The organism is Bradyrhizobium sp. UFLA05-109 (assembly GCF_054185165.1).
The window spans coordinates 57,672-113,003 of the sequence record NZ_JBBIAR010000028.1; the positions used below are offsets into that span (position 1 = coordinate 57,672).

At 62.4% G+C, this 55,332-nt stretch carries 54 protein-coding genes and 3 pseudogenes (1 of these 57 cut by a window edge); 18 read left to right on the forward strand and 39 right to left on the reverse strand.

Features of this window, described 5'->3' with window-relative positions:
• From copD to Q3C01_RS21375, 5 genes are all read right to left on the reverse strand, one after another.
• Nucleotides 1–543, reverse strand: the 5' portion of a protein-coding gene (copD, locus tag Q3C01_RS21355; protein ID WP_458147278.1) for a copper homeostasis membrane protein CopD. 363 nt of this gene lie to the left of the window's left edge; only the first 543 of its 906 coding nucleotides appear in the window; its start codon is at nt 541–543; its stop codon lies off the left edge, out of view.
• Nucleotides 544–584: 41 nt separating this feature from the next.
• Nucleotides 585–941, reverse strand: a complete 357-nt coding sequence (locus tag Q3C01_RS21360; protein ID WP_458147279.1) for a copper resistance CopC family protein — start codon at nt 939–941, stop codon at nt 585–587.
• A gap of 3 nt (nt 942–944) precedes the next feature.
• Entirely contained in the window at nt 945–1,946 is a 1,002-nt protein-coding gene (locus tag Q3C01_RS21365) for a hypothetical protein (RefSeq protein WP_458147280.1), read from the reverse strand.
• A gap of 55 nt (nt 1,947–2,001) precedes the next feature.
• Nucleotides 2,002–2,367: a DUF2946 family protein gene (locus tag Q3C01_RS21370; protein WP_458147281.1), complete on the reverse strand. Its 366-nt coding sequence runs from the start codon at nt 2,365–2,367 to the stop codon at nt 2,002–2,004.
• Nucleotides 2,368–2,917: 550 nt separating this feature from the next.
• Nucleotides 2,918–3,040 carry a hypothetical protein gene (locus tag Q3C01_RS21375; RefSeq protein ID WP_458147282.1) on the reverse strand — a complete coding sequence of 41 codons (123 nt, stop codon included), beginning with the start codon at nt 3,038–3,040 and terminating at the stop codon, nt 2,918–2,920.
• A gap of 31 nt (nt 3,041–3,071) precedes the next feature.
• On the opposite strand from Q3C01_RS21375, the gene Q3C01_RS21380 reads away from it, so the two are divergent.
• From Q3C01_RS21380 to Q3C01_RS21400, 5 genes are all read left to right on the forward strand, one after another.
• Complete coding sequence (locus Q3C01_RS21380; protein ID WP_458147283.1) at nt 3,072–3,233, forward strand: hypothetical protein; 162 nt, start codon at nt 3,072–3,074, stop codon at nt 3,231–3,233.
• Nucleotides 3,234–3,373: 140 nt separating this feature from the next.
• Nucleotides 3,374–4,396, forward strand: coding sequence for a sugar ABC transporter substrate-binding protein (locus Q3C01_RS21385; RefSeq protein ID WP_458147284.1), 1,023 nt, complete (start codon nt 3,374–3,376; stop codon nt 4,394–4,396).
• A 7-nt stretch (nt 4,397–4,403) separates the two neighbouring features.
• Nucleotides 4,404–5,906: a sugar ABC transporter ATP-binding protein gene (locus Q3C01_RS21390; RefSeq protein WP_458147285.1), complete on the forward strand. Its 1,503-nt coding sequence runs from the start codon at nt 4,404–4,406 to the stop codon at nt 5,904–5,906.
• A 12-nt stretch (nt 5,907–5,918) separates the two neighbouring features.
• On the forward strand, nt 5,919–6,947 hold the full coding sequence (locus Q3C01_RS21395; protein WP_458147286.1) for an ABC transporter permease: 1,029 nt from the start codon (nt 5,919–5,921) through the stop codon (nt 6,945–6,947).
• A gap of 241 nt (nt 6,948–7,188) precedes the next feature.
• Nucleotides 7,189–7,749 carry a GNAT family N-acetyltransferase gene (locus Q3C01_RS21400; protein WP_458147287.1) on the forward strand — a complete coding sequence of 187 codons (561 nt, stop codon included), beginning with the start codon at nt 7,189–7,191 and terminating at the stop codon, nt 7,747–7,749.
• Here Q3C01_RS21400 and Q3C01_RS21405 read toward each other — a convergent pair.
• A pseudogene (locus Q3C01_RS21405) lies at nt 7,750–8,250 on the reverse strand (S-methyl-5-thioribose kinase); the annotation flags it as partial.
• A gap of 436 nt (nt 8,251–8,686) precedes the next feature.
• Between Q3C01_RS21405 and Q3C01_RS21410 the strand changes: the two are divergent.
• Entirely contained in the window at nt 8,687–10,009 is a 1,323-nt protein-coding gene (locus Q3C01_RS21410) for a DUF2254 domain-containing protein (RefSeq protein ID WP_458147326.1), read from the forward strand.
• On the opposite strand, the gene mtnK is transcribed toward Q3C01_RS21410, so the two are convergent.
• The 27 genes from mtnK to Q3C01_RS21545 form a co-directional block, all read right to left on the reverse strand.
• Nucleotides 9,985–11,346 carry an S-methyl-5-thioribose kinase gene (gene mtnK, locus Q3C01_RS21415; RefSeq protein ID WP_458147288.1) on the reverse strand — a complete coding sequence of 454 codons (1,362 nt, stop codon included), beginning with the start codon at nt 11,344–11,346 and terminating at the stop codon, nt 9,985–9,987. The two genes, Q3C01_RS21410 and mtnK, sit on opposite strands and share 25 nt — an antisense overlap.
• A gap of 210 nt (nt 11,347–11,556) precedes the next feature.
• Entirely contained in the window at nt 11,557–14,931 is a 3,375-nt protein-coding gene (locus Q3C01_RS21420; protein ID WP_458147289.1) for an adenylate/guanylate cyclase domain-containing protein, read from the reverse strand.
• Between the two features lie 331 nt (nt 14,932–15,262).
• Nucleotides 15,263–15,703: a hypothetical protein gene (locus Q3C01_RS21425; protein WP_458147290.1), complete on the reverse strand. Its 441-nt coding sequence runs from the start codon at nt 15,701–15,703 to the stop codon at nt 15,263–15,265.
• 188 nt (nt 15,704–15,891) lie between these two features.
• Entirely contained in the window at nt 15,892–16,167 is a 276-nt protein-coding gene (locus Q3C01_RS21430) for a DUF1467 family protein (protein WP_458147291.1), read from the reverse strand.
• Nucleotides 16,168–16,176: 9 nt separating this feature from the next.
• Complete coding sequence (mce, locus tag Q3C01_RS21435) at nt 16,177–16,581, reverse strand: methylmalonyl-CoA epimerase (RefSeq protein ID WP_458147292.1); 405 nt, start codon at nt 16,579–16,581, stop codon at nt 16,177–16,179.
• Between the two features lie 91 nt (nt 16,582–16,672).
• Entirely contained in the window at nt 16,673–18,343 is a 1,671-nt protein-coding gene (locus Q3C01_RS21440) for a ribonuclease J (protein ID WP_458147293.1), read from the reverse strand.
• The gene (locus tag Q3C01_RS21445) at nt 18,343–19,149 is read right to left on the reverse strand and encodes a biotin--[acetyl-CoA-carboxylase] ligase (protein ID WP_458147294.1); all 807 of its coding nucleotides are present in this window, start codon (nt 19,147–19,149) and stop codon (nt 18,343–18,345) included. Before Q3C01_RS21445 ends, Q3C01_RS21440 begins: the two co-directional genes overlap by 1 nt.
• Nucleotides 19,150–19,151: 2 nt before the next feature.
• Nucleotides 19,152–20,588 carry an NADH-quinone oxidoreductase subunit NuoN gene (gene nuoN / locus Q3C01_RS21450; protein WP_458147295.1) on the reverse strand — a complete coding sequence of 479 codons (1,437 nt, stop codon included), beginning with the start codon at nt 20,586–20,588 and terminating at the stop codon, nt 19,152–19,154.
• Between the two features lie 22 nt (nt 20,589–20,610).
• Entirely contained in the window at nt 20,611–22,119 is a 1,509-nt protein-coding gene (locus Q3C01_RS21455) for an NADH-quinone oxidoreductase subunit M (RefSeq protein WP_458147296.1), read from the reverse strand.
• Nucleotides 22,120–24,183, reverse strand: a complete 2,064-nt coding sequence (nuoL, locus tag Q3C01_RS21460; RefSeq protein WP_458147297.1) for an NADH-quinone oxidoreductase subunit L — start codon at nt 24,181–24,183, stop codon at nt 22,120–22,122.
• Between the two features lie 7 nt (nt 24,184–24,190).
• The gene (gene nuoK, locus Q3C01_RS21465) at nt 24,191–24,499 is read right to left on the reverse strand and encodes an NADH-quinone oxidoreductase subunit NuoK (protein WP_008547737.1); all 309 of its coding nucleotides are present in this window, start codon (nt 24,497–24,499) and stop codon (nt 24,191–24,193) included.
• Complete coding sequence (locus tag Q3C01_RS21470; RefSeq protein WP_458147298.1) at nt 24,496–25,134, reverse strand: NADH-quinone oxidoreductase subunit J; 639 nt, start codon at nt 25,132–25,134, stop codon at nt 24,496–24,498. The genes nuoK and Q3C01_RS21470 overlap by 4 nt, the downstream gene beginning before the upstream one ends.
• A gap of 9 nt (nt 25,135–25,143) precedes the next feature.
• Nucleotides 25,144–25,632 (reverse strand): NADH-quinone oxidoreductase subunit NuoI, encoded by a 489-nt coding sequence (nuoI, locus tag Q3C01_RS21475; protein ID WP_026232873.1) that lies wholly within the window; start codon nt 25,630–25,632, stop codon nt 25,144–25,146.
• 14 nt (nt 25,633–25,646) lie between these two features.
• Nucleotides 25,647–26,714, reverse strand: coding sequence for an NADH-quinone oxidoreductase subunit NuoH (gene nuoH / locus Q3C01_RS21480; RefSeq protein ID WP_458147299.1), 1,068 nt, complete (start codon nt 26,712–26,714; stop codon nt 25,647–25,649).
• A gap of 10 nt (nt 26,715–26,724) precedes the next feature.
• Entirely contained in the window at nt 26,725–28,800 is a 2,076-nt protein-coding gene (gene nuoG, locus Q3C01_RS21485) for an NADH-quinone oxidoreductase subunit NuoG (protein WP_458147300.1), read from the reverse strand.
• Between the two features lie 5 nt (nt 28,801–28,805).
• Nucleotides 28,806–30,131 carry an NADH-quinone oxidoreductase subunit NuoF gene (gene nuoF / locus Q3C01_RS21490; RefSeq protein WP_458147301.1) on the reverse strand — a complete coding sequence of 442 codons (1,326 nt, stop codon included), beginning with the start codon at nt 30,129–30,131 and terminating at the stop codon, nt 28,806–28,808.
• A gap of 15 nt (nt 30,132–30,146) precedes the next feature.
• Nucleotides 30,147–30,353, reverse strand: a complete 207-nt coding sequence (locus Q3C01_RS21495) for a hypothetical protein (RefSeq protein ID WP_458147302.1) — start codon at nt 30,351–30,353, stop codon at nt 30,147–30,149.
• On the reverse strand, nt 30,353–30,964 hold the full coding sequence (gene nuoE, locus Q3C01_RS21500) for an NADH-quinone oxidoreductase subunit NuoE (RefSeq protein WP_458147303.1): 612 nt from the start codon (nt 30,962–30,964) through the stop codon (nt 30,353–30,355). Before nuoE ends, Q3C01_RS21495 begins: the two co-directional genes overlap by 1 nt.
• A 12-nt stretch (nt 30,965–30,976) precedes the next feature.
• Complete coding sequence (locus Q3C01_RS21505) at nt 30,977–31,939, reverse strand: FkbM family methyltransferase (RefSeq protein ID WP_458147304.1); 963 nt, start codon at nt 31,937–31,939, stop codon at nt 30,977–30,979.
• Nucleotides 31,939–33,135, reverse strand: a complete 1,197-nt coding sequence (locus Q3C01_RS21510) for an NADH-quinone oxidoreductase subunit D (RefSeq protein ID WP_458147305.1) — start codon at nt 33,133–33,135, stop codon at nt 31,939–31,941. The genes Q3C01_RS21505 and Q3C01_RS21510 overlap by 1 nt, the downstream gene beginning before the upstream one ends.
• Nucleotides 33,136–33,137: 2 nt before the next feature.
• Nucleotides 33,138–33,749, reverse strand: a complete 612-nt coding sequence (locus tag Q3C01_RS21515) for an NADH-quinone oxidoreductase subunit C (RefSeq protein ID WP_458147306.1) — start codon at nt 33,747–33,749, stop codon at nt 33,138–33,140.
• Nucleotides 33,750–33,760: 11 nt separating this feature from the next.
• Nucleotides 33,761–34,351: a NuoB/complex I 20 kDa subunit family protein gene (locus Q3C01_RS21520; protein ID WP_371929919.1), complete on the reverse strand. Its 591-nt coding sequence runs from the start codon at nt 34,349–34,351 to the stop codon at nt 33,761–33,763.
• Nucleotides 34,342–34,707: an NADH-quinone oxidoreductase subunit A gene (locus Q3C01_RS21525; protein WP_008136158.1), complete on the reverse strand. Its 366-nt coding sequence runs from the start codon at nt 34,705–34,707 to the stop codon at nt 34,342–34,344. Before Q3C01_RS21525 ends, Q3C01_RS21520 begins: the two co-directional genes overlap by 10 nt.
• Nucleotides 34,708–34,972: 265 nt before the next feature.
• Nucleotides 34,973–35,182 carry a hypothetical protein gene (locus Q3C01_RS21530; protein WP_458147307.1) on the reverse strand — a complete coding sequence of 70 codons (210 nt, stop codon included), beginning with the start codon at nt 35,180–35,182 and terminating at the stop codon, nt 34,973–34,975.
• Nucleotides 35,179–36,315 (reverse strand): PepSY-associated TM helix domain-containing protein, encoded by a 1,137-nt coding sequence (locus Q3C01_RS21535; protein ID WP_458147308.1) that lies wholly within the window; start codon nt 36,313–36,315, stop codon nt 35,179–35,181. Before Q3C01_RS21535 ends, Q3C01_RS21530 begins: the two co-directional genes overlap by 4 nt.
• Before the next feature lie 22 nt (nt 36,316–36,337).
• On the reverse strand, nt 36,338–38,596 hold the full coding sequence (locus Q3C01_RS21540; protein ID WP_458147327.1) for a TonB-dependent siderophore receptor: 2,259 nt from the start codon (nt 38,594–38,596) through the stop codon (nt 36,338–36,340).
• A 194-nt stretch (nt 38,597–38,790) separates the two neighbouring features.
• Entirely contained in the window at nt 38,791–39,306 is a 516-nt protein-coding gene (locus tag Q3C01_RS21545; RefSeq protein WP_458147309.1) for a MarR family winged helix-turn-helix transcriptional regulator, read from the reverse strand.
• A gap of 173 nt (nt 39,307–39,479) precedes the next feature.
• Between Q3C01_RS21545 and Q3C01_RS21550 the strand changes: the two genes are divergently transcribed.
• From Q3C01_RS21550 to Q3C01_RS21565, 4 genes are all read left to right on the forward strand, one after another.
• Nucleotides 39,480–40,670 carry a Rieske 2Fe-2S domain-containing protein gene (locus Q3C01_RS21550; RefSeq protein ID WP_458147310.1) on the forward strand — a complete coding sequence of 397 codons (1,191 nt, stop codon included), beginning with the start codon at nt 39,480–39,482 and terminating at the stop codon, nt 40,668–40,670.
• Between the two features lie 44 nt (nt 40,671–40,714).
• Nucleotides 40,715–42,010, forward strand: coding sequence for a spinster family MFS transporter (locus tag Q3C01_RS21555; protein ID WP_458147311.1), 1,296 nt, complete (start codon nt 40,715–40,717; stop codon nt 42,008–42,010).
• A 123-nt stretch (nt 42,011–42,133) separates the two neighbouring features.
• Entirely contained in the window at nt 42,134–42,337 is a 204-nt protein-coding gene (locus Q3C01_RS21560) for a hypothetical protein (RefSeq protein ID WP_458147312.1), read from the forward strand.
• 409 nt (nt 42,338–42,746) lie between these two features.
• Nucleotides 42,747–42,941 (forward strand): hypothetical protein, encoded by a 195-nt coding sequence (locus Q3C01_RS21565; protein WP_458147313.1) that lies wholly within the window; start codon nt 42,747–42,749, stop codon nt 42,939–42,941.
• A 352-nt stretch (nt 42,942–43,293) separates the two neighbouring features.
• On the opposite strand, the gene Q3C01_RS21570 is transcribed toward Q3C01_RS21565, so the two are convergent.
• Nucleotides 43,294–43,467 (reverse strand): hypothetical protein, encoded by a 174-nt coding sequence (locus Q3C01_RS21570; protein ID WP_458147314.1) that lies wholly within the window; start codon nt 43,465–43,467, stop codon nt 43,294–43,296.
• A gap of 456 nt (nt 43,468–43,923) precedes the next feature.
• Between Q3C01_RS21570 and Q3C01_RS21575 the strand changes: the two genes are divergently transcribed.
• Nucleotides 43,924–45,111 carry an acyltransferase family protein gene (locus Q3C01_RS21575; RefSeq protein ID WP_458147315.1) on the forward strand — a complete coding sequence of 396 codons (1,188 nt, stop codon included), beginning with the start codon at nt 43,924–43,926 and terminating at the stop codon, nt 45,109–45,111.
• Between the two features lie 349 nt (nt 45,112–45,460).
• On the opposite strand, the gene Q3C01_RS21580 is transcribed toward Q3C01_RS21575, so the two are convergent.
• From Q3C01_RS21580 to puuE, 3 genes and pseudogenes are all read right to left on the reverse strand, one after another.
• Entirely contained in the window at nt 45,461–46,300 is an 840-nt protein-coding gene (locus Q3C01_RS21580; protein WP_458147316.1) for a bifunctional allantoicase/(S)-ureidoglycine aminohydrolase, read from the reverse strand.
• A 45-nt stretch (nt 46,301–46,345) separates the two neighbouring features.
• A complete protein-coding gene (locus Q3C01_RS21585; RefSeq protein ID WP_458147317.1) occupies nt 46,346–46,882 on the reverse strand; it encodes an ureidoglycolate lyase in 537 nt (178 codons plus the stop codon).
• 24 nt (nt 46,883–46,906) lie between these two features.
• Nucleotides 46,907–47,935 (reverse strand): annotated as a pseudogene (gene puuE, locus Q3C01_RS21590) (allantoinase PuuE); the annotation flags it as partial.
• A 167-nt stretch (nt 47,936–48,102) separates the two neighbouring features.
• Here puuE and Q3C01_RS21595 point away from each other — a divergent pair.
• The 7 genes from Q3C01_RS21595 (at nt 48,103) to Q3C01_RS21625 (ending at nt 54,387) form a co-directional block, all read left to right on the forward strand.
• Entirely contained in the window at nt 48,103–49,302 is a 1,200-nt protein-coding gene (locus tag Q3C01_RS21595) for an ABC transporter substrate-binding protein (protein WP_458147318.1), read from the forward strand.
• A 123-nt stretch (nt 49,303–49,425) separates the two neighbouring features.
• On the forward strand, nt 49,426–50,292 hold the full coding sequence (locus Q3C01_RS21600) for a branched-chain amino acid ABC transporter permease (RefSeq protein WP_458147319.1): 867 nt from the start codon (nt 49,426–49,428) through the stop codon (nt 50,290–50,292).
• A 2-nt stretch (nt 50,293–50,294) separates the two neighbouring features.
• On the forward strand, nt 50,295–51,272 hold the full coding sequence (locus Q3C01_RS21605; protein ID WP_458147320.1) for a branched-chain amino acid ABC transporter permease: 978 nt from the start codon (nt 50,295–50,297) through the stop codon (nt 51,270–51,272).
• A gap of 3 nt (nt 51,273–51,275) precedes the next feature.
• Complete coding sequence (locus Q3C01_RS21610) at nt 51,276–52,055, forward strand: ABC transporter ATP-binding protein (RefSeq protein ID WP_458147321.1); 780 nt, start codon at nt 51,276–51,278, stop codon at nt 52,053–52,055.
• Between the two features lie 3 nt (nt 52,056–52,058).
• Nucleotides 52,059–52,781: an ABC transporter ATP-binding protein gene (locus Q3C01_RS21615; RefSeq protein ID WP_458147322.1), complete on the forward strand. Its 723-nt coding sequence runs from the start codon at nt 52,059–52,061 to the stop codon at nt 52,779–52,781.
• A 16-nt stretch (nt 52,782–52,797) separates the two neighbouring features.
• Nucleotides 52,798–53,601: an aspartate/glutamate racemase family protein gene (locus tag Q3C01_RS21620; RefSeq protein ID WP_458147323.1), complete on the forward strand. Its 804-nt coding sequence runs from the start codon at nt 52,798–52,800 to the stop codon at nt 53,599–53,601.
• Between the two features lie 72 nt (nt 53,602–53,673).
• Complete coding sequence (locus Q3C01_RS21625) at nt 53,674–54,387, forward strand: GntR family transcriptional regulator (RefSeq protein ID WP_458147324.1); 714 nt, start codon at nt 53,674–53,676, stop codon at nt 54,385–54,387.
• Nucleotides 54,388–54,423: 36 nt separating this feature from the next.
• Here the strand turns inward: Q3C01_RS21625 and Q3C01_RS21630 are convergent, their stop codons facing one another.
• Together Q3C01_RS21630 and Q3C01_RS21635 are read right to left on the reverse strand one after the other, a co-directional pair.
• Nucleotides 54,424–54,597: a hypothetical protein gene (locus Q3C01_RS21630; protein WP_458147328.1), complete on the reverse strand. Its 174-nt coding sequence runs from the start codon at nt 54,595–54,597 to the stop codon at nt 54,424–54,426.
• A 353-nt stretch (nt 54,598–54,950) separates the two neighbouring features.
• A pseudogene (locus Q3C01_RS21635) lies at nt 54,951–55,332 on the reverse strand (hypothetical protein); the annotation flags it as partial.

A 55,332-nucleotide genomic window follows, 5' to 3' on the forward strand; every position in this document is an offset into this window, starting at 1 on the left:
TCGGCAGGCCGCGACCAGGAACAGGATTAATGACGCCAAGCCACCGATCCAGGCCGCGCTGGCCGCCAGATGCAGCGTATCCGCGGCAAGATGCAGGTACCCTGCCTCGCCGGCGGTCGAGCCGGCATGGCCACACCAGGCAAGACTTGCGGCGAATGCGAGCGCGGCGGCAAATCCACCCCATCGCGCGATCGCCACGCGATCATAGACGAGGCAAGCCGCGAGACAGATCGCAAATCCTGCTCGAAGCATCGTCACCTGGCCGAACTGCGTTTCGTTGATCACCGTCGACAACACATCTGCGGACATTGCCTCATCGAGCGGCATCCCGCTCATCGAGGCGGCCTGAAGCACTAACCAGATCGCGCCGGAGATCACCGCGAAGGCAAGACCGAGCCACGAGACCCATGAGGTGGGAGCACCGAACGACCCAGCCGCAGTCCCCTCCGAGCGCACGACCGGCGCAACGATGACGGTCCGAAATATCACGTCTCCAACCGTGATCGCGGTTGCCGCGAAGTGCACGGCGCGCGTTGCGACCAACGGCGCTTCTGCTGCTGACCAGTCCATCGGCGGTCAGGCCTTCATGGACCGACCTGGAAGGTGAAGCTGCCGTCCGTCGTGTGGGTGTCCACGGACAGCACGCGCCAGTTCACGCGGTACGTGCCTGCCCCTCCCGACTTCAGCGGGACCGACATCTGGTTGCCACTGACGTGCGCCTTGCCGGCGTCGACGCGCTGGCCGGAGGGACCCGTGACGCTTATCGAGCTGAACGCGGCCTCCAGTTTCTGGGTAAACCAGAGCGTCACCTCGTGCGGGGGGCTTGCCACCTTGTTGCCGACACGCGGCTCGGCATGGTCGAGAAACGCGTGGGCGGTCGCTTCGCCGGTCGAGAACAGAACAAGCAGCGGGACGATTGAAACCAGAGATAAGTGCCGCATCGGTCAATTCCTCGGGAAGGGGCTGGCGGGTTGGACCGGGCCGCCGAAGAGCGGCTTGCCGATACCGCGCGGATCGATGTCGTCGAGATACATGTGCAGCTGAGCGATCACGCCCACATTGGTCCCGCTTTGCCGGTTGATGGGAATCAGCGCCTCCAAGCCGACCTGAAACTGATTGCCGACCCAGATAACCCCCGGATTGATGGTCCCTGTCGTCGTTGTCCCTGAGGTCAGCGTGTTCGCCACTGGGGTCTGCAAGGTTGCTTCCACCAAAGGGATCAGGTGATTTACGAAATCCGGCAGGCCGAGATCCATCACGGCAGATTTCAGATAGGGCATGCTGTATTGGATGGTTCCACCCCAGTTCAGCACGCGCGGATGGAATTCGGTATCGGCCGTCAGCTCGCCCGTATCCGGATCTATTCCGAACGTAGTTGTGAAATTCCGGGCCGGGATCGCGTAGCCGACCTGGCCCGTGATCGCCACCGGCCTCAGCCACGACAGTGTGTCCGGCAGATCGCCAAAGCCTTTGCCGAAATAGATGGTCGGCGTGTAGGTGTTGAAGGGATCGGCGCCGACATTCGCCGCACCGGTACCGCCCCATTCGACGCTGAGGCCGACCGACATCACGAACTCATGCACGGGGTCTTTGAAAACCCGATATTTGAAGGTGGTCTCCAGGTTCTGAAATTCGTTGGCTCCGGGTGCTGTTGGATCGATCGGGCCGAGAAATGTGTAGGTTGTCCCAAACGAGATCGCGAAATCCTCGGTGATCCGCTTGGAAAATTCGCCGGACACGTCCCGCTGCCGAACGGGCGGAATGTCGCCGGTTTTGAAGCTGTCGACCGTGGGAAGCGATAGTTCGTCGTTTACGCCGGGATCATCGATGCCCAGCGTTGCCGGAAAGAAGCGATTGCCAACGATCTCGTGGGCAACGCTTCCCGAATGAGGGACGAGCGCGAGGACGAGCCCCAGAAGGCTCGCACGTGTAAGACAGAAGGACATTTGAGAACCTCCGCGATGCTGACGTGCGAATTCGGCGACCGGTTGGCCGCCAGGCTCACGTCAATTGCGGAGGCGCTCGTGCGCGGGCGTTGGATCCGCCGTGCGATGTGGCCGCGGGGGCAGTCTGCTCATGCCACACCACAGGTTCAACGAGCCAGAACGGATTCGCGAAGGTAGCCTGCGGCGAATCAAGCGACGCATTGACCTGCGCCAGGCAGCAGATCGAACAACTGCCTGTCTGCGCACCGGCCTGACCGTCCGCGCCTGCACCTGATGCATCGGTGCTGTGGCAGATCACCGCATTCTGAAGCGGATCGGCGACCGCAAATCCCGCGGCCCAGCAGGCAGCAACCGGCGCCAGCACCTGCATCGCGAGAGCGAGCAGGACCAGGGGCAGGTATTTTTGCAGCCGCGCGCGCATTCGCCGAACCATTCGTTCGGCTAGCAACTAAACACCGCACTGAGTACGAGTCGAGGTCACTTCAGCCGTCTGCTTGCGCGATCACAAATATCTCGAAAACTGTGGTCAGCGCGCCAGGCCGAAGGCTGACGATCCGGCATTTGAGGCAGATGCGGGGCAACCGCATATCCACAGATTTCTCATATTTGTCATATGCTTAGGAAGAAAAAGCCCGATCATTTCGTTAACTGCTCGAATTTTGAACAATCGTTGCCGAAAATGATGACAAGTGAGAAAAGTTGATCTAGCATCTCTTTGCTCAGGCTGGCCGCGAGGTCGAAGTCTGGTGGTCCAAGTCTCGGGAGGAGCCCCTGGCGCGCAAAACGCAGCGTCGCCCCGTTCAATCAAGATCAAATCTCAGATATCGGGGATAATAGGGTCGACACAATTTTTGAGCGGGGCTAGGGCCCCGCTCTCTTTTTTTGTGTGGACACCCAACGCGGATGAACGCCCCAGCAACTTGATCGAGAGAAGCTTCGAGCTCGCAGGGCTGCGACGATCTGACACCAACCTATATCAGCGCCTGTTTGCCGAGTATCCCGGGACGCAGGCGATGTTTCGCAAAAACGGCGGGGCGGTGCGCGCGCTCACGATCGAGGCGATCCTCGATTTCGCTGGCGAGCGTCGCGGACATGTCCGCATGGTCCAGCGCGAGTTATCCTCGCATGACCGCCTACGGCACACCACGAGAGTTGTTCATCAAGTTCTTTCGCGTGATCCGTGATGTGCTGCGTGAGCTGCCGGGCGACGAACGGTCCCCTGATACGGATGAGGCCCGGAAGAAACCACTCTGTGCGGTCGCGGGCCTTGCCAGCATTCCTACCTAACTCTCTTTGCGTTGCACCAAGGCGCTGCGTCACTGTCGCGATTGCAGAACGGGTAGCGTGAACTCGTCGATTGTGAGACACTGCCTGTCTTGGTAGCGCAAACAATGACGCTGCCAACGATAAAATCATGGGAGCGAGCGATGTCCGAGACGAAAGATTTCTCGACAACCAGGCGCGATCTTCTTCAGGCGGCAACGACCGCCGGCGCCGCGGCGGCCATCCTCGGCGGCATGGGGATCAACCCTGCACTTGCAGCCGAGATGGGACGTTCGGAGAAGCCGTTGAAGGCGGCATTCTCCAATGCAGGCCTGCAGGCCACCTGGTGTGCGCAGGGCAAGCAGGCTGCGGAATTCTGGGGCAAGCTGTTCAATGTCGATGTGACCTGGTTCGATGGTCAGCTCGACGCGGTGAAGCAACGCGCGGCCATCGACAACATGGCCTCGCAGAAGTGGGACTTCGTGGCGATCCAGGCCTTCGGCATCGGCACCCTCACCCAGCCCGTGCAGAAGATGATCGATGCCGGCACGCCCGTCATCGACATGGACACGCTGATCGCGCCGCTGGATCAGATCAATGTGCATTCCTTCCTCGCCCCTGACAACGAATTCATGGGCGCCTCGGTGACCCAGGCGCTGTGCAACGCCATGGGCGGCAAGGGCAAGATCATCATGACGCAAGGAGCCCTCGGCCACACCGGCGCGCAAGGGCGTGCGAAGGGTTTCAACTCGGTCGTCAAGCAGTTTCCCAACATCGAGGTGCTCGACACCCAGCCGGCCGATTGGGACGTCTCCAAGACTGCGCGCCTATGGGAGACCTATCTGACGAAATACCCGCAGATCGATGCGGCCTTCTTCCACAATGACGACATGGCGCTCGCGGCCGCCAACATCATGAAGGCGCACAACCGTACCAACATCCTGATCGGTGGCGTCGACGCCATGCCACCCGCGATCCAGGCGGTGAGCGAAGGGCGCATGTACGCAACCGTTCGCAATCCCTCCTGCCGCATCCATGGCGGCGCCATCATCGCCGGGGTTGCCGCGGTCGTCGGCGGCGAGAAGAGCGGCCAGGGCATTCCGAAGAGCGTGGTGACGGATGGCCCGGTCGTGACCAAGGCGAACGCCGCCGGCATGCAGTGGATGGAGGATCACTTCCTGATCTGATTCCTCCATGCCTGAAGGCCGTTCGCCGATCCTGGAACTACAGGGCATCACGAAGAGCTTTGGCGGCGTCGAAGCACTTCGTGGTGTAGACTTCGCGCTGTACGCCGGCGAGATCCATGGTCTCGTCGGCGAGAACGGCGCCGGAAAAAGCACGCTGATGAAGATCATCGCCGGCGTGCACCCGGAATTCTCGGGCCGCTTCCTAGTCGACGGGAAAGAGACCCGGTTTCGCTCGGCCCGCGACGCGCACGCGACCGGCATCGCCATGGTGCATCAGGAACTCAGCGTCGCGCCCGACCTGACGGTCGCCGAGAACGTTTTCCTCGGCAACCAGCCGACCAACCGGCTTGGACTGGTGCAATGGCGGCGCATGGCGCGCGAGGCCGGCGAGCAGCTCGCCCGCTTCGGCATCGACGTCGATCCGATGACACGGCTCGGCGATCTTCCAATCGGCCTGCAGCAGCTCATCGAGATCGCCCGCGTGCTGTTCTCAGGCGCGCGCATCGTCATCCTGGACGAGCCGACCTCCGCCCTCTCCCCACCCGAGGTCGAGCGCCTGTTCGCGACGCTGCGCCGCCTGCGCGACGAGGGCACGGGCATCGTCTTCATCTCGCATTTCATCGAGGACATTTTGCGCGTCTCCGATACGGTGACCGTGTTCCGCAACGGACGAAAGGTCGCCGAGACAGCGGCTCACGCAACCACCAAGGGCGCCCTGATCGAGGCGATGATCGGCCGCGGCGGCGAAGCGCTCGAGCACAGCTACACCGACGACCTCATGCTGCCCGCCGCCAACGGTGGCTCGGTCGTCCTGAAGGTCGACCAGTTGTCGCTTGCACGCAGCCTCCAGGACATCTCGTTCGAGGCACGTTCCGGCGAGGTGCTGGGCATTTACGGCTTCATGGGCTGTGGACAGCAGGAGCTGTCGCGCATCCTGTTCGGCAAGCTCAAGCCTGACAGCGGCGCGCTCATCGTCGACGGCGCGCCAAAGTCCTTTGCCTCCACCGCGGCCGCGCGACGTGCGGGCGTGGCGCTCGTCCCGGAGAGCCGGCGCGCCATGCTGTTCCACCAGGAGCCGGTCTACAAGAACATCTCGATCAGCATTTTGGATCGCATTTCGGCCATGCTGCTCAAACCGGCGCAGGAGCGCGACATCGCTCAGCGCCAGGTCGAGCAGTTGCAGATCAGGCCGCCGGTGGTCGGCCTCGACCTCGGCATGCTCTCCGGCGGCAATCAGCAGAAGGTGGCGCTGGCGAAATGGCTGACCTATCCGCCTCGGCTGCTCGTGCTGTGCGAGCCGACCCGCGGCATGGATGTCGGCGCCAAGAATGACGTCATCAACATCGTGCGCGACCTCCGCGCCAAGGGCCTTGCGATCATCGTGCTGTCGACGGAGCCGGAGACGGTGCTGTCGCTGGCCGACCGCATTCTCGTGCTCAAGCGCGGCGCAGTGGTGCGCGAATTCAAGAACGAACCGGTCAGCAAAGACCGCCTTTTGGAGGCGGCGTGACGGAGAAGCCCAATGGCGAGCAGTGAAGCAGTTTCCGGAGCGGCCCGCCGGCCCCGTGGCCTCGGCTCCTTCCTGCGCTCGCAGATGCGCAACATCGCGCCGTTCCTGACGCTGATCTTCCTCAGCCTGTTTTTCGCCTTCGCGAGCCCCTCCTTCGCCACGCTGGACAATCTCGGCAACATCCTCACCCAGGTTTCGGTGACCGGCGTGATCGCCGTCGGCCTCACCTTCGTGATCCTCTGCGCCGAGATCGACCTCTCGATCGCCAGCATCGCCAACGTCACGGGCATTGCGGTCGCCTATTTCACTATGCAGGAATCCTACGTCAACATCGCCAACGTCCCCCTCCCCGGCGCCGCCGCAATCCTGCTCTCGCTGCTGCTCTGCGCGGCTCTCGGGTTCGTCAACGCGCTGGGGCTGACCGTGATCGGCATCCCCTCCTTCATCATGACGCTTGCGATGATGCAGATCGCAGCCGGCATCTCCGCTCTGCTGGTGCGCGGCCAGATCGCCTACAAGGTGCCTGATTTGATCGCCACCCTCGGTTCCGGCTCGATCGGCGGCATTCCCTGGATCGTGATCGTCGCCGCGGTGATGCTGCTCGCAGGCCATCTCGTGCTGACCTACACGCGCTTCGGGCGCTACGTCTACATGGTCGGCGGAAACCGCGAGGCGGCCGAATATTCCGGCCTCAACGTCAAGCTGATCCTCGGCGTCGTGATGGTCATCTCGGCGGTCTGCGCAGGGATCGGCGGCATGCTCGGCGTAGCCCATTTCGGCAGCGCGCAGCAGAACGAGTTCGACACCTATTTGCTCGACTCCATCGCTGCCGTCGTGGTCGGCGGCACCAGCCTGTTCGGCGGCCGCGGCGGCATCGGCAACACCATCGTCGGCCTGTTCGTGCTGGGCGTGCTCAACAACGGCCTCGACCACGTCAACATCGACAGCTTCCTGAAGATCCTGATCCGCGGCCTGATCCTGCTGGCGGCGCTGATCATCAACGTCTATGCACAGCGGTTGCGTGAGAAGGCGGCGGATTAGCCGGCGCGATAGCCCTCACTTCAAAATGTCGAAAACAACCCCATGCAAAGTAGCCGATGACTGCTGGGGTTGATTTCGTCTTTTACGAAATAATTTGACATGTCGGGCAAATCAGTGGCACGATGTCATCCTGGCGCAGCGTGCACGAGACCAAGGCAGGCAAAGGCGCGCATTTGGCGCGCCGTGCCCACCACTCCTGTTGCATTCGCGAAAAGCTGGTGGGCACGGCGCAAGGGCGCCTTTGCCCACCCTGCAGTTGATCCTGCTCGCGGCGCTGATCAACAACGTCTGCTCATCATCGTCCTGGCGCGAGCCGAAAGGAAGCGTCGAAATGCTGGTTAGACCAGCTCAGATGGAAGATGCCGACCAAGCAATCGACGTCGTGCGACGGTCGATACTGGAACTATGCGTCCTCGACCACCAGGGTGACCCAGCCACCCTGTCGATGTGGCTGAGCAACAAGACGGCGGACAACATGCGGCAGTGGATCGATGCTCGCGCAGTCCTTGTGGCGATTGAGAGCGAACGTATCGCTGGCGTTGCAGCCATCCGGGCCGATGGTTACGTTTTGCTGAACTACGTGGCACCCGAGAAGAGGTTCAAGGGGACGAGCAAGTCTTTGATCCATGAGATCGAGGTCTGGGCATCACATCGCGGCCTCAAGTGGCTTACTCTCGACAGCACGGTCACCGCACTTCGATTCTATCTATCGTGCGGCTGGACCATGACCGGACCGCCGCAGCCTGGATTCGGAGTGACGACGAGACATCCGATGGGCAAGGCCGTGACGTTCGCACCCTAGCTATCTCGCGAAATCGGGCTGCCAATCGCGCGCCTCGCGCGCTGCCTTGATCACTGCACCGATCGCCGTGAAAGACGGCGCCTCCACCATCATTCTGCGCGCCAGGCGGAGGCTGCGCGCCTCGCAAATTGCGCGCCGCTTTTCGTCGGCGATCGCTTCGAAATCGAGATTATGCGCTAGGCCGAGAATGCGCCGGATGGTCTTCGCCGCGGCGAAGCCGACGGTGTCCTGGAACAGCCGCGCCATATAGGCCCGCCGCTCCGTATCGAGCCGCGCTGCCCCCGCCTCACCTATGAACAACGATACGGGATAAGCATCCCCCTTGGCGTCGCTTCGCCAGAGCGCCTGGAATTTACGCGCGAACTCGTTCCAGACACCCTCGATCGTTTCCAGCACCCAGCCCTCGAACGCAGCCCGATCGCCCGGCGAGCGCCCGGATGAGGCCAGGTACGCCATCAGGAGGTTCGCGATCACGGCCCCGACGTCGAGTCCCATGGGGCCCCGCGGCAGCACCCAGGAAGCATCTGGTCGTGAAATAGGCATCAGACTGGACGTCGGCGGCGAGCGAGCCGATGTCTCAAATGGGTCGTCAGAAGCGAAGACCCCGACCTCCTCTACCCCGCGTCCGCTCTACCCTGTGAAAGCGGACGTTGAGATTGCCGCGTCGAGCGTCGGCTAAGGGACAAAGGGGACGTCACACGCTAGAAGACCATGCCGAGAAATCAAGGCGGCGCGGCGCCGGATACTGCGGGCGGCGGGCTCTTGATCTGGATCAAAGCTCCCGCTTGAATTTGCGCCGGACTACCATGATGGCTGTGCACACCACGAACGATAGCAATTTTGCCTCGTAAGCGATCGCATAGCATCGACTTTGCCGACAGCCCGCCGGTTTGTGGAGGGCGGGCACGCAACTATGGATCGACCGATGCGACTCTGGATGATTCCAATGACCTATGTTGCAGTAGCTTCAGTGTGCGGCATCGTATGGCCGCGGATATGGAGACATTTTCTGTCGTCTTTCGTTGTCGACGTGTCGGTTGCGTCGGCGCAGGCTGTTCTCTCGGCCGTCGCTTCGGGGATGATGGCGCTGACCGGATTGGTTTTCGCGCTTGCCTTCGTCATGGTTCAATTCAGCGCGATCGCATATTCGCCCCGTCTGGTGAACTGGTTGGCTCGTGATCCGCTGCTTTACCATGCAATGGGAGCCTTCAGCGCGACCTTTATTTACGCGCTCTTCACCCTCGCTACCGTCGATCGCGGCGATTCGGGCGCAGTGCCTATGTTTTCGATGGTGTTGGTCGGATCGATGATGTTGTTGAGTATGTTCTTTTTTGCACGGTTGGTGGATCGACTGACTGATTTGCAAATCACAAACGTACTTCGGTTCGTCGGCGACCGCGGACGCGAAGTTATCCGCGCGATGTTCAACGAAAGAGATTACGCGTCAGAGAGTGAGAGCAATGCAGCGCAATGGCATGCTGACGGCGTCCAGCATGGACTCACGATCCAAACGCTGAAATATTCCGGATCTCCACTAACGATGACAGAGCTGAATACCAAGTCGTTGATCGATTGGGCAGAACGAGGTGAGGCCGTCATCGAAATGGTCGCTGTCGTAGGTGACACGCTTGTCGATGGAAGCGTCGTATTGCGGATGCATGGAGGTAACGGCACGATCGTGATGGATGACTTGATGCAGGCCGTGCACCTTGGTAGTGAACGTACGTTCGCGCAGGATCCCAAGTATCCCATTCGTCTTCTGGTCGATATCGCTATCAAGGCACTCTCGCCAGCCATCAACGATCCGACGACGGCTGTGCAAGCGATCGACCAGATCGAGGATCTGCTGCGACGCATTAGTCGGTGTGATTTGCAGGCCAGACATTTGAGGGGCGCCGGGGGTGCGCTTCGCGTCATCGTACCAATGCCAACCTGGGACGATTATTTGGCGCTCGCGTTCGATGAAATCCGACAATTCGGTGCAAGTTCCGTTCAGGTTTTGCGCCGACTGAGAGCCGTATTTACCGGTTTGCAGGAGGCAACCGCCGGAAGCCGTGCCACCGCAGCGTATCAATATCTGCAGCATCTAGACTGGGCGATTGAACGCGCGCAACTGGATGCTCGGGACAAGCAGACCGCCTCCCAGGAAGATCAACAGGGGCTCGGCTTTTCCCGCAGTCGGCCGGGTACTTTCAGCGAAACAACGTCTCCCGCGATCCGGCCGGTTACTGATACTCACCCCTCTGTCGGATCCCGATAACCATGTCCGGAGACGCGACGTACGCCATATTGTCGCTCGCGCTCAAATTCCGTCGCGAAATCGGGCTGCCAATCGCGCGCCTCGCGCGCTGCCTTGATCACTGCACCGATCGCCGTGAAAGACGGCGCCTCCACCATCATTCTGCGCGCCAGGCGGAGGCTGCGCGCTTCGCAAATTGCGCGCCGCTTTTCGTCGGCGATCGCTTCGAAATCGAGATTATGCGCCAGGCCGAGAATGCGCCGGATGGTCTTCGCCGCGGCGAAGCCGACGGTGTCCTGGAACAGCCGCGCCATATAGGCCTGCCGTTCCGTATCGAGCCGCGCACCTCCGCCCTCGCCTGCGAACAGCGATACGGGATAGCCATCCCCGGTGGCGTCGCTTCGCCAGAGCGCCTGGAATTTACGCGCGAACTCGTTCCAGACGCCCTCGATCGTTTCCAGCACCCAGGCCTCGAACGCAGCCCGGTCGCCCGGCGAGCGCTCGTGTCCGGATGAGGCCAGATAGGCCATCAGGAGGTTCGCGATCACGGCCCCGATGTCGAATCCCATGGGGCCATAAAATGCGAATTCCGGATCGATCACCTTGGTCTCACGCTCCGTGACCATGACCGAGCCGGTGTGGAGGTCGCCGTGGATCAGCGCCTCCGGGCTCGCCATGAATTTCAGCTTCAGTCGAGAGATCGCGACATGCAGGTCAAAATCCTCGCGGAAGCTTGCAGCCGTGGCATCTAGCCAAGGCGCGGTCCAGCGGTTCTGCTCCGCGATCCGATAGGGATCGGTGAAGATGAGATCCTCGGTGATCTTGCAGAGTGCGTGATTGCCGGCAAAGGCCGCGATACCCTCCTTCTTCGCTGCGGCGGTGAGCGCGAGATCGGAGGTGAAGAACAGCGTCCGCGCCATGAAGGTCGTGATGTCGTCCACGAAGCGTGGATACCGCGCGCCTGCGATCAGCCCCTTGCGCATGATGATGTGCGGCTCGAGCAGCTCCATCACCGTGAGCGCCAGCGCTTCGTTGTGATACAGCACCGACGGCACGAGCCCAGGCGCGAGCTGCGCCTGCCGGGTCAGAGCCAGATATTCGTAGTGCGCGCGGGACAGTGGCAGCGGCCAACTTTCCCCGACCAGGCGGACGTAGGGCAGCGCCTGCTTCACGGCGACGCCGCCGAGCGCTCCCTTCACGATGAAGACGAGATTGAGATTGCCGTCGCCGACTTCCGTGATCGACCAGTCGCCCGGCGCACCGCCAAGGACGGCCACCAGCTTAGGACGGCCCGCGAGATAATCCCGCAGGTCCGCCTCATGCAAAACTCGATAGTTCTCCGCCTGCGCTAGCGTCATGACGATCCCTGCCCCATGGTTATGGCCGGATCGTCAGCCGCGCTCCAGGAAGCTCGAACCGATGTCGGCCCTTCTTTTGATCGGATCGTAATCGCAATAGACGCCGTCCGCCACCAGCGCGTAGCTCGCAATCACCGTATATTTGTCGAGCTTGACGGAGTGCAGGCCAGCTATTGCGGTGCTTTTGCCGTCGCAGGAGTATGAGATGGGCTATGACGCCAACGTGTCGACCATGACTTTGGCCTTCTTCAGATCGTCGGTGTCGAAGCCTTCGATGAACCAGTTATAGACCGGAGTGAGCAGGTCGCGAGCCACGTCGCGTTTGCCCTGGTCGCGCCAAAGCCGCGCCATGCTCGTCGCGGCGCGCAGCTCCCAGGACCTCGCCTGCTGTCGACGTGCAATCTCGAGCGCGTGCTCGAAGTCGGCCTCGGCCGCAGCCATGTTCCCACTTCGCAGAACCAGTTTGCCCTGAATCCGATAGAGCTCGGCCTCGCACCATTGTTCTTTGGTGCTCCGGGCCATGGCGATCGCGCGGTCGATCACGTCGAGCGCCTCGTCGTGCCGCTCAAGCTGGGAATGTGCCATGGCGAGATATGACATCACGAATGGAATATAGATCGTGGCGCCCGTCGCGTGATATGTCTCGATCGACGAGGCCAGGATGTGAGCGGCTTCGGACGCACGCTCGGTCTGCGCCATCAGGCAGCCTTGCCACATCAGCCCGTTCGCGCTCCAATACGACGATCCCTTGTCTTCGGCGAGCGCGACGAGCTCCCTCGCACGAGCACCCGCTTCGGCAACGTCGCCCAAGAGGATCAGTGTGGCGGTCGAATGCGCCAGGGCATGCATCAATGTCGCGGCTTGATCAATTTCCCGGGCGCAGATGAACGACCCGTTGGCATCCCTGCGCGCTGCCAGGGGAAAGCCAAGAAGCCAGTTGGTCCGCGACCGCCACTCCAGGATTGCGACCTGGGCATCCGTGCCAAAACGCGTTGCCAAGGCGCGGTGCTCCCGAGCATCATATAGCGCGATCGCCTGATCGAGATGCTCCCTCCCCGTTACGGGGACGCCGACCGACATCAATGTCACTCCCATCATGCGATGGGCGAGCAGGAGCGGGCCAGAGTTGGGTTGCTTTGTCGCAAGCTGCATGAATTGGTCGGCGAGTTCGCGGGCGGCGTCACCGTTGAACCCGGCGATGTTGACCACCCAAAAACCATAGATCACCGAGAACAGCAGCAAGGAGTCTTCGGGCGGCTCCCCGATCGCCTCCGCCTGCTCGATGAGGATGCGGGCACGCTCGGCGGCGGCTTTGGTTTGTTCGGCACCGTAGCCCTTGGTGTGCATGAGAACGGTCAACAGTTCGACCTGGAGCGCAATCTGCTCGCGGCGCAGCGACGGCGTCGACGGCAAGGTCCCGATCAGGCCAAGCGCCCGGCTCAAATGAGCCTCAGCCTCCGCCAGCGCCGAATGCGCGTGCGAGCGTCGTCCAGCCGCGCCCCACAGCGCCGCCGCGCGCTCGAGGGCGCCGGCCTCCGTATAGTGATGCGCGAGACTTTCGGGAGATCCCTGGACGACATCCGGCCTCTGCTGTTCGAGGGCACGGGCGATGCGAAGGTGAAGCTCCCTGCGGGCTGGGCGCAGCAACGTGCCGTAGGCTGCGTCGCGCACGAGCGCATGCTTGAAGACATAATTTTCTCGTGACGGACTTCCCTGTCGGAAGACCAGTCCGGCTTCCACCAGTTTTTCCAAAGGCTGCTTCAGCTCCTCGTCGCTGAGTGACGCCACTGCAGCCAACAATAAGTGCGAAAATTCTCGTCCGATCGCCGCGCCGATCTGCGCGATCGCCTTGACCTCCGTACCCAGCCGATCGAGCCGGGCCATCAAGGAAGCATGTAAACTGGCGGGCACCGCCAGCGCTGGAGCGGAAACCGCTGCTGCAGTCTTCGCCGCTCCCCACTCTCCCCCGGCCTCCAGCATTGCTTTCGTCATCTCCTCGACGAACAGTGGGATGCCGTCGGTGCGCTCGATAATCTCCGTTCTGAAGTCCGCCGACAGCGATTTGTCGCCGACGACGCAATCGATCATGCTGCCGACCTCGCGGTATCCGAGCCGATTGAGCGCAAGAGCGGTCACATGCGGTTGTCCAGTCCAGGGGGGATCGAACTCAGGTCGGAAGGTCACGATCATGAGTACGGGAAACGTTGCGATCAGATCTACCATGCGACCGAACGCTTCCAGGCTCGTGGGGTCGCCCCAATGCACATCCTCCACGATCATCAGCACGGGGCTGGAGCTCGCAAGGCTCCTTAATTGGAAGCCGAGCGCTTCCAGCATTTTCTGACGCTGTTGTTCGGAAGCAAGCTCCAGAGCGGGGAAGCGGCCGTCATTGGGAAGTGACAGCATCTCGGCCAACAGCGCAGCGTCCTGCCGGGACGTCCGGCTCTGTGCCAGCAGGAGATCGAGCTTTTCGAGCTTTGTTTGCGGAGTATCGCCGACCGCATATCCGGCGGCATGCTGAATCTGTCCGATGATCGGGAAAAAGGCGCTGTCCGTGTGTTGAGGCGAGCAGAAATAACGTAACCGCGCGTGCGGTTCGGTTGCGATCCCCTCCACTAAAGCCGTCGAGAGCCTTGATTTGCCTATCCCGGCCTCGCCCGATAACAACACCACGTGGCCTTCGCCTCTCTTTGCTCTCGCCCAGCGTTGCAAAAGCAGCCCAAGCTCTTCTTTGCGTCCGATCAGTTCAGTCAGCCCGCCGGGGTGCATGGCCTCAAAGCGGCTCTCGATAGAACTTGCCTGGAGGACGGCGAAAGCTCTCACCGGTGCGGCGATTCCCTTGAGCTCCTGCGGTCCGAGGTCCCGCAGGTCGAAGAGGTTGCCGAGGAGCCGACGCGTGTCCTCGGCAACGACTATCGTGTTCGGCTCGGCAACGCCTTGCAGGCGAGCCGCAAGATTCGGCGTCTCGCCGACGATGCTGCGCTCCTGCGCTTCCCCAGAGCCGACGAGATCGCCAACAACCACCAGCCCAGTCGCGATACCGATGCGGGTCCGTAGCGGAACGGACAATTCGAGCGCGCCCACTGCAGCAATCATTTTCAGAGCGGCGCGCACGGCCCGCTCGGCGTCGTCCTCGTGCGCATGCGGATAGCCGAAATAAATGAGAGCGCCGTCGCCCATGTATTTGGCGACGAACCCTCCGTAGTGGCGTACGGTGTCGGCGACGCACGTCTGATAGGCCGAAATGACCTCGCGCAGATCCTCTGGGTCCATGCGCGTGGATAGGGCAGTCGAACCGACAAGGTCCGAAAACATCACTGTGACCTGGCGGCGCTCAGGATTGTCCTTGAATGGCTTGCAGGTTGTCTCAGGAGACTCGGAAAGGCGTTCCAATTTGCCGGCTTCAGCCCGCAAGGCCGCAATGGCATCGAGCAGCTTACGGCGATGCCCGACAAGTCCGACACCAAGATCCTTCAAGTCCTCCGCCGTCAAGCTTGGCAGGACTGTGTCGTCGATCGCGTTCTCGCGGAACGCCGCCTCATATCGTTCGAGACCGAGCCTCCGCAGCCAACCCCCGAGGTCCATGGCGGCGCCCCAGTTTGCCTAGCCCGCAATGATCCTCCAGGCACGACAGGCTGTCTAGAGTATCGTTTTTCGAACGGCCGGTTTGGCTCATTTTCGACCGAGGCTGCTGATGTCGTCTCGCATTTGACGTCCGCTTTACCCCAAAACAGCGTCGATCAGTCTGTCGCTTCGCTCGCATCCTTCCGTGTTAAAACAAGCCAACGCTCACCATGATGTCACCGATGTGAGTAATCGTAAATTAGGCTGACTAATCCAGCGCCGCCGCGCGGCGCTTCCAAGGGCCAATAAACGACATCGGTCACTTGCCTCTTCTCCAGTGACGTGGCACCGGTCAAAATTGAAACGGACTGACCGAAATGGAAATCTTGCCGTCCGCAGCTCGTTCTACCTTAAAGTCTACCTCCTTTTGCGCTGTCACATCCTCAACGGTCACATACAACAATCCAGTACAACTAACTGCTCGCTTGGCTTTGCCTCTCGAATTTGTGCGTATCGTATCATCCAGCCTATATGCGGCACCTTGTCTCACCTTTTCCAGAATGGCTAATTTTTCTGCCTCCGTGTTCGTATTACTTATCATCGCCGCAACAGCTGTCGAATTCTTGACAGCGTAGCTGACAAGCGCGTTGTTGCTGTCGTCCGAAACGATCTTAACCACTGCAGTGCGCGTGTCCAAAGACTCACACTCGAGCGTCGCCCCGCCACAACTGCTCAGCAAGAGTAAAACAGGGAGACACCCTAAAACCGGCTGTGCTTCCCGAAAATGCTTCATCGGAGACGTCACGAGGATCTTTCCTATTCCGACAAGAAAGAATTCGTCCGTTACCTGCCGCGTTGCTGCTGGGAATCCGCCCTTAGGTTATTTGCGACCGAGGCTCTGACATTACCTGCCATTTGACGTGCGCTCCTATCTCAAAGCAGCGTCGATCAGTCTGGCGCTTGCGTTGATGAGTCCACGTCCTAGAACGGCATTCCCATCAATTTCGACAAGCGTTCGATCGAGAGATAGCCGGCATGATAGGCCGCCATGCCGATCGCAAAAACGACAGCCGAGAGAAGCGTGGTCCAGATCAGCTTGCTGCGCATCCCGGTCAGGATCGGCGCGCCGGGATCGGTGCCGGGCGCTCCGACGCCGTCCTCGTGCTGGCTGCGCACGCCGAAAGGCAGGGTCACGAACAGCGTGACCCACCAGAGCACGAAGTAGATCGCGAGTGCGGTGGAGATCTGGTAGGCCATGGCCCGGCCTTACGCCTGCTCGATCTCGACCAAGGCGCCGGAAAAGTCCTTCGGGTGCAGGAACAGCACCGGCTTTCCATGCGCGCCGATCTTCGGCACGCCATCGCCGAGCACCCGCGCCCCCTCCTTCACCAGCACGTCGCGCGAGGTGATGATGTCGACGACTTCGTAGCAGACGTGATGGATGCCGCCGTCGGCATTGCGCTCGAGGAACTTTGCGATCGGCGAGGTCTCGCCATAGGGCTCGATGAACTCGATCTTGGTGTTGGGGAGCGTCACGAACACGGTGGTCACGCCGTGCTCGGGCAATGCGATTGCCTCCGATATCTGTGCCCCGAACGCTGCGCCGTAGATCTTGGCGGCCTTCACGGCATCCTTGGTCGCGATCGCGACGTGGTTGAGCCGGCCCAGCATGGTTCTCTCCCTTGGAGCATGATCCGGACCCGAAGGGCCGCGTTAACGCAAAGTGTGACGCGGTTTTCCGAAGAGATCACGCTCAAAAATTTTAGACCGTCAGTACATGTACCAGACAGGGGGGCTTTTTGCCCCAATGTTCGTTGATCACGGCCCGCACGGCGCGTCGCACCGACTCAGCCAAAGCATCGGGATCGCGGCGGCGCGGTTTTGGCAGGCCTTCGATGGTCGAGACCACGGCGTCGAAGACGAGGTCGTCGAACGCCTCGCCCGCCTTGTTCTTCTCGGGAATGCCGACGAGATCGACCTCGGGTTCGTCGGCAAGCTCGCCCTGCGCGGTCATGGCGATGGCGACGAAGGCACAACCGGAGAAAGCCATCCGGCGCCGCTCGACCACCGCGCGGGACTTGGAATCCTCCAGGATCGTGCCGTCCTTGTAGAGCCGCCCGGAAGGCACCTCGCCGACGATGCCTGGGTCACCCGGGCCGAGCTTGACCAGATCGCCGTTGCGGCAGACCAGCACCCGCGGCACGCCCGCGGCGCGCGCGAGCTTGGCGTGCTCGTGCAGATGCAGGGCCTCACCATGGACGGGGATCAGGAGCTGCGGCCTGGTCCAGGCGATCATGTCGCGCAATTCGTCACGGCGGGGATGGCCGGAGACGTGGACCAGGTGGTCGCGGTCGGTGATGACCTCGACGCCCTGGAGGACCAGATTGTTGATGATCGAGCCGACCGCCTTCTCGTTGCCCGGAATGGTGCGCGAGGAGAAGATCACGCTGTCGCCGCGGTTCAGCGTGATCTCGGGATGGTCGTCATTGGCGATGCGCGCCAGCGCTGCGCGCGGCTCGCCCTGGCTGCCGGTGCATAGCGCCAGCACCTTGTTCTGCGGAAGATGGCCGTAGACCTCGGGCGAGCGGAAATTCTGCACGCCGTCGAGATAGCCGGTCTCGCGCGCGACCTGCACGACGCGGTCCATGGCGCGGCCGACCACGACGACCTCGCGGTCGGCGGCGCGAGCGGCGTCCGCCACCGCCTTGATGCGCGCGACGTTCGAAGCAAAGGTCGTCACCGCGACGCGGCCTTTGGCTTCCTTGACGAGTTCGATGATGGTCCTGGCGACTTCGGCTTCCGAGGGCGAGCGTCCCTCGCGCACCGCGTTGGTGGAATCGCCGATCAGGGCGAGAACGCCCTCCTCACCCAGTTCGCGCAGCCGCCTCTCGTCGGTGGGACGGCCGATGGATGGGGTCGGATCGATCTTCCAGTCGCCGGTGTGCAGCACCGTGCCGGCTTCGGTATGGATCGCCAGCGCATGGGATTCCGGAATCGAATGCGCGACCGGAATGAACTCGACGTTGAACGGCCCGATGTCGACGCGGCCGCCGGACGGGATCACGGTGACCGGGATTTTTGGCGGATTGCGCTCGGCCGCGCATTTGGCCTCGAACAGCGCCGCACTGAACTGCGTCGCGTAAATCGGGCATTGCAGCTTCGGCCAGAGATCGATGATCGCGCCGAAATGGTCCTCGTGGGCATGGGTCAGCACCAGACCCATCAGGTTCTTGCGTTCCTTCTCCAGGAAACTGATGTCGGGCATGATCAGGTCGATGCCCGGCAAATGCTCCTCGTCGCCGAAGGAGACACCGAGATCGATCGCCAGCCAGGCGCGCTGGTGGCGGTTGCCGAGGCCATAGATCGACAGGTTCATGCCGATCTCGCCGACGCCCCCGAGGGGAGCAAACACCAGTTCGTCGGGCCTTGCCATCATGCCGCTCCCACGGATGCGGCCGCGCCGAAGAACACTTCGCCTGCCGCTACCGGCACGCGGCGGCCATCGGCGGTGCGGACGATCAGGCAACCGGTATCGTCGATGGTGTCGAAGATGCCCTCGAGCGTCGCGCTCCCGGTCTGGATCGCGACCTTCTCGCCGAGGCCGGCGGCGCGCTCCAGCCAGAGGCGGCGGATCTCCGCAAAGCCGCGGCCATCGTCCCAGAGGCCCCGGAACTCGACCCAGGCGTCCGACAGCGCGGTGAACAGCTCCTCCGCGCTGATCTGGACCCCGAGGGCGGCCAGCGACACCGCGGGCGTCGGCGTGCCCTCGGGAGCCGCGACGACGTTGGTACCGATGCCGACCACGACGGCAAGGCGGTTGCCGATGGCCTCGGCTTCGAGGCCGATGCCAACGAGCTTCTTGCCGCCGGCAAGCACGTCGTTCGGCCATTTCAGGGTGTATCGGGGCCGGTCGGGACCGAGGCGAAGCGCTGCCTCGACGCTGACCCGCTCCAGCGCCGCTTCCTCGGCGAGCCCCGCAGCAAAGCCGAGCGTGGCGGCGACGGCCGGCGCGACGTCCATCACCTCGAGGATGCTGGCCGCCAGATTGCCGCGCGGCGCGATCCAGGCGCGCTGGCGGCGGCCACGCCCCGCCGTCTGCTCCGAGGTCACGAACCAGATCGGGCCGCGCTCGCCCTGGCGGGCGCGCTCCAGGCCTTCCGCATTCGTCGAGCCGATCTGATCCAAGGCTGCGAGGCGGTAGCCCGCGCTGAGAGCTCGATGACCGAGCGCGAATCCCATCCCTAGAACAGCGACTTTGCCGCTGCGCTGGCGACACTCACGACGGGTCCCGCAAACAGCGCAAACAGGATGGTGAACAGGCCTGCCACCGCCAGCACAGCCCGCACCTCGACGCGGACCGGATCGACCTGCCCGGCAGGCTCGTCGAAGTACATCGTCTTGACGATGGCCAGATAGTAGTAGGCGCCCACCACGCTCGTCAGCACGCCGATGACGGCGAGCGTGAACAGGTTGGCCTTGATCGCGGCGACGAAGACGTACCACTTGGCGAAGAAGCCAGCGAGCGGCGGAACGCCCGCGAGCGAGAACAGCAGCATCGCAAAGAAGAAGGCGAGCAGCGGGTTGGTGCGCGAGAGGCCGGCGAAATCGCTGATCTGCTCCACGGCCTGGCCGTTGCGCTTCATGGCGAGAATGACGGCGAAGGAGCCGAGCGTCATCGCAATGTAGATCACGAGGTACATCAGCACGCCCTGCGCGCCCTCGACCGTGCCGGAGGCAAGGCCGACCAGAGCAAAGCCCATGTGCCCGATCGAGGAATAGGCCATCAGGCGTTTGATGTTGGTCTGGCCGATCGCGGCAAAGGAGCCGAGCGCCATCGAGGCAATGGAGACGAACACCAGGATCTGCTGCCATTGCGAGACGATGCCGGGGAATGCGGTCAGCGTCGCGCGCGTGAACACGGCCATGGCCGCGACCTTCGGCGCCGAGGCGAAGAAAGCGGTCACCGGCGTCGGCGCCCCCTCATAGACGTCGGGCGTCCACATGTGGAACGGCACGGCCGAGACCTTGAAGCAGAGGCCGGCGAGCAGGAAGACGAGGCCGAAGACCAGGCCGACGCTGCCGGTCGTGGCAGATGCCGCGATGCCGGCAAAGCTGACGGTGCCCGTGAAACCATAGATCAGGGAAGCGCCGTAGAGCAGCATGCCGGACGACAGCGCGCCGAGCACGAAGTACTTCAGACCGGCTTCGTTGGACTTGGCGTTGTCCCGGTTGGAAGCCGCGACGACGTAGAGCGCCAGCGACATCAGCTCGAGGCCGAGATAGAGCGAGATCAGGTCTCCGGCCGAGATCAGCACCATCATGCCGAGGGTCGAGAGCAGCACGAGGATCGAATATTCGAAGATGCGTCGCGACGGATCGGACAAAAACTCCGTCGACAGGATCAGCGTGACCGCCGAGCCGATCAGCGCCAAAATCTTCAGGAAGCGCGCGAAGTCGTCGACGATGAAGCTGCCGCCGAAGGTGACCTGCTTGCCCGCCGGCAACAGCAACACCAATACGCCGGTCACGATGAGGAGGAGGATTGCGAGCGTGGTGACCGCCTTCGTCGTCCCCTGCCCGCGATACGCACCCAGCATCAGCAGCGCCATGCTGCCGACAGCGAGCACGAGCTCGGGCACCACCGGCGCCAGTTGATAACCTGCAGTCTCAAAGCTCATGGCGATATCCTGACCTGCCCGCTCACTGGAGCAGTGCGGCGGCCTTCACGGCCGTCACCGCGGTGTTGTAATTGTTGACGAGTTGCTGGACCGAGGCCGCCGACATGTCGAGCACCGGCTTCGGATAGACGCCGAACAGGATCGTCAGCGCGACCAGCGGGAACAGCGTGATGCACTCGCGCAAGGTCATGTCCTTGATCGTCATCAGCGTCGGCTTCACCAGAGCGCCGAACACGACTTTCCGGTACAGCCACAGCGCATAGGGCGCCGACAGGATCAGGCCCGTCGCGGCGAAGAAGGCGGTCGGGATCGACACCTTGAAGGTGCCAAGCAGCGTCATGAATTCGCCGATGAAGCCGGACGTGCCGGGTAGACCGACATTGGCCATGGTGAACACCATGAACACCAGCGCATAGAGCGGCATCCGGTTGACAAGGCCACCATAGGCCGCGATCTCGCGCGTGTGCATGCGGTCGTAGACGATGCCGACGCAAAGGAACAGCGCGCCCGAAACGATGCCGTGCGAGATCATCTGGAACACGCCGCCGGCGACACCCTGGATGGTGCCGGCGAAAATGCCCATGGTGACGAAGCCCATATGCGCCACGGAGGAATAGGCGATCAGCTTCTTCATGTCCTCCTGCATCAAGGCCACAAGCGAGGTGTAGATGATGGCAATGACCGACAGCGTAAAGATCAGCGGCGCGAAGTCATGCGAAGCCAGCGGGAACATCGGCAGCGAGAAGCGCAGGAAGCCGTAGCCGCCCATCTTCAAGAGGATCGCCGCCAGGATCACCGAGCCCGCGGTCGGCGCCTCGACGTGCGCGTCGGGCAGCCAGGTGTGCACCGGCCACATCGGCATCTTCACCGCGAAAGAGGCGAAGAAGGCAAGCCACGCCCAGGTCTGCAACGACCGCGGCACGGCGGTGTGCATCAGGGTCGGGATGTCGGTCGTGTTGCCGTTCCAGTACAGCGCCATGATGGCGAGCAGCATCAGCACTGAACCGAGGAACGTGTAGAGGAAGAACTTGAACGACGCGTAGACCCGGCGCGGACCGCCCCAGACGCCGATGATCAGGAACATCGGGATCAGGCCGCCCTCGAAGAACAGATAGAACAGCACGAGATCGAGCGCCGAGAAGGTGCCGATCATCAGCGTTTCCAGGATCAGGAACGCCATCATGTATTCGCGCACGCGGTTCTGGATCGCCTTCCAGCTCGCGATGATGCAGAACGGCATCAAGGCGGTGGTCAGGATCACGAACGGCAGCGAGATGCCGTCGACACCCATGTGATAGGTGATGCCGGCCGCGAGCCAATTGGCCTTCTCGACGAACTGGAAGTCGGCGACCGAGGGATCGAACCGCCAGACCAGGATCAGGGACACCGCGAAGGTGATGAGCGTCGTCCAGAGCGCGATCCAGCGTGAGTTGCGTTTTGCCGCTTCATCCTCGCCACGGACGAGATAGACGAGCAGCGCACCGACCAGCGGCAGGAAGACGGTGACGGAAAGGATGGGCCAGGTTGTCATTTACTGGCCTCCAAAGCCGAACATGAACCAGGTGATCAGGCCGGCGACGCCGATCAGCATGGCGAATGCATAATGATAGAGATAGCCGGTCTGGATCTTCACGACGTTGCGGGTGACATCCAGCACGCGCGCCGAGACGCCGTCCGGACCGAAGCCGTCGATGATGGCGCCGTCGCCCTTCTTCCAGAGCTGGTAGCCGATCCACTTCGCCGGACGGACGAAGATGATGTCGTAGAGCTCGTCGAAGTACCACTTGTTGAGCAGGAACTGGTACAGCATCGGCTGGGTGTTCGCGAGCTCGACAGGCAGATAAGGTTTGCGGATGTAGAAGGTGTACGAGATCACGAAGCCCAGCACCATCATGATGAAGGGTAGCCATCCCAGCGCCGCAGGCATGTGCTCCATGTCTTCGAGGATGTGCGGGTTCATCTTCACGGACTCGCGGAAGAACTCTTCCACGCCGTGAGGTCCGGTGAAGATCTCCTTGAAGGGGAAGCCGGCGAGGATCGAGCCGATCGCAAGGACGCCGATCGGCACCAGCATCCACATCGGGCTCTCATGCGCCGCCTCATAGTGCCTCTGGTCGTGCGGCTCGCCAAAGAAGGTCTTGAACACCAGGCGCCAGGAGTAGAACGAGGTCAGGCCGGCGGCTGCGATCGTCAGCAGGTAAGCGTACGTCGAGAACGGATTATGCGAGGCATAGGCGGACTCGATGATCGCATCCTTCGAGAAGTAGCCCGCAAACAGCGGGAAGCCGGTCAGCGCCAGCGTGCCGACGGTCATCACCGCGAACGTATACGGGATCTTCCGCCACAGGCCGCCCATGTTGCGGATGTCCTGCTCGTGGTGCATCGCGTAGATCACCGAGCCGGAGCCCAAGAACAACAATGCCTTGAAGAAGGCGTGCGTAAACAGGTGGAACATGCCGACCGAATAGGCCCCCGCCCCCATCGCCACGAACATGTAGCCGAGCTGCGAACAGGTCGAGTAGGCAACGATGCGCTTGATGTCGTTCTGAACGAGGCCGATGGTTGCGGCGAAGAACGCCGTGGTTGCGCCGAAGAACATCACGACGGCCTGCGCGTTCGGCGCGAGCTCGAACAACGGCGACAGCCGCGCCACCATGAAGACGCCGGCGGTCACCATGGTCGCGGCGTGGATCAGCGCCGAGACTGGCGTCGGGCCCTCCATCGCGTCCGGCAACCAGGTATGCAGCAGGAACTGCGCCGACTTGCCCATCGCGCCCATGAACAGCAGGCAGCAGGTCAGCGTCAGCGCGTCCACCTGCCAGCCCAGGAAGTTGATGGTCTTGCCGGTCAGGCCGGGCGCGGCATGGAAGATGGTCTCCAAATCGGTCGAGCCGACCAGCGCAAAGATCGCGAAGATGCCGAGCGCGAAGCCGAAATCGCCAACGCGATTGACGACGAAGGCCTTGATCGCGGCCGCGTTCGCCGACGGTTTCTGGTACCAGAAGCCGATCAGCAGATAGCTCGCCAGACCCACGCCTTCCCAGCCGAAGAACAACTGCACGAGGTTGTCCGCCGTCACCAGCATCAGCATCGCGAAGGTGAACAGCGAGAGATAGCCGAAGAAGCGGGGCCGGTACGGATCCTCGTCCATGTAGCCGATGGAATAGAGGTGCACGAGCGAGGACACGGTGTTCACCACCACCAGCATGACGGCGGTGAGCGTGTCCACCCGCAGCGCCCAGTAGACCTGGAGGTCGCCGGAGAGGATCCACGGCATGATCGGAATCCGCGCGTCGTGGTGCATGAAGCCGACATCCACCAGCGCGAACCAGGACAGGGCCGCCGAGACGAACAGCAGTCCGGTCGTGATCAGTTCGGCTGCGCGCGACCCCTGAGCCGGCGGTTCGGAGACGTGGTGGTCATCGTGGCCGTGATCGTCGTGGGCGGCCGCGGCATGGGCGTCGCCATGACCGTGATCATCGCCGTGATGCTCGACCGTATCGCCGCTGGGGTTGCGGGCATGCGCGCCGAAAATGGCGATCAGGCCGGCGAGAATGGCGCCCAGCAGAGGCAGAAAGACAATTGCCTGGTACATCGGCGCGTTAACCCTTCATCAGATTGACGTCCTCAACCGCGATCGAGCCGCGGTTGCGGAAATAGACCACCAGGATGGCGAGACCGATCGCGGCTTCCGCAGCCGCGACCGTCAGCACCAGCAGCGCGAAGACCTGGCCGACGATGTCGCCGAGGAAGGTCGAGAACGCCACCAGGTTGATGTTGACCGAGAGCAGGATCAGCTCGATCGACATCAGGATGACGATGATGTTCTTGCGGTTCAGGAAGATGCCGAGGATGCCGAGCGTGAACAGGATCGCGCCGACGGCAAGATAGTGTCCGAGCCCGATCGTCATTTCACCCACTCCGCCGCATCGGTATCGGACAGCCCCTGCCCCGACGCCACCTTGCGCAGCGCCATCGCCATGTCGGGCGTGCGCGCGTTCTGAACGTTGATGTCCTGTCGCTTGACGCTGGCCTTGTGGCGCAGCGTCAGCACGATGGCACCGATCATCGCAACCAGCAGCACCATGCCGGCGAGCTGGAAGTAATGGATGTACTTCGTATAGAGCACGAGCCCGAGCGCCTCGGTGTTGGAGACGTTGGCCGGGATCGCCGCCGTGATCGTCTTGGACACGGTCGGGTTGATCACCCAGGCGCCAACGACCAGCAACAGCTCGAACATGAAGATGCCGCCGATCACGAGGCCAACCGGCAGGTACTCGATGAAGCCCTCGCGCAGCTCGAGGAAGTCGACGTCGAGCATCATGATCACGAACAGGAACAGCACCGCGACGGCGCCGACATAGACGACGATCAGGATCATCGCCAGGAACTCGGCGCCCATCAGCACGAACAGGCCGGAGGCGTTGACGAAGGCCAGGATCAGAAACAGCACGGAGTGCACGGGATTGCGCGAGACAATCACCATCACCGCCGAGGCCACGCAGATGCCGGCAAACAGATAGAAGAACAGCGCGGGAAGGATCATGCCCTCACCTCACCGGTACGGCGCGTCGAGCTCGATCGCTTTCGCGATCTCGCGTTCCCAGCGATCGCCATTGGCGAGCAGCTTGGCCTTGTCATAGAACAGTTCCTCGCGGGTCTCGGTCGCGAACTCGAAGTTCGGGCCTTCGACGATGGCGTCGACCGGGCAGGCCTCCTGGCAGAGGCCGCAATAGATGCACTTCACCATGTCGATGTCGTAGCGCACGGTGCGGCGGGTGCCGTCGTTGCGGCGCGGGCCGGCCTCGATAGTGATGGCCTGCGCCGGGCAGACCGCCTCGCACAGCTTGCAGGCGATGCAGCGTTCTTCGCCGTTGGGATAGCGGCGCAGCGCATGCTCGCCGCGGAAGCGCGGCGAGATCGGACCCTTCTCGAAGGGATAGTTCAGCGTCGGCTTCGGCTGGAAGAAGTAGCGCATGGCGAGAAAGAAGGCCGATACGAATTCCGACAGCAGCAGCGAGCGCGCAGTGGCGTTGATGTTGATACCCATGGCGGACCTCACTTCGGCGCGATGCCGGCGAAATGCAGCACGCCGGCCACCACGATCACCATCGCCAGCGACAGCGGCAGGAATACCTTCCAGCCGAGACGCATCAGTTGATCGTAGCGGTAGCGCGGCACGATCGCCTTCGCCATCGCGAACAGGAAGAACATGAAGAACAGTTTGAGCGAGAACCAGATGATCCCCGGCACCCAGTTGAACGGCGGCAGATCGACCGGCGGCAGCCAGCCCCCCAGGAACATGATCGTCGCCAACGCGCACATGGTGACGATCGCGACATACTCGCCGAGCATGAACAGCAGATACGGCGTCGAGCCGTACTCGACCATGAAGCCGGCGACGAGCTCGGACTCGGCTTCGACGAGGTCGAACGGCGGACGGTTGGTTTCCGCCAGGGCCGAGACGTAGAATACGACGAACATCGGGAACAGCGGCCACACATACCAGTTCAGGATGGTGAGCTGCGGCAGACCGATCAGGCTGGCAAGGCCACGCGCATGCTGCGCCTCGACGACTGCCGAGAGGTTCAGCGTCCCGGCGCAGAGCAGCACGGTGATGATGACGAAGCCGATCGAGACCTCATAGGACACCATCTGCGCCGCCGAGCGCAGCGCCGCCAGGAATGGATATTTCGAGTTCGACGACCAGCCGGCCATGATGATGCCGTAGATCGACAACGACGAGATCGCGAAGATGAAGAGGACGCCGACATTGATGTCGGAGATCACCCAGCCGAGATTGGTCGGGATCACCGCCCAGGCGGCAAGCGCGAGCACGCAGGAGACCAAGGGAGCCAGCAGGAAGACGCCCTTGTTGGCGCCGGAGGGAATGATCGGCTCCTTCAGCACGAACTTCAGGAGGTCGGCAAAGGACTGGAACAGGCCCCAGGGACCGACGACGTTCGGGCCGCGCCGGATCTGTACCGCCGCCCAGATCTTGCGGTCGGCCAGCAGGATGTAGGCGATCGCGACCAGCAGCACGACGAGCAGCAGGACGCTCTCCGCGACCATGATGATCAGCGGCCAGAGGAAGCCGGTCCAGAATGCGCTTTCGAAGAATTCCATCAGATCACGCTCACTCCGCTGCGGTCAGCATCTGCCCGGAGGCAAGCCGCGAGCATTCCGCCATCACGGCGGACGCACGCGCGATTGGGTTGGTCAGGTAAAAGTCCTCGATCTGAGCCTTGAACGGCGCCTTCTCAGGCGCGCCGCCCTTGCCTGCGAGCGCCTTGACCTGCTCGGCCGTGCCCGCCTCGATCTGATCCAGACGGATCAGACGCGGCACTGCCTTGAAGATCGCCTGGCGCAGGGCCGCGAGCGAGTCATACCCGAGCTTCTTGCCGAGCGCTTCCGACAGCGCGCGGACGATCGCCCAGTCCTCGCGGGCCTCGCCCGGCGGGAACGCGGCGCGTCCCGTCATCTGGGCGCGGCCCTCGGTGTTGACGTAGATCGCCGATTTCTCGGTGTAGGCCGCCGCGGGCAGGATCACGTCGGCGCGGTGCGCGCCGCGGTCGCCATGGGTGCCGATATAGGCCACGAAGGTGCCGTCTGGCGCCTTGATCTCGTCGGCCCCGAGCAGGAACAACACATCCAGCGTACCGAACGTCGCCATCTGCGCGGCGTTCAGGCCGCCAGCGCCCGCCGAGAAACCGATATCAAGCGCGCCGACGCGCGAGGCCGTCTCGTGCAGCACGCCAAAACCGTTCCAGCCGTCCTTCACCGCGCCGACATCGAGCGCGAGCTTGGCGGCCTGCGCGAGAATCGCCGCGCCGTCATGACGCGAGGTCGCGCCGGCACCGACGAGGATAACCGGATGCTTGGCATTCTTCAGCACATCGGCGAAGGAGTGCTTGCCGGCGGCGAGGTCGGCGAGCGTCTCCGTGCCCGCGCCGAGATGATCATAGTCGTAGGTGAGATCGGCCTTGGCGCCGATCACGCCGACCTTGAAGCCGCCTGCGCGCCAGCGCTTGCGGATGCGGGCGTTGAACACGGCCGCTTCCTTGCGCGGATTGGCACCGATGATCAGCAGCGCATCGGCCTGCTCGATGCCGACCAGCGTCGGATTGAAGATGTACGAGCCGCGGCCGAGCGCCGGATCGAAGGCGTCACCACCCTGCACCGCCAGATTGGCCGAGCCGAACTTGGCGAGCAGGTCCTTCAGCGCGAACATCTCTTCGACACCGGCGAGATCGCCTGCGATCGCACCGATGCGCTTGCCGTCGGTGCGACCTGCCTTGGCGGCGATCGCGGCGAAGGCTTCGGTCCAGGAAGCTGCACGCAGCTTGCCGGCCTCGCGGATATAGGGCCGGTCGAGCCGCTGGGTCCGCAGGCCATCGACGACGTGACGGGTCTTGTCGGAAATCCACTCCTCGTTCACGGCCTCGTTGACGCGCGGCAGGATGCGCATCACCTCGCGGCCACGGGTGTCGACGCGGATCGCCGAGCCGATGCCGTCCATGATGTCGACCGACTGGGTCTTGCCGAGCTCCCAAGGGCGCGCCGCGAAGGCATACGGCTTCGAGGTCAGCGCGCCGACCGGGCAGATGTCGACGAGATTGCCCTGAAGCTCTGACGTCAGCGCGTGCTCCAGATAGGTCGTGATCTCCATGTCCTCGCCACGACCCGTCGCGCCCATCTCGGGAGCGCCGGCGACTTCCGCCGAGAAGCGGACGCAGCGCGTGCACTGGATGCAGCGGTTCATCGAGGTCTTGACCAGCGCGCCGAGATATTTGTCCTCGACGGCGCGCTTGTTCTCGGCGAAGCGGCTGGTGTCGACACCGTAGCCCATCGCCTGGTCCTGGAGGTCGCATTCGCCGCCCTGGTCGCAGATCGGGCAGTCCAGCGGATGGTTGATGAGAAGGAACTCCATCACGCCTTCGCGCGCCTTCTTCACCATCGGCGACCGCGTCGAGATTTCCGGCGGCTCGCCCTTGGGACCAGGACGGCAATCGCGCACGCCCCAGGCGCAGCTCGCGACCGGCTTCGGACCACCCTTCACCTCGACGAGGCACATCCGGCAATTGCCGGCGATCGACAGCCGCTCGTGATAGCAGAAGCGCGGAATCTCGGCGCCGGCGGCCTCGCACGCCTGGAGCAGCGTGTACTCCGGCGGGACATCGATCTCTTTGCCGTCGATGATGAGCTTTGTCATTCTTCCTACTCCGCCGCGACCATGTTCACGGGATCGCGGACGCCGGCATCGTCAATGTCGGCCTTGTGCGAATACTGGTCGATGCGCGCTTCGATCTCATGACGGAAATGCGCGATCAGGCCCTGGATCGGCCAGGCGGCTGCGTCGCCAAGCGCGCAGATGGTGTGGCCTTCGACCTGCTTGGTGACCTCCAGCAGCATGTCGATCTCGCGCTTGTGGGCGCGGCCCTCGGCCATGCGGGTCAAGACGCGCCACATCCAGCCGGTGCCCTCGCGGCACGGCGTGCACTGGCCGCAGCTCTCATGCTTGTAGAAATAGGAGATGCGGGCGATCGCGCGGATCAGGTCGGTCGACTTGTCCATCACGATCACCGCCGCGGTGCCGAGGCCCGAGCGCAGCTTGCTCAAGGAGTCGAAATCCATCGGCGTGTCGATGATCTGCTCAGCCGGCACCATGCGCACCGAGGAGCCGCCGGGGATCACGGCCTTCAGATTGTCCCAGCCGCCGCGGATGCCACCGCAATGCTTCTCGATCAGCTCACGGAACGGAATGCCCATGGCCTCTTCGACGTTGCAGGGACGCTCGACATGGCCGGAGATGCAGAAAAGCTTCGTGCCGACATTATTGGGACGGCCGATGCCGGCGAACCAGGCCGCGCCGCGCCGCAGGATATCAGGCGCAACCGCGATTGACTCGACATTGTTGACGGTGGTCGGGCAGCCGAACAAGCCGACATTGGCCGGGAACGGCGGCTTCAGGCGCGGCTGGCCCTTCTTGCCTTCGAGGCTCTCGAGCAGCGCGGTCTCTTCGCCGCAGATATAGGCACCGGCGCCGTGGGCGACGTAGAGGTCGAACGGCCAGCCGTTGACGTTGTCCTTGCCGATCAACTTGGCCTCGTAGGCCTGGTCGATCGCGGCTTGCAGGTGCTCGCGCTCGCGGATGAACTCACCGCGGACATAGATGTAGCAGGCGTGCGCATTCATCGCGCAGCTCGCGATCAGGCAGCCCTCGATCAGGAGATGCGGATCATGACGCATGATCTCGCGGTCCTTGCAGGTGCCGGGCTCGGACTCGTCGGCGTTGACGACGAGGTAGCTCGGCCGGCCGTCGGTCGATTCCTTCGGCATGAACGACCATTTCAGGCCGGTTGGGAAGCCGGCGCCGCCACGGCCGCGCAGGCCCGAGGCCTTCATCTCGTTGATGATCCAGTCGCGGCCCTTGTCGATGATGGCCTTGGTGCCATCCCAGGCGCCGCGGCGCCGCGCGCCCTCGAGCCCCCAATCATGGAGGCCGTAGAGGTTCTTGAAGATACGGTCCTTGTCCTCGAGCATTTCAGTGCTTTCCGATCAACGGTTGGCTTGCTTGTAGGCAAGCCCGGCGGCGCAGACGGCAAAGGTCAACGCCCAGAGCAGACTGGATTCCAGCGACGCGTTCAGGGTGAAGCGCTGCAGCAGGAAGATGAAGGCGGCCGCGACGGCGGCATGCATGGCGACGAAGCCCCATTTCTTCACGGCGCCACCCCTTCCCGCTGCTGAGGTCGCGAGATCACGCATCAGGTGGTCTCCTTCAGCGTGGTCGGTCCGGTGATGGGAGCCGAGAACTGACGGCCATTCTGGGGGCCGGGCTTGGGCGGATTGCCGGAAGCAAAGCCGTCGAGCACCTTGCCGAAGCTCTCCTTGGTCAGGTCCTCATAGGTGTCCTTGCCGATCAGCACCATCGGCGCGTTCACGCAGGCACCCAGGCACTCGACCTCTTCCCAGCTGAAATTGCCGTCCTTGGAGAGGTGGAAGGGCTCGTGATGGATGCGGCTCTCGCAAACGTGGATCAGGTCTTCGGCACCGCGCAGCCGGCACGGCGTGGTGCCGCAGACCTGGACGTGGGCCTTCTTGCCGACGGGCGCGAGCTGGAACATCGTGTAGAAGGTCGCGACTTCGAGCACGCGGATGTAGGCCATGTCGAGCATGTCGGCGATCACGCGGATCGCGGCTTCCGACACCCAGCCGTCGTTCTGCTCCTGCGCGCGCCACATGATCGCGATCACGGCCGAGGCCTGACGGCCGGCCGGATATTTCGCGATCTGCTGCTTCGCAAACGCGAGGTTCTCCTCCGTGAACGCAAAGCTCGCGGGCTGGACTTCCTTGGGCGCTAGGCGGCGAACGGACATCTCTTCAATCTCTCACTGGATACGGCGCGCAGCCTTCGCATTCAGGGCATCGATCCTGTCCTGCCAGAATGCGCTTGCGGTGCCGAATACGTTGTAGCCGACGTGGGTGGAGACCTTGATGCGATCGAGGATCGAGAGCTCGGTCACCGTCTCCAGGCGATTGGTGCTGGGATCGTAGACGATCAGCTTCAGCGGGGTTTGTTCGAGGATGTAGCGCGACACCGCGTGCGAACGATCGCTTCCGTGCTCCTCGCACATGATCACGCTGTCGCCTTCAAGAAGCCGCGTGCCACCCTTGATGGCCTCGATCTCGACGCCTTCGACGTCGAGCTTGATCAGATATCTGCCGTTCGCCTCGACCTTGCCGTCATCGAGCAGATTGTCGAGTGCAAGCACCGGCACTTCCTCACCACCCGCCGAGGGGGCGCCCGCGATGCTGAAAGCCTCGTGCTTGGTGCCGGAGAGGCGTGCGGTACCGCGCTCGGCACCGATCGCACATTTCATGATCTCGAAACGGTTGCCATTGACGTGCGCATTGTTCGCAAGCTTCGGGTAGTTCTGCCCCGACGGCTCGATCGCGATTGCCCGGTGCGCGCCGAACGGCCCGCTCGACACCAGCACCGACCAGTAGCCGTAATTCGCGCCGCAATCGAGCAGCGTGTAATCGACGTCGACGGAGTCGGCGAACAACAGCTCCAGTTCGTCCTCGTAATTGTAGGAGCGGTTGAGCAGCTTGCTCCAGTAGCCGTCGCCGTAAGGAAACTCGAACACGGCGTCCGGGTTGAGCTTGATCGCGATGTTGCGCTCGGGCAGCGTTTTGCGCAGCAGATTGGCGCACGCGATGTAGCCCATATGAGAGAAGTGCGAGGAGATCTTCGATCCCGTCACCAGCGCCAAGGCAGCCGTCCGCTCCCACAGGTTGGCCCCCTCAAGGGCCCCCGAGGCGCGGTCAAACTGGATTGGCGCCGGCGCCATCACCGATCGACCTCTCCGAACACGATGTCGAGCGAGCCGAGGATTGCCGAGACGTCGGCGAGCAGATGGCCCCTGCAGATGTGGTCCATGGCCTGCAGATGGGCGAAGCCCGGCGCGCGGATCTTGCACTTGTAGGGCTTGTTGGTGCCGTCGGAGACGAGATAGACGCCGAACTCGCCCTTCGGCGCCTCGACCGCGGCATAGATCTCGCCGGCCGGCACGTGGACGCCTTCGGTGTAGAGCTTGAAGTGATGGATGAGCGCTTCCATCGAGCGCTTCATCTCGCCGCGGCGCGGCGGGAAGACCTTGTTGTCCTCGACCGCGACCGGCCCCTGCCCGTCCGGCGCCTTCAGCTTCTCGATGCACTGCCTCATGATGCGCACCGACTGGCGCATCTCTTCCATCCGGATCAGGTAGCGGTCGTAGCAGTCGCCGTTCTTGCCGATCGGAATGTCGAATTCCATCTCGGCGTAGCATTCATAGGGCTGCGCCTTGCGCAGGTCCCAGGCCGCGCCGGAGCCGCGCACCATTACGCCCGAGAAACCCCATTCCCAGGCCTCCTTCAGCGGCACCACGCCGATATCGACGTTGCGCTGCTTGAAGATGCGGTTGGCGGTGAGCAGGCGGTCGAGATCTTCGACCACTTTCAGGAACGGATCGCACCAGGCCTCGATGTCGTTGATCAGCTTGGGCGGCAGATCCTGGTGCACGCCGCCGACGCGGAAGAAGGCCGCGTGCATGCGGCTGCCCGAGGCGCGCTCGTAGAACACCATCAGCTTCTCGCGCTCTTCGAAGCCCCACAGCGGCGGGGTCAGCGCGCCGACGTCCATCGCCTGCGTGGTGACGTTGAGGAGATGCGAGAGGATGCGGCCGATCTCGCAATAGAGCACGCGGATCAGCTGGCCCCGGCGCGGCACCTCGATGCCGAGCAGCCTTTCGGCGGCGAGACAGAAGGCATGCTCCTGGTTCATCGGCGCGACGTAGTCGAGCCGGTCGAAATATGGGATCGCCTGCAAGTACGTCTTCTGCTCGATCAGTTTCTCGGTGCCGCGGTGAAGCAGGCCGATATGCGGGTCGACGCGGGCGACGACTTCGCCGTCAAGCTCAAGCACGAGGCGCAGCACGCCGTGGGCGGCCGGATGCTGCGGCCCGAAGTTGATGGTGAAATTGCGAAGGTTTTCGGGTTGCTCGTTCATGATCAGGCCTTCGGTCCTGCTTTCTCATCTCCCGGGAGGGGGTAATCCGCCCCTTCCCACGGCGACAGGAAATCAAACTTGCGGAATTCCTGGTTGAGCCGGACAGGCTCGTACACCACCCGCTTCTCCTGGTCGTCGTAGCGGACCTCGACGAAGCCGGTGAGCGGGAAGTCCTTGCGCAGCGGATGCCCCTCGAAACCGTAATCGGTGAGGATACGACGCATGTCGGGATGGCCGACGAAGATCACGCCATAAAGGTCGTAGGTCTCGCGCTCGAACCAGTCGGTGCCGGGAAACACCTCGATCAGCGATGGCACCTGGGTGGTCTCGTCGGCCTGAGCCTTGAGCCGGATCCGGGTGTTCAGCGTCGGCGACATCAGATGATAGACGACGTCGAAACGCTTCTCGCGCGACGGATGATCCACCGCGGTCACGTCGGTAAAGTTGACGAAGCGGCAGCTCGGATCGTCGCGGAGGTACTTGACCACCTCGACGATCTTGGCGGCCTCGACGTCCACCGTGAGCTGGTTGAAGGCCACCGTGTGACCGGTGGCAGCGCCCGGAAGCGCGCTAACGATCGTTTGCCCAAGGGCGTCGAGCTTGCCGTCGTCCATGACGTAAAACCTTAGCGTTCGATGGTGCCGGTGCGCCGGATCTTCTTCTGCAACAGCAGCACGCCGTAGAGCAGCGCTTCCGCCGTGGGCGGGCAGCCCGGCACGTAGATGTCGATCGGCACGATGCGGTCGCAACCGCGCACGACCGAGTAGGAATAGTGGTAGTAGCCGCCGCCATTGGCGCAGGAGCCCATCGAGATGACGTAGCGCGGCTCAGGCATCTGGTCGTAGACCTTGCGCAGCGCCGGGGCCATCTTGTTGGTCAAGGTGCCCGCGACGATCATCACGTCGGACTGGCGCGGCGAGGCACGCGGCGCAAAGCCGAAGCGCTCGACGTCGTAGCGCGGCATCGAGACCTGCATCATCTCGACCGCACAGCAGGCGAGACCGAAGGTCATCCACATCAGCGAACCGGTGCGCGCCCAGGTGATGAGGTCATCGGTCGCAGCAACGAAGAAGCCCTTGTCGGACAGCTCGTGATTGACCTCGAGAAAGAACGGATCGTTGGCCCCGACCGGCTTGCCGGTCGACGGATCCAGAATGCCCTTCGGAGCCGGCGCGAGAACCGGACCGGCGGACGGTGTGGCAGGGTTCAATCCCATTCGAGTGCCCCTTTCTTCCATTCATAGGCAAACCCCACCGTCAGCACGGCGAGGAACACCACCATGGACCAGAAGCCGGTCGCACCAAGCTTTCCGAACGCTACCGCCCAGGGGAACAAGAACGCCACCTCGAGGTCGAAGATGATGAAGAGGATGGCGACCAGGTAGAAGCGGACGTCGAACTTCATCCGGGCGTCGTCGAAGGCGTTGAAACCGCACTCATACGCCGACAGCTTTTCCGGATCCGGCTGCTGGAAGGCCACGATGAAGGGGGCGATCAGCAGCACGAGGCCAATCAGGCCCGCTACCCCTATAAAGACCACAAGTGGAAGATAGTTCTGCAGAATGCCGCTCATTGGCGAGCCCTTTTTCCCGCAAGCCTCGGGTGGCCCGCGGATTCGTTCCGGTTTGGAATTATTCTGAGCCTTAGCGCAGTGCACCAAAGGGTGCAAGACACGCTGTTTTTAGGCCCTTTGCCGCCCCCAGAACAGTGGAAATCCCGGAATCGCCCCGCGGTTGGTATGGAGCAGAATGGCCGCCCCAGCAAGGGCATCCCTGTCGGTCTCCCCGCCATCGGCAAACGCTCCCGCGCGGAGCATGTCAAACTGCGTCTCGAGGTGTCTAGGACGGCTTTGCCGTCCTGCTGCGACGCTGCCAGGCCCAGAAAATGACGAGCACGGGAAAGCCGACTGTCACCCAGGCGACATATTTGCCGATCTCGCCCCAGAGCAGCGCTGCGAGCAGGCCGATCGACGTCGCCACCGCAATCAGAACTGGCGCGCCGAAAACCCGTATCCATGGGCGCGAGCGGCCGGGCGAGCCATGCATCATGACGGGACCGCGGCCCGTTTGGCGAATGCGTCGGCGCGGGCGGGCCGCCGCTTCCGCCGCCGCGCCAGCCAGAGATAGAGACCGCTGCCGATCACGATCATCGTGAGCACGTCGAGCGCAGCCCAGATCACCTTCAGCGGCATACCGCCATAGTCGCCGAAATGCAGCGGTTGCGAAATCAAGAGCGCCTGGAGGTAGACGGGCAGCGCCCGGCTGTCGGCGACCTCCCCGGTCTCTCCGTCCAGCAGGACAGGCTTCAGCAGGCGCGCCGTGAGGGCGGTATCGCCACGCATGAACGCCGCAAAATGGTGCGATGACGTGAACGGGGTGCCCGGAAAGGCGATGAACGCGATGTCCATGCCCGGCGCGACCGCCTTGGCGCGAGCGACGACGCCGTCGAGCGAGGCCAGATGCACCGGCGGCGGCTTGCCGGCATAGGGGGCGACCATGCTGGCGAGCTCGGTCGCCTTCCATTGATCGAGCATCAGCTCGGCCCAGGTGTTGATCACGCCGGTCAATCCCACCACCAGCGCCCAGACCACCGTAACCACGCCGATCAGATTGTGCCAGTCGAGCCAGACCACACGGCGCGCGGCGCGGTAGCGGATGGTCGCAAAGCGCAGGCGGCGGGTGAACGGCCAATAGAGCACCACGCCGGAGATGATAGCGACCGCGAACAGCAGCCCCATCCCACCGAGGAACAGCTTTCCGGCCTGGCCGGCGAACATGTCCGTGTGCAGCTTGAGCACGATCAGCATCGGCCCGACGCCGGCGGGTCCGAGCAGCCTGGCCGAGACCGCATCGAAGGCCCGCACGGAGGCATTGTCCGGCCGCCCGTCCGGCGCGCTGTTGGTGAATGCGAGCACGATCCCCGGCTCGTCCTTGTCCCAGGAGATATATTGCAGCACCCGCCCCGGATCGGCCGCGAGCGCGGCGTCGGCGACCTCCCGGGTCGTCGCACGAGCCGCGCCCGCGTGAGCTTCGGGCTGGGGGGCATAGCCCAGAAGCTCGTCGATCTCGTGATGAAAGATCAGCGGCAGACCGGTCAGGCAGAGCAGGAGCAGGAAGATCGTCGAGATCAGGCTGGTCCAGGTGTGGACCACGGACCAGAGCCTGACGGTACGCGCCTTCACGACACGATCCCCTCGCCCGCCCTCACCACTTGTACGACACGCTGGCGGTGACGCGCCGGCGATCGCCGTAGAAGCAGGACGTCACCGAGGCGCAGCTCGCGACGTAGATCTTATCGGTCACGTTGATCACGTTCAGTGCTGTGCGCCAGTTCTGCCATTCATAGTGGAGCGCGAGATCACCCAGCACGACGGCCGGAACCTCGAGCGTGTTGGCGGTGTCGGCCCAGGACGAGCCGACGTAGCGCACGCCCCCGCCGAAGCCGAAGCCCGCGAGCGGTCCCTCTTTGAAAGTGTAGTCGGCCCAGCCCGAGGCCAGGAGCTCAGGCGTGTTGGTCGGCGTCTTGCCAATCAGCGATGAATCCAGGTCCTTGCTGGTAAAGAGATGATAGCTGGTGAAGGCGCCGATCAGCTTCAGCTCCTTCGTGACATTGGCCACCGCCTCGAGCTCGATGCCGCGCGAGGTGACCTCGCCGGTCTGGTTCTGCAACAACACGTTCGACGGATCGGTGGTCAGCGCGTTCTGACGCTTCAGGTCGAAGGCCGAGACCGTGAAGTAGCCATCGAACCATTTCGGCTGCACCTTCAGGCCGACCTCGACCTGCTTGCCGGTCTCCGGCAGGAGCAACTGGTTGTTGGCATTGAGGCCAATGACCGGATTGTAGCTCGTCGCATAGGAGACATAGGGCGCGAGACCGCTGTCGAAATTGTAGATCAGCCCCGCGCGCCCGCTGAACCTGCTGTCGTCCCGGCTGGCGACCGTGGCACCGGTGTCGCGCGCGGCCTGGGTGGTCTCGACCCAATCGTTGCGGCCGCTCACCACCAGCGTGAAATTGCCGAGCTTGACCTGGTCCTGAAGATAGGTGCCGGCCTGCTTCTGGGTGATCAGGTAGTTGCGGAACGGCCCGGTCGTGAATGGCACATTGAGACCGTAGACCGGATTGAAGATGTTGATCGAAGGCGTCGTGCCGAACTGAAATTGCTGATAGTCGTCGATCTGGTAGCCCCGCAGATCGACGCCGAACAGCATCGTGTGCTTCAGCAGGCCCGTGTCGAAACGATACTCCAGCTGGTTGTCGAGATTGGCCTGGTTGGCCGTGTCCTTCGCATACCAATTGTAGCGCGCGATGTCGCCCGTCGTGGCGTTGGAGTAGCCGTTGGCGACGAGGCCGCGATACGTCACGTCGACATGCGCAAAACGCGCATTCTGCCGGAACGTCAGGCTGTCGTTGAGATTGCGCTCGAACTGGTAGCCGAGCATCTCCTGCTCGCGCGTGAACTTGTCGATGCTGGGATCGCCGAGGAACGTGCTCGTCGGGATGCGGCCGAACGGTGCGTTGGTCACCGTGCCCTGATAGGGCAGGAAGTTGATGCCGCGGGTATCCTGCTTCGACGCCGACGCCAGGACGGTGAACGTCGTGTCGGCATCAGGTTTCCAGGTCAGCGACGGCGCGATGAAGTAGTTGTTGTCAGGCGTGAAGTCGACCTGCGTGCCGCCGTTCTGGACCTGGCCGACGACGCGATAGAACAGCTTGCCGTTCTCGGGGCTCGTCGCGACGGGACCACCGACATCGAAGCCGACATAGGCATTGCCGAAATTGTTGACGCCGGTCTCGATGTAGAGGATCGGCTCGCTAGGCGGCATCTTGCTGATGACGTTGACGATGCCGCTCGGGCTCGAGCCGCCATAAAGCACCGCGGACGGGCCGCGCAGCACCTCGACGCGCTCCATGTTCGGCGTTTGCAGCTTCCAGCTTGCATAGGACGTGTAGAAGAGCTGCATGCCGTCGAGGAACAGACCGACGTCGTCGGATTTGAAGCCGCGGATCAGCCACCAGTCGTTGCGGGTGTCGGCGCCGAAGGTTCCGGCGCGCACGCCTGCCGAATAGCGCAGCACTTCGTCCAGCTTGTTCGGCTTCTGGTCGCGGATTTGCTCGGCGCCGATGACCGACACCGATTGCGGCGTCTCCATGATCGGCGTGTTGGTCTTGGTGCCGGACGAGCTGCGGCCAGCGACATAGCCGTGGACCGGGCCGCGCGGCGTCTCGACGAATCCGACATTGCGCTCAGGCTGCGGCTTTCTCTCGCTCGCGCTCTGTGCTGCCCGCGGCGTTCGACGCGGCGCCGCGGCCGCCGCGCGGCGGCGGGGCTCAGGCGAAGCCACGGTAACCGGCGGCAAGGTTTGCGCGCCGCTCTGCGACGCGGATCCCGAGGATTGAGCGACCGAAGCTTGCGGCAACAGCACCAAAGCGGACGCGGTCGCAAGCCCCGCCGACCGCAGCATTCCAAGATAGTTCAACGCACCACCCCAACTGCGACGTTTGTTGTTCCATGCCGTCAGTGCGAATGACGACATGCGTTGCAGCGACGCTTAAGCGAGCGGGTGCGGAAGGCCTAATTGAATGCCTCTTAGAAAACTTCTTAGAGAACTTCCAAGAACGCTTCCAACATGGGCCGTTCGAAATTCGGTGGGGACGATCAGTCCGGATCCTTTTCCGCCTCGAGCATCTGCTCAGCGGCCGCGGTCAGGCGATCGATCTGCGCCAGCAGCGTATTTAACTCGTCCTTGCTCAACTGCTCGAGCAGGCGCCGATTACGCTCCTGCGCGCTGGCAACGATCGCGTCATGAGCGGCGAGCCCCGCCTTGGACAGCGAGATCAGCACCTCGCGACTATCGTGCGGATTGGGCGTTTTCGCGATCAGCTTGCGGGACGACAGGCCCGCGAGCGCGCGGCTGATCTGTCCCTTGTCCTGACCGACGGCTTCGGCAAGCCGCGCCACGCTCATCGGCGGACGCCGGCCGAGCGAGGCGACGAGGCCGAACTCCACCGAGTTCAGTCCGACGACGCGTTTGTAGCGCAGGATGGCGCCGCGCTTGAGCAGATTGGCGAGCACCATCAGCCGCGACGACAGCATCACGGTGATCGGCGCCGGCGGCGCGTCGTCCTCAACGTCGGGCGACATCCGCCCGCCTCGGCTCGGCTTCAGGCTCATGCGTCACCTCTGCCAACAAACAAACGGCCTGCCAAGGGGCGCAAGGACGGGTGGTTAAAATGATTGTTAGAGGCATTCGCAATATCGTTGACATTGTCATCGATCTATTGTCGACTGCTTCAACGGGCAGAACACGACCGGCGGCTAACGAGCCGCAGGCGGGAGGAAACGGCATGACTATCACCCAGCGGGATCGCGATCTCGGCACGGCCTATGCGATGCGGGAGGCAAATACGCGCACCGAGCTGACCTCGGTCACTCGCGGTACACCCATGGGTGAACTGCTCCGGCGCTACTGGCACCCCGTCGGCCTCGTCTCCGACGCCACCGAAACCCCTAGGAAGGTCCGCGCGCTCGGCGAGGACCTCGTCCTGTTCCGCGACAAGCATGGCCGCGTCGGCCTGCTGCACGCGCGCTGCTGCCACCGCGGCACGACGCTGTACTACGGCAAGGTCGAGGAGGACGGCATCCGCTGCTGCTATCACGGCTGGAAGTTCGACACGCAGGGTCACTGCCTCGAGCAGCCCTGCGAGCCCGACAGCGGGCAGTTCAAGGACAAGGTGCGCCAGCCCTGGTACCCGGTCGAGGAACGCTACGGCCTGATCTTCGCCTATATGGGTCCGGCCGAGAAACGCCCGGTCCTGCCGGCTTACGAATGCCTGGAGACCATGGACGAGGGCGAACTCGTCGAGGCCGACGATTCATCGATCGGCGGCGGGGGACCTGCCGTCATCCCGTGCAACTGGCTGCAGCATTTCGAGAACGTGGTCGACCCCTACCACGTGCCGGTGCTGCACGGCTCGTTCTCGGGTCCGCAATTCACCAACATGATGGCCTCGATACCGGAGGTGAAGTTCGAGAAATCGCCGCGCGGGGTCCTCGTGCGCTCGGAACGCAAGCAGGACGACGGCAAGGTGTTCTACCGCGTCAGCGAGGCGGCGCTGCCCACCTTGCGCGTCGTGCCGAACCCGCGTGTGGCGCAATTCGCCCGCGTCGAGTCGATCGGCTGGGTGCTTCCGATCGACGACACCTCGTTCCGCATCTATGTTGCCGGACGTGTGAAGAATGCCGGCGACATCGGCCGCATGCGCTCGAAGTTCAACGGAAAGTTCTGGTGGGACATGAGTGAGGCCGAGCACCAGCAGTTTCCCGGCGACTACGAAGCCCAGGTCGGCCAGGGCCCGGTGACGATCCACTCCGAGGAGCATTTCGGCCAGAGCGACCGCGGCGTCCTGATGATCCGGCGCATGCTGACCGATCAACTCGAGGCGCTCGCCGCAGGCCGCGACCCGATCGGCGTCTCCTTCGATCCGAGCGCGCCGCCGGTCGCATTCGAAGCGGGGAATTACATCCGCGACGCCTAGACGAGCAGATCAACGAAAACAACAACGGCAAGTCAGGGGAAGCGATGGTCGATGTGACGTCAGACGTACCGGCGCAGACGGCCACAGCCGCAAAGCCGTCCGCGCGGCGCTACTACGTGCTCGGGCTGCTCACCATCATCTACGCGCTGAACTTTCTCGACCGCACCATCTTCAACGTCCTGATCGAGCCGATCAAGAAGGAGTTCCAGCTCAGCGATACCATGATGGGCCTTTTGGCCGGTTTTGGATTCGCGCTGTTCTATTCGCTGCTCGGGATTCCCATTGCACGCATGGCTGACCGGCTGAACCGGCGCAACATCGTCGCGCTCGCCTTCGCGTTCTGGAGTGCGATGACGGCGCTGTGCGGCATGGCCACGAGCGTGACCTCGCTGGCGCTTGCCAGGATCGGCGTCGGCATCGGCGAATCCGCCGGCTCGCCGGCTTCCCAATCGATCGTTGCCGATCTCTTTGCCAAGAACGAGCGGCCGCGCGCGCTCGGCATCTATGCCATCGGCACCTATCTCGGCGTGTTCCTCGGCTATTTCGTCGGCGGCTATGTCAACCAGCACCATGGCTGGCGGATGGCTTTTTACGTCGCGGGCCTTCCCGGCATCCTCCTTGCGGCCGTCCTGTGGCTGACGATCTCCGAGCCGAAACGCGGCGCCATGCAGGAGACATTCACGCCCGAGCCGCTCGGGCCGACGCTGCGCTTCCTCGCCTCCCAGCAGAGCTTCATCATCGTGCTGATCGGCTTCTGCCTCACGACCTATACGAACTATGCGACCGCGGCGTGGATCCCGCCCTTCCTGGCGCGTGTGCATCATTTGTCGAGTGCCGAGATCGGCACCTATGCAGGGACCTTCAAGGGGCTCGCCGGGATGGCAGGCACCCTGCTCGGCGGCTTCGTCGTGGCGCAAGTGAGCCGCCGCGACGATCGCTGGAAGCTCTGGGCACCCGCGGTCACCTCTGGGCTGGCCGGCCCCGTGTTCGCGCTGTGCATGCTGACGCAGGATTTCGCGACCATGGTCGCGATGCTGGCGCTGACCTCGTTCCTGGTCGGTTTCCATCTCGGACCGATCTTTGCGATCGCCCAGACGGTGGCAAAGCCCAGCATGCGTGCGCTGGCCTCCGCACTCATTGCCCTGACCGCGACCTGCTTCGGCCAGGGACTCGGCCCGCTCATCGTCGGCATGATCAACGACGCGCTGAAGGCCGGCTTTGGCGCGGAAGCCGTCCGCTACTCCCTGCTGTCGGCGGCGGTCACGACCACCGTGGGCGCCCTGCTCTTCGTCTGGGCCGCGCGGACGATCCGGACCGATATCGCCCGGGCGGCGGCCTGAAACGGCTCCTCAAGCCGCCCCGCAGATGAAACCATTTTGCCGAAGGCGCGAAACCATCCGGAAACAGATCGTCCTTAGAAGGTGAGCCAACAGACGGGCGGGAAAGCCCGTCGGGAGGCTCAGATGAACCACTCCATTCACTCTGCTGATCGTGCGACGCACCTGAAAATCGTGGTGGTGGCGCTGGTGGCCGGTATCGCAGTGGCAGCCTTCGGGATCGCGGCGCGGACCAGTGTCGATCTCAGCCAGACCGCCCAGACCAATCATGTCATGAAGGCCGGCAAGCCCGTGGTCGTGACCAGCTCGGGCACGTCGGAGATCCGCTAGGGCCGAAACGGACCATTTCGGACAGACACCAGGGCCGCCTCCGGGCGGCTTTTTACTTCTGGCAATTCTGGAAAAATCCGAGCTAAACCATTGATTCAATGGCGCGAGAGACGGGGCTCCAACCCGCGACCTCCGGTGTGACCGGCCGGTCTTTTCGGCAGGTACTAACGAGCGCCCAAATTGGCTGAAGTTGAAACTCGTAGTGTCCCAATATCCCCGCGTATAGCTATCGAAGCAGCGCGCTACATGGAACTGTGCGCTCTGTGAGAAGCGAAACCTTCTGGATCATCGTCCCCGCTATAGGCGTCGTCGTGCTGATGGTCGCAATAATATTACTAATTGGCCGGTGAGCCACCAAAGCGCCGTATCCCGTGTTAAGGTCGGGTGGTGGTACTTTTACGGGGGCTAGATGAAAAAGGGCGACGTGACCTGCCCTGATTGCTCAGCCGGTTATCGCCGGATCGAGCTAGAATTCCGCAAGGGTAAACCCGGGTACTACAAGTGCCTGGTCTGTGAACGCGTTCTGGAGGTCTTCGACGGCTCCAGCGAGGTTGCGTACCGGCTGACCGTGCAGCCATCGCGATTTTCACCGGAGAAGATGTAACGCCCGCCCCTCCCCCGCAGTTAAGTCCGATGCAGGAGAACCGCCAGCGGCGTCACGGTCGTTGCCTGCGAGCTTTAGCCAATCATCGGCTAGTGCAAGCCATGCTTTCTCGTCTGCAGGGTCGCGCGTGTTAACCGCGCGCTCCCGGCATTCCTCCGCGAATTTCAAGTATCTGGCCGTTCGGTCGGACATGACGCGGCAACGCAGCAGTGAGCAAACTGATGCTTCGCTTCTCAGTGTCTGGCAATGACCAGAAACACGCTAGTCGCGTCCACCTCTGGCGGACCAATCAACGCCCAAATGCATACAGCGATCAGAAGCGAGCCGCCAAGTGTCCATAGGGCCAATCGCATCAGGGCATCATCGCCATGACTGACAGGTCAGCATCAGTGAAGCTTGGGCCGCCAGAAGCGAAATAGATCGCGGCAAGCAAGATAACGGCGCATGCCGCGTAACCGAAAATGATCAAGCCGTCGTAGCTGCGAACAAGAGGCGGCATGGACGCCGAATGTTGTGCAATTTCCATGACCAAAAATCCTATTCAAATAGCCCTTCGTTGCGCGATAACTTTAGGATTGGTCCACAAAACCGCTGTGAAGCAGTTCACCACTGGCACTCACATTCTCGTCAAAAAAAGAAGCCGCCACGGTGAGCCGAGACGGCTGGATCATTTGCGCAAAAACCGCCGCTCAGAAGACATCAATAACAGCCCGTGTTGATTCTGTTCGCAATGCTGGCTGAGCCGATCTCAAATCGCGCCAAACAGTTTGGTTTTGACCCTTTCCGATGATGCGATCAGACCGATGAAGTGCGTCCCTACGTTCGCGATTTGCCCGTAAAGTTGCGCCAAGGTCGAAGTCTTGGTACAATTGAGGAGCGTAGCGGACGACTGAATCCAGGCAAGATTGAGAGCAACGACTCATCTCGCTGCTTTCTACAGTTACCTCGGCGGAAGATATAAACTCTCCGGTTAGCGAGGTGCATGATGACATCAATCTCGCAGACCGCAGTGCCAGCGGATGTTCAGGCACCGCCAAAAGCAAAAGCGCGTAGCGCCTCACTCGACCGCGCCCGTACCTTCCTCACGCTGGTGGTACTGCTCCATCACGCCGTCATTCCATACACTCATTTCGGTCATACCGATCCAAAGTCGTGGATCGGTTTTGACATGATCGTGCTCGCCACTGACAGCTTCTTCATGGCGATGTTTTTCTTTCTGTCGGGTCTGTTTGTCTGGCCGGGACTCGCGCGCAAGGGACCGCTGGACTATCTGCGCGATCGCCTGATCCGGCTCGGTTTGCCTTTCGTGGTTTGTGCTTTCACGATCATCCCGTTAGCCTACTACGCGATTGAACTGCGTCAGCATCCAGACGTCAGCTTCACCGAGTTCTGGTGGAAAACCATCACCGAAGGACCTTGGCCGAGCGGCCCGATCTGGTTCCTTTGGGTGTTGCTTACCTTCGACGTCATCGCAAGCGTCCTCTACAAGCTCTCGCCCACACTTATCGATCCGATCAATCGCCTTTCGCTGCACGGCCATGACCATCCAGCGCGATTCTTCGCAGCCATGCTTGCCGTCACCGCCGTGTTCTACATCCCGGGTCTGGTTCACTTTGGACCATTCACTTGGTTCGAGTTCGGACCGTTCTCGGTTCAGCACGGGCGCGTACTACTGTATGCGACCTACTTCTTTTTCGGTGCGGGCATTGGCGTCAGGTACCTGGACCGCGGATTACTGGCTTCCGATGGCCAGCTCGCAAAGCGCAGCTGGGCTTGGACGCTTCTAGCACTCGTACCCTATTGCCTCATGTGGATGCTGATCTACGTCAAGCGCGAAATACTCGGAAACCCGTCCCCGCTGCCCGACTGGTATGAAGCAATCTATGCACTGTTCTTCGCGACCTTCAGCGTGGCGATCATGTTTGCGATCCTGGCCTATTTCTTGAGATTCAGGCAATCAGGCTGGAGCAGCCTCGATCCTATGCAGCCTGCTGCCTACGGCATGTTCTTGGTGCACTACCCGATTGTGCTTTGGCTGGTTTATTGGATGTTCGACTTCGACATCCCGGCGATTGCCAAGGGCTTGATCGCTTTCGTGCTCACTGTCTTCCTGAGCTGGGGCGCGACTGAAGCATTGCAAAAGATCCCGGGCGCAAGGCACGTGCTTTAGATCGTATCAGCTCAAGCTGCGTGCGGATAGCTTCAGGGCGGCGCCCTTTGCATATTCGGCGATCAGCTTGCGGCCGATGGTTCGGATGCAGTGAATCGAACATCACCGAAGAATTGCCCGGAGTGATGGCCATGATGAAGAATATCGTAGCCGGACTTGTCTTGGTGGGTTTCCTGACCATTGGGGTGCTCGCGTTGGCCCAGAAACATGATGGATGCTTGCACGGACGTTTGATCACAAACTTTAAGCCCTGCGGATCGATCAGCCCCTCAATATAGTGCCTGCGATAGTCCGGGGCTCGCGTAGCGCAATATAGGTCGCCTCGGGCATACGCCGTTGCGATCGCCCGCTACGGCGCTATTGGTCGCAAGGCCCGCAGCTCCATATGCCGATTCACGTCCTTGTAGAGGAGGTAGCGGAATCGTCCGGGGCCGCCCGCGTAGCACGCCTGGGGACAAAAAGCACGGAGCCACATGTAGTCTCCGGCTTCCACCTCGACCCAGTCCCGGTTGAGCCGATAGACCGCCTTGCCCTCAAGAACATAGAGTCCGTGCTCCATCACATGCGTCTCTTCAAATGGGATCGACGCGCCGGGCTCGAAAGTGACGATGGTGATGTGCATGTCATGCCTGATATCTGACGGCTCGACGAAGCGCGTCGTCGCCCACCGCCCGTCGGTGCCCGGCATCGGCGTTGGCGCGATGGAGCTTTCGTTTGCGACGATTGCTTCTGGCGCGGCAAGGCCCGGCACGCTCTGATATAGCTTTCGGATCCAGTGAAATTGCACCGCATTGGAGCTGCGGTTCTTTACGCTCCAGCGGCACTTGGGCGGAAGATATGCAAAACCTCCAGGCTCCAGTACTTGCTCTGTCGCGTCGAGCGTCAACGTTAGCTTGCCTCCAACGACGAACAGCGCGCCTTCCGCTTCCTGGTCTGGCTCCGGAAGTTCACTTCCTCCACCCGACGCGACATCCATCAAGTAGTGAGAGAAAGTTTCTGCAAAGCCGGACAGAGGCCGAGCCAGCACCCAAACACGGGTATTATCCCAGAAAGGAAGGTAGCTGGCCACGATGTCGCGTATTACGCCTTTGGGGATCACCGCATAGGCGTCCGTAAACACCGCGCGACCAGTCAAAAGTTCGCTCTGGGGTGGATGCCCCCCTGCTTGCACGTGATAGCGAGACTGCATTTTTATGCCTCCCAAAGACTATTTTTACGGACGTTCGCGGAGGTGTTAGCCCTGCTTCGCGGTGTTGCCCGAATATGTTTCCACTGCTCTATCGGGCACGACACGAAGCCAGCTTGCTTCTTCGAGCCACATTTCTTCGAGGTTAACCTCCGGCCCCTTTCTATCGACAACAACGAACGGGCTGGCGTCCCGGGCGACCAGCAGAGGATGGTGCCAGCAGTTGCGCGCGTAGTTCACGCCCTGCCGTCCCGACGCAACAAACGCCCGATAGCTCGAAAGATCGCGGGGATCTGTGCACACGACCACGAACCAAGGCATATCGTTCAATGGAATGAACAACTGGCTGCCGAGCGGATGACGCTCCATGAGCCTGATGACGATCGGAGCTGGTCTTGTTGCACCGATGAACAGGCTTACGTTGACGTCCCCGCCTTCCGATGCGACGTCAATCCTGGCCAGATCATCGTAGCGGCGGGCAAATCCTTCGTTGATCAGCTTCGGTGTCACGTCATCTGTCTCGATGACTTCACCGAAGGGCGCAAATTCTGCCTTTGTCAGCGCCACGACCGGAAGAGTTAACATCGTTCGACTCCGGTGACCATGTTATGGCAAATCGTTTGCGGCATCGCCGAACACCTCGGCAACAAGAGCGGGGCCCATGCGCCCGCGCTCGTAGCCACCTTCGGGTGGATGATGGCGGATCCAATGGCGCGCAATGTCGAGCCGCGTCGCCACCCAGACATCTGTGTGGCCCTGCACATAGTCCAGAAAACGCGCAAGCGCCGCGGCGCGGCCGGGCCGGCCGACCAAGCGACAGTGCAGTCCCACCGACATCATGCCGGCATTGCCTGCACCGCCTTCGGCGTAGAGCACGTCGAACGAATCCTTGAGATAGCTCAAGAACTGATCGCCGCTGTTGAAACCCTGTGGCGTCGCAAAGCGCATGTCGTTGGCGTCTAATGTATAGGGAACGATCAGTTGCTGACGACCTGCAATGAGCTGCCAATAAGGCAACTCATCCGCGTAAGCATCGGCAAGATAAAGAAAGCCGCCTTCCAGCGCGCCAAGAGCCAGTGTGTTCACTGAGCTACGCCCCTGGTAGAGACCAAGCGGACGCGCACCGGCCACCGCCGCGTGAATCTGCACCGCCTCGTCGATGTCCGCACGTTCCGCTTCCAGCGTGTGGTTGCGATAGTCGATCCATTTCAGGCCATGGCTGGCGATCTCCCAGCCGGCCTCGTTCATCGCCGCCACCGCCCGCGGATTGCGTGCCATGGCGGAGGCAACGCCATAGACGGTGACCGGCATGTTACGTTCAGTGAACATCTGCCACAGCCGCCAGAATCCCACGCGTGAGCCGTATTCGTAGATCGACTCCATGTTGACGTGTCGTTGCCCCGGCCAAGGTTGGGCGCCGACGATCTCCGAGAGAAAAGCTTCCGACGCCGCATCGCCATGCAGGACGCAGTTCTCACCGCCTTCCTCATAATTGATGACGAACTGCAGCGCCACGCGAGCCTCGCGAGGCCACGCGGGCTGAGGCCGGCTACGGCCATAGCCGATCAGATCGCGCGGATAATCCTGCTCAATGTCAAACAAGCGGCTCAACTCCGAACGTTGAACGAGACGCTTCATCCATGGCGCCCATCGCAGGCATTGTATACTAACGCAAGGACAAATTGTTTACAAAACATAATTCGATTGTTGACAATTGTGGGGCGGACGCGTTTGATCCGCCCAAGACCTGCGACGGGGTGTCCCGGAATGTCGGGCGTTGACTTATTCAACGGAGGAGACGTGTGATGATCAGGAAGCATTCTGCTGTGCAATCGGCTCTGATCGGAGCCTCAATGCTGGCCTTGATGGCGGCCAGCGCGCAGCCGACACAGGCGGCGAACACCGAATTGAAGATCGGCTTCGTCGGCGTGACCAGCGGTCCCGCCGCGGCCTGGGGCACTTCGAACGTACGATCGATGCAGACGCTTGCGGCGCAATGGAACGAGGCCGGCGGCGTCAAGATTGGCGATCGCACCTACGACATCAAGATCGTCACCTTCGACGACCAGAAAGATCCCAAGCGCGCCATCGCAGGCATGGAGAAGATGGCCCAGGAAGGCATCCACTATGTGGTGGGGCCGAATGTCGACGACGGCGCTGCCGCGGTGCGCCCCGTGGCGGAAGCTAAGGGCATAATCTATTTCCCTTACGCCTTCCCGAAGGCGCTCTACACCAAGCCTGCCGCTAATGCGGTGCTCGGCATGGTCGCAAACTATCAATCGGGCCCGGCGATCTACAAATATCTGCACGACAAAAAGAACGTAAAGACGATCGCCTTCGTCGCAGCTAATGAATCTGATCCGCTCAGTCAACGCGATGGCGGCGTCGCGGCGGCCCACGCGCTTGGCCTCCAGGTGGTCGCCGACAAGGACACCTACCAGAACGACACACGCGACTTCACACCGGTGCTGACGCCGATCGTCAAGCTGAAGCCCGATCTCTTGGTGCTGTCCGGCGTCTCCCCGGCCAACGCGCCACTCTTGATCCGCGCCGCGCGCGAACTCGGCTATCAGGGTCTGCTCTCAACCGAAACTGCGCAGGATGCCAAGGTGCTCGAGGAAGGCGCGGGCGAACTTGCCAACGGCTTCATCTCGGTCGGCGGCGCTTCGACCCCGGAGATCCGCTCCAAGGCGATGGATGACTTCATCGCGCGCTATACGAAAATGTTCGGCGAATACAACGACGAGTCGAACACCAAGGTGTACGCCCTCCAATACATCATCGATACTCTGAAGGCGAACCCCAAGGCGATCGACGATATCGCCGAGTACAAGAAAACCATTGACGGCTTTTCGGCGCCCAATCCCTACGTGAAGGGCGACAAGATGCTGCACTACGTCGGCACCACCTCCTTCGGCCAGAAGCGTCAACTCGCCGTGCCACTCGTCGTCACTGAATACAAGAACGGAAAGTTCGAAACGCTGTTCGTCGCCGACGTCGATTGACAGGTCTGACCGGGTGCGGGCGACGACAGCCTAAGGCTGGCGTCGTTCGCCCCTCGCCTTGCCGCCGCTGACGCAAGCCTTAGCGCGCAACGGATTGGTCGCGCTCCTCGAACGGGACTGCACATGACACAGGTCATCGTGAACGGCCTTTACCTCGGCGCACAATACGCCCTGATCGCGCTCGGCCTGACGCTGATCTTCGCGTTGATGAACGTGCTGAATTTCGCGCATGGTCAGATGTACGTATTCGGCGGCTTCGTCACCTATACGATCTACGGCCAACTGCACCTGCCGTTCGTGGTGGCGCTTGCCTGTTCGGGCGTGACGCTGGCGATCATCGGCGCCCTGTTCGAGCGGTTTCTATTCCGCACCGTGATCCGGCGTAGCGTACGCGACGAGAGCACCATGCTGCTCGCCGCCGGTACGGCCTTCTTCCTCGATGCGGTCATCCTGCTGTTGTTCGGCGAGAAGCAGCGCGGTGTGCCGAAGATCGTCAACGGCGTGCTCAACGTCGACTGGCTGATCATCCCTTATGACAAGATCGCCGTCGGCGTCATTGCCCTGGTGTTGATCGCGAGCTTCATGGCTTACATGCAGTTCAGCCGTCCCGGACGGGCGATGCGGGCGCTGGCTCAGGACCGCGTCGCCGCGCAGCTGATGGGCGTCAATGTCGATCGCTATTCCATGATCGGATTCGCGCTCGGCGCGATGTTGGCGGGGGTGGTCGGCGGCCTGCTGGTCGCTATCACCGGCGTCAACTCCGGCATTGGAGGGCCGATATCGATCAAGGCGTTCCTGATGGTGATGATCGGCGGCGCCGGCGTGGTCGGCGGCGCCATAGCCGGAGGCTTCATTCTCGGCATGCTCGAGTCGGTGGGCCTATCGGTGCTGCATGCCTATGGAGACATCACCTACCTCGTGATCTTCGCAGCCTTGATGGTGTTCCTGAGTATCCGTCCCAACGGGCTTATGGGCAAACCGTGGGGCTGACGATGACGAGCACCGCATCCAAAGTCTCGGCCCTGGCGCTGTTTTTGGTCGTAGCCTTCGTCCTTGTGCCCTGGCTGATCGCGGTCAGTGGCCGCAGCGATCTCTATTATACGCTGACCTCTGTCGCGCTTCTGAGCATCGCCAGCGCAGGCGTGTGGCTGACCTTCTTCATCGGCCGCATCAACATCGGCCAGGGCGCCTATGCGCTGCTCGGCGGCTACGTCTCGGCGATACTCGTCACAGCCGGTGGCGTCTCGTTCTGGCTCAGCTTGCCGCTCGCCGGATTGTTCTGCGCTGGCATCAGCATCCTGATCGGGTTGCCGATCCTGCGGCTGCGCGGCGTTTATTTCGCGATGGTAACGCTTGTGCTGACGGAAGTGGCGCGGCTCTCGGCGCTCGCCGTGCCGCTGACCAACGGCGCCAAAGGCATCACCGACATCCCGCCCCCAGGCGCGATCCGCCTGTTCGGCCTCACGCTGCTGCCGGATTTTGCAACGCTGACTAACCCGCGCCAGGCGTTCTATTTCGTGACGGTGGCGCTGATGGTGCTGGTATTCGCAGGCGTCTATCGCCTGGTCCATTCTCGCATCGGGCAACTCTGCCTGTCGCTTCAGCAAAATGAAGAGCTGGCCTCCTCGATCGGCGTCAACGTCGCGGCGTTGCGTATCATTGCCTATGCGATTTCCTCGTTCCTGGGCGGGATTGGCGGCGCCATGTTCGTCGCCATCGCGCAATCGATCTATCCGTCGAGCTTCGCTGTCGCCGATTCAGTCAATTTCATGCTGAACTGTTTTCTCGGCGGCTTGGGGTACGTGATAGGCCCGTTGGTCGGCACCTTCGTGTTGTATTTCGGCTGGGATTTTCTGTTCAGAACGGGTGAGTACCAGCTGCTGATCTATTCCACGGTGCTCATCGCGCTGATGCTCGTGCTGCCCAACGGCATTCTCAGCTTGTTTGCGCCGCGGCGGAAGGAGAGCTGAGCCATGGCGGAGTTGCTTGAGGTCAAATCTCTCACCAAGCGCTTCGGTGGCCTCGTCGCCGTGAATGGAATCTCTTTCTCCGTGCGCGAGGGCGAGATTCTTTCGGTGATCGGGCCGAACGGCGCCGGCAAGTCGACCCTGTTCAAGTTGATCGCCTCGTTCATGCGACCGAGCGATGGCGAAGTGCTTCTGCGCGGCAACCGCATCTCCGGTCTGGCCCCCCACGTCGTGGCGCGTGCCGGCGTCGTACGTACCTTCCAGGAAACCACCATATTCAAGACGATGAGCGTGCGCGACAACGTCATCATCGCCCACCATTTGCGTTCGCGCGCCGGCCTGCTCGGGTTCTACGCTGGTTCGACGATCGCGCGCGCCGACGAGCGCGAGTTTGCCCGCTCTGCTGACGAGATCCTTGATTTTCTCGGTCTCGGAACGATCGCGGGACAGTTGGCCAACACCCTGCCGCAAGGCCATCTACGCGCGCTGGGCATAGCCATCGGACTTGCCACCAATCCCAGGATCCTGCTGCTCGACGAACCCTTTGCCGGCATGAACCATGACGAAACCCGACGTGCGGTCCAGCTGGTGCGCGCGGTACGCGATCGCGGCGTCACCGTCCTCCTGGTGGAGCATGATATGCCCGCCGTCATGAAGATTTCCGACCGCATTGTCGTGTTGAATTTCGGCGAGAAGATCGCGGAAGGAACGCCGACGGAGATCCAGCAAAACCCGCGTGTGATCGAGGCCTATCTCGGCAGCGCCGACGAATCGATCGGGATGTAGTCGATGGAGCCGCTTCTCACCTTTTCCGGAGTCGAACTCTATTACGACCAGGTTTACGCCCTGCGAAACGTCTCGCTCGAGGTCAACGAGGGCGAGACCGTGGCGCTGATCGGTGCCAACGGTGCGGGAAAGACCTCGATCTTGCGAGCCATCACCGGCCTTCGCAAGATCCGCAAGGGCGAAATTCGGTTTCGCGGCCAGCGCATCGATGGCCGTGCCCCCGATGAGCTGGTGAAGATGGGTATCGCGATGGTCCCGGAAGGCCGCCGCTCATTTCCACTGATGTCCGTGAAGGACAATCTCCTGATGGGGGCTTTCACGCGCCACGACAAGGCCGAAATCGCCAACACGCTCGAGGCGGTACTTACGCGCTTCCCGCGGCTACGCGAACGCTACAACCAGCCGGCGGGAACCATGAGCGGCGGCGAGCAGCAGATGCTGGTCATCGGCCGCGCACTGATGAGCCGGCCGACGCTGCTTCTGCTCGACGAGCCCTCACTCGGCATTGCCCCGAAACTGGTGCAGGACATTGCACGATCGATCGTCTCCATCAATCGCGACGAGCAGGTCAGCGTGCTGCTGGTCGAACAGAATTCGCGCGTCGCGCTCAAAATATCCGCCCGCGCCTATGCGCTCTCGACCGGAGCCGTCGCGCTCTCCGGGTCTTCGGCTGAGCTCATCAACGATGAACGCATCAAGACCCTCTATCTCGGCGGAGAACTGTGAGTCCAGGTAACCACTTATGCGCATTCTGGTCATCAATCCCAACACTACTGCATCAATGACGCAAAAGATCGGCGCGGCGGCGCAAGCAGCCGCAGCTCCCGGCACCGCGATCCTGGCTGTCAATCCGACATACGGCCCGCCGAGCATCGAAGGCTACTATGACGAGGTATTCTCGATTCCAGGTCTGCTGGCGCAGATGCGCGCTGCGCCAGACGTGGATGCCTATGTCATCGCCTGTTTCGACGACACTGGGCTGGATGCGGCGCGCTGCCTCACCACCGCACCGGTCATCGGCATCGGCGAGGCCGCTTTCCACATGGCGAGCCTGCTGGCAGGTCGTTTCAGCGTTGTGACGACGTTGTCACGCTCGGTCTCGGCAATCGAGCACAACCTCACCAAATACGGCTTGGCCAGCCGCTGCGCGCGGGTACGGGCATCGGAAATACCGGTGCTCGATCTCGAGATTCCCGGCTCGGACGCACGCCAACGCATCTCGGCCGAGATCGCCAAGGCCGTGGTCGAGGACCTAGCCGAAGCGATCGTGCTGGGCTGCGCCGGCATGGCCGATCTCGCTGCCGAGCTATCGCGCGAGCACGGCCTTCCCGTTGTCGACGGCGTCGGCGCGGCGGTGAAACTCGCTGAAGGCCTGGTGAGCCTCGGCCACAAGACATCAAAGCATGGCGGCTATGCCGCACCGCGGGCCAAGCCTTATGATGGCCTGTTTGCCGCGTTCGCGCCAGAAGCTCCGCAGGCACAGCCCGCGCCGGACGTCACGTCCCGCCCGCTCGCCACTTCACCTGCAGGGAAGCACACGATATGATGACGATGAGAACGCGTGCACAAATCAAATCGCACCTTGCACCGTCGCTATCTCCGTCCAGCTCCTGAGGCCATGCACACGACCGAAGACCGACAGACCTACTCCTTGAAACCAGCGGCGCGGTGGTCCGCGACCTACACCCGTCTGCGGGATGCGATCTTTGCCCATCGGCTGGCGCCCGGCACCAAGTTGCCCGAAGACGAACTGGCTTCGATCTACGCGGTGAGCCGTACCGTGATCCGGTCCGCGCTGCAGGCGCTCGCGCACGATCGCCTCGTGCGCCTGGAGCCGAACCGCGGCGCCTTCGTGGCACAACCCTCGCAGACCGAAGCCCGCGAGATCTTCGAAATGCGCATGCTGGTCGAGGCGCGCGCGGCAGCGCTTGCCGCCGCACGCGCTACGGCCGACGACGTGGCGCGGCTGCGCGCCCATCTCGATCAGGAGCACGAAGCGGTACGTGAGGGACGCGACAGCGACGCGCTGATGCTGTCGGCCAATTTTCATGTTGAGGTCTCGCAGATCGCGTCGCAGTCGATCCTGTGCGAGATCGTCGCCGACCTCGTCACGCGCTCTTCGCTAATCATCGCATTGTATTGGATCCGGCGCGACACCATCTGTGCAAGCCATGCTCATCATCATCTGGTCGACGCAATCGCCCGCCACGACGCCGACGTCGCAGCCGAGCTGATGACAAGCCATCTAGCCGATCTGCTGACAGGACTGGATCTGACGCCACGACCGCGCGACGAAAAGAGCCTGACCGACATTCTGATTCAGGATGCTTAACGTCCGTGCGTCGCGAGCTCGCCTTCGGCGGGGATCCTAAGGCCTCCCGGGGGCAATTGAAGACCCAATCGAGACCGTCTGCTCGTTCTGGCCGCGCCAGGTCGGCAACGACGTGCCAATGCCGTGCAGCGCCTCGCCCAGACCGGCGACGTTGCCGTAGCCGAAGATAGCCCAGACGCCCTCGATGAAGCGCCCGCCTTCTTCCGTCATCTGGCTCTCCTTCACTCGGCCATTGTCAACATCGCCCTCGTAGTGCCCGAATCATCCTTGCAATTCATCCAGGTTCGATCGCTGGAGCGAACGATGGCCATGGAGTCCTCAAAACCGCGTGTTTGGACTGAAGACGAGACTAGGCTCTTGATCGAACTTGCGCGTCTGAAGACGAGTGCGCCAGCGATCGCGAAGCAGCTTGGACGCCACACAGCTTCCGTCAAACGACGTGCTGACCAGTTGGGCCTGCTTCTGCCGACGGGCAGGCGTGAACCGCAAGCCTCGCCTCGGCCCTCGACTGAAACGCGTCGGTGAACGGCGCGCGCTCAAGCCCTCGATGAACACCCCTCGCCTCAGCTGATCTGCCGGACCATCCGACGATAGTCGCCCGTGAAGAACTGACGCGCCGCCCCGGCCCAAGCGATGTGTTGAGCCGGGACGGTCTCGATAAAGGCTCGGATGATGACACGCAAGAGCTCTGCGAGCCATCTCAGGAGCAGGCCGAAGTTGTAGCCGGCGCCGGCGAGGACAGCGTTGATGCGGTCGCCGAGACGTCCCTTGAGATAATTCCGGTCCATGCGGTGCTCGGCCTTGACGTGGCCGATGACGGGCTCGACCGCCGCGCGGCGCTTCATCTCGCGACGGATGGAAGCTGTGACGCGGCGGACCTGCCCAGAGATCCAGACCCTGAACCGATGCGGATAGTTGTGACCGCGATACCCTTTGTCGACGTGG

Bases quoted from the DNA above. Each gene is read 5' to 3' on its own strand.
- Q3C01_RS21360 (WP_458147279.1), bottom strand. From the start codon at position 941: ATGCGGCACTTATCTCTGGTTTCAATCGTCCCGCTGCTTGTTCTGTTC.
- Q3C01_RS21365 (WP_458147280.1), bottom strand. From the start codon at position 1,946: ATGTCCTTCTGTCTTACACGTGCGAGCCTTCTGGGGCTCGTCCTCGCG.
- Q3C01_RS21370 (WP_458147281.1), bottom strand. From the start codon at position 2,367: ATGCGCGCGCGGCTGCAAAAATACCTGCCCCTGGTCCTGCTCGCTCTC.
- Q3C01_RS21375 (WP_458147282.1), bottom strand. From the start codon at position 3,040: ATGTCCGCGACGCTCGCCAGCGAAATCGAGGATCGCCTCGATCGTGAG.
- Q3C01_RS21380 (WP_458147283.1), top strand. From the start codon at position 3,072: ATGACCGCCTACGGCACACCACGAGAGTTGTTCATCAAGTTCTTTCGC.
- Q3C01_RS21385 (WP_458147284.1), top strand. From the start codon at position 3,374: ATGTCCGAGACGAAAGATTTCTCGACAACCAGGCGCGATCTTCTTCAG.
- Q3C01_RS21390 (WP_458147285.1), top strand. From the start codon at position 4,404: ATGCCTGAAGGCCGTTCGCCGATCCTGGAACTACAGGGCATCACGAAG.
- Q3C01_RS21395 (WP_458147286.1), top strand. From the start codon at position 5,919: ATGGCGAGCAGTGAAGCAGTTTCCGGAGCGGCCCGCCGGCCCCGTGGC.
- Q3C01_RS21410 (WP_458147326.1), top strand. From the start codon at position 8,687: ATGATTCCAATGACCTATGTTGCAGTAGCTTCAGTGTGCGGCATCGTA.
- mtnK (WP_458147288.1), bottom strand. From the start codon at position 11,346: ATGACGCTAGCGCAGGCGGAGAACTATCGAGTTTTGCATGAGGCGGAC.
- Q3C01_RS21420 (WP_458147289.1), bottom strand. From the start codon at position 14,931: ATGGACCTCGGGGGTTGGCTGCGGAGGCTCGGTCTCGAACGATATGAG.
- Q3C01_RS21425 (WP_458147290.1), bottom strand. From the start codon at position 15,703: ATGAAGCATTTTCGGGAAGCACAGCCGGTTTTAGGGTGTCTCCCTGTT.
- Q3C01_RS21430 (WP_458147291.1), bottom strand. From the start codon at position 16,167: ATGGCCTACCAGATCTCCACCGCACTCGCGATCTACTTCGTGCTCTGG.
- mce (WP_458147292.1), bottom strand. From the start codon at position 16,581: ATGCTGGGCCGGCTCAACCACGTCGCGATCGCGACCAAGGATGCCGTG.
- Q3C01_RS21440 (WP_458147293.1), bottom strand. From the start codon at position 18,343: ATGGCAAGGCCCGACGAACTGGTGTTTGCTCCCCTCGGGGGCGTCGGC.
- Q3C01_RS21445 (WP_458147294.1), bottom strand. From the start codon at position 19,149: ATGGGATTCGCGCTCGGTCATCGAGCTCTCAGCGCGGGCTACCGCCTC.
- nuoN (WP_458147295.1), bottom strand. From the start codon at position 20,588: ATGAGCTTTGAGACTGCAGGTTATCAACTGGCGCCGGTGGTGCCCGAG.
- Q3C01_RS21455 (WP_458147296.1), bottom strand. From the start codon at position 22,119: ATGACAACCTGGCCCATCCTTTCCGTCACCGTCTTCCTGCCGCTGGTC.
- nuoL (WP_458147297.1), bottom strand. From the start codon at position 24,183: ATGTACCAGGCAATTGTCTTTCTGCCTCTGCTGGGCGCCATTCTCGCC.
- nuoK (WP_008547737.1), bottom strand. From the start codon at position 24,499: ATGACGATCGGGCTCGGACACTATCTTGCCGTCGGCGCGATCCTGTTC.
- Q3C01_RS21470 (WP_458147298.1), bottom strand. From the start codon at position 25,134: ATGATCCTTCCCGCGCTGTTCTTCTATCTGTTTGCCGGCATCTGCGTG.
- nuoH (WP_458147299.1), bottom strand. From the start codon at position 26,714: ATGGAATTCTTCGAAAGCGCATTCTGGACCGGCTTCCTCTGGCCGCTG.
- nuoG (WP_458147300.1), bottom strand. From the start codon at position 28,800: ATGACAAAGCTCATCATCGACGGCAAAGAGATCGATGTCCCGCCGGAG.
- nuoF (WP_458147301.1), bottom strand. From the start codon at position 30,131: ATGCTCGAGGACAAGGACCGTATCTTCAAGAACCTCTACGGCCTCCAT.
- Q3C01_RS21495 (WP_458147302.1), bottom strand. From the start codon at position 30,353: ATGCGTGATCTCGCGACCTCAGCAGCGGGAAGGGGTGGCGCCGTGAAG.
- nuoE (WP_458147303.1), bottom strand. From the start codon at position 30,964: ATGTCCGTTCGCCGCCTAGCGCCCAAGGAAGTCCAGCCCGCGAGCTTT.
- Q3C01_RS21505 (WP_458147304.1), bottom strand. From the start codon at position 31,939: ATGGCGCCGGCGCCAATCCAGTTTGACCGCGCCTCGGGGGCCCTTGAG.
- Q3C01_RS21510 (WP_458147305.1), bottom strand. From the start codon at position 33,135: ATGAACGAGCAACCCGAAAACCTTCGCAATTTCACCATCAACTTCGGG.
- Q3C01_RS21515 (WP_458147306.1), bottom strand. From the start codon at position 33,749: ATGGACGACGGCAAGCTCGACGCCCTTGGGCAAACGATCGTTAGCGCG.
- Q3C01_RS21520 (WP_371929919.1), bottom strand. From the start codon at position 34,351: ATGGGATTGAACCCTGCCACACCGTCCGCCGGTCCGGTTCTCGCGCCG.
- Q3C01_RS21525 (WP_008136158.1), bottom strand. From the start codon at position 34,707: ATGAGCGGCATTCTGCAGAACTATCTTCCACTTGTGGTCTTTATAGGG.
- Q3C01_RS21530 (WP_458147307.1), bottom strand. From the start codon at position 35,182: ATGATGCATGGCTCGCCCGGCCGCTCGCGCCCATGGATACGGGTTTTC.
- Q3C01_RS21540 (WP_458147327.1), bottom strand. From the start codon at position 38,596: ATGCTGCGGTCGGCGGGGCTTGCGACCGCGTCCGCTTTGGTGCTGTTG.
- Q3C01_RS21545 (WP_458147309.1), bottom strand. From the start codon at position 39,306: ATGAGCCTGAAGCCGAGCCGAGGCGGGCGGATGTCGCCCGACGTTGAG.
- Q3C01_RS21550 (WP_458147310.1), top strand. From the start codon at position 39,480: ATGACTATCACCCAGCGGGATCGCGATCTCGGCACGGCCTATGCGATG.
- Q3C01_RS21555 (WP_458147311.1), top strand. From the start codon at position 40,715: ATGGTCGATGTGACGTCAGACGTACCGGCGCAGACGGCCACAGCCGCA.
- Q3C01_RS21560 (WP_458147312.1), top strand. From the start codon at position 42,134: ATGAACCACTCCATTCACTCTGCTGATCGTGCGACGCACCTGAAAATC.
- Q3C01_RS21565 (WP_458147313.1), top strand. From the start codon at position 42,747: ATGAAAAAGGGCGACGTGACCTGCCCTGATTGCTCAGCCGGTTATCGC.
- Q3C01_RS21570 (WP_458147314.1), bottom strand. From the start codon at position 43,467: ATGGAAATTGCACAACATTCGGCGTCCATGCCGCCTCTTGTTCGCAGC.
- Q3C01_RS21575 (WP_458147315.1), top strand. From the start codon at position 43,924: ATGATGACATCAATCTCGCAGACCGCAGTGCCAGCGGATGTTCAGGCA.
- Q3C01_RS21580 (WP_458147316.1), bottom strand. From the start codon at position 46,300: ATGCAGTCTCGCTATCACGTGCAAGCAGGGGGGCATCCACCCCAGAGC.
- Q3C01_RS21585 (WP_458147317.1), bottom strand. From the start codon at position 46,882: ATGTTAACTCTTCCGGTCGTGGCGCTGACAAAGGCAGAATTTGCGCCC.
- Q3C01_RS21595 (WP_458147318.1), top strand. From the start codon at position 48,103: ATGATCAGGAAGCATTCTGCTGTGCAATCGGCTCTGATCGGAGCCTCA.
- Q3C01_RS21600 (WP_458147319.1), top strand. From the start codon at position 49,426: ATGACACAGGTCATCGTGAACGGCCTTTACCTCGGCGCACAATACGCC.
- Q3C01_RS21605 (WP_458147320.1), top strand. From the start codon at position 50,295: ATGACGAGCACCGCATCCAAAGTCTCGGCCCTGGCGCTGTTTTTGGTC.
- Q3C01_RS21610 (WP_458147321.1), top strand. From the start codon at position 51,276: ATGGCGGAGTTGCTTGAGGTCAAATCTCTCACCAAGCGCTTCGGTGGC.
- Q3C01_RS21615 (WP_458147322.1), top strand. From the start codon at position 52,059: ATGGAGCCGCTTCTCACCTTTTCCGGAGTCGAACTCTATTACGACCAG.
- Q3C01_RS21620 (WP_458147323.1), top strand. From the start codon at position 52,798: ATGCGCATTCTGGTCATCAATCCCAACACTACTGCATCAATGACGCAA.
- Q3C01_RS21625 (WP_458147324.1), top strand. From the start codon at position 53,674: ATGCACACGACCGAAGACCGACAGACCTACTCCTTGAAACCAGCGGCG.
- Q3C01_RS21630 (WP_458147328.1), bottom strand. From the start codon at position 54,597: ATGACGGAAGAAGGCGGGCGCTTCATCGAGGGCGTCTGGGCTATCTTC.